This window comes from Streptomyces sp. NPDC004031, from assembly GCF_053604375.1.
Genome location: NZ_JBSGHL010000033.1, coordinates 1 through 55925, shown reverse-complemented (window position 1 = coordinate 55925; position 55925 = coordinate 1). Strand labels below are relative to the sequence as shown.

At 73.7% G+C, this 55925-nt stretch carries 51 protein-coding genes, 2 rRNA genes, 1 pseudogene and 2 riboswitches (1 of these 56 running past the window's edge); of the genes and pseudogenes, 14 read left to right on the top strand and 40 right to left on the bottom strand.

Going from position 1 to position 55925, the window contains the following annotated elements; translation table 11 throughout:
• The 9 genes from ACWERV_RS21550 to ACWERV_RS21510 form a co-directional block, all read right to left on the bottom strand.
• A protein-coding gene (locus tag ACWERV_RS21550) for an ABC transporter ATP-binding protein (protein WP_452935327.1) crosses the window boundary here: on the bottom strand, window positions 1-2193 show its 5' portion. Its footprint begins 1737 nt before the window's first position; only the first 2193 of its 3930 coding nucleotides appear in the window; the start codon lies at window positions 2191-2193; the stop codon falls past the left edge of the window.
• Window positions 2190-3584 (bottom strand): LLM class flavin-dependent oxidoreductase, encoded by a 1395-nt coding sequence (locus tag ACWERV_RS21545; protein ID WP_398188326.1) that lies wholly within the window; start codon window positions 3582-3584, stop codon window positions 2190-2192. The genes ACWERV_RS21550 and ACWERV_RS21545 overlap by 4 nt, the downstream gene beginning before the upstream one ends.
• Window positions 3568-4464: an ABC transporter ATP-binding protein gene (locus tag ACWERV_RS21540; protein ID WP_452935324.1), complete on the bottom strand. Its 897-nt coding sequence runs from the start codon at window positions 4462-4464 to the stop codon at window positions 3568-3570. The genes ACWERV_RS21545 and ACWERV_RS21540 overlap by 17 nt, the downstream gene beginning before the upstream one ends.
• Complete coding sequence (locus ACWERV_RS21535; RefSeq protein ID WP_452935321.1) at window positions 4440-5351, bottom strand: ABC transporter permease; 912 nt, start codon at window positions 5349-5351, stop codon at window positions 4440-4442. The genes ACWERV_RS21540 and ACWERV_RS21535 overlap by 25 nt, the downstream gene beginning before the upstream one ends.
• On the bottom strand, window positions 5348-6415 hold the full coding sequence (locus tag ACWERV_RS21530; protein ID WP_452935319.1) for an ABC transporter substrate-binding protein: 1068 nt from the start codon (window positions 6413-6415) through the stop codon (window positions 5348-5350). The genes ACWERV_RS21535 and ACWERV_RS21530 overlap by 4 nt, the downstream gene beginning before the upstream one ends.
• 69 nt (window positions 6416-6484) lie before the next feature.
• A complete protein-coding gene (locus ACWERV_RS21525; protein WP_398188313.1) occupies window positions 6485-6988 on the bottom strand; it encodes a flavin reductase family protein in 504 nt (167 codons plus the stop codon).
• A 542-nt stretch (window positions 6989-7530) separates the two neighbouring features.
• Complete coding sequence (locus tag ACWERV_RS21520; protein ID WP_452935316.1) at window positions 7531-8832, bottom strand: ROK family protein; 1302 nt, start codon at window positions 8830-8832, stop codon at window positions 7531-7533.
• Between the two features lie 286 nt (window positions 8833-9118).
• Window positions 9119-9448, bottom strand: coding sequence for an SbtR family transcriptional regulator (locus ACWERV_RS21515; protein WP_452935313.1), 330 nt, complete (start codon window positions 9446-9448; stop codon window positions 9119-9121).
• Window positions 9449-9476: 28 nt separating this feature from the next.
• Complete coding sequence (locus tag ACWERV_RS21510; protein WP_452935312.1) at window positions 9477-10922, bottom strand: dihydrolipoyl dehydrogenase family protein; 1446 nt, start codon at window positions 10920-10922, stop codon at window positions 9477-9479.
• A gap of 311 nt (window positions 10923-11233) precedes the next feature.
• On the opposite strand from ACWERV_RS21510, the gene ACWERV_RS21505 reads away from it, so the two are divergent.
• Window positions 11234-11830: a histidine phosphatase family protein gene (locus ACWERV_RS21505; protein ID WP_398188302.1), complete on the top strand. Its 597-nt coding sequence runs from the start codon at window positions 11234-11236 to the stop codon at window positions 11828-11830.
• 743 nt (window positions 11831-12573) lie between these two features.
• Window positions 12574-14118, top strand: coding sequence for an apolipoprotein N-acyltransferase (gene lnt, locus ACWERV_RS21500; RefSeq protein ID WP_452935309.1), 1545 nt, complete (start codon window positions 12574-12576; stop codon window positions 14116-14118).
• Here lnt and ACWERV_RS21495 read toward each other — a convergent pair.
• Window positions 14090-14995, bottom strand: a complete 906-nt coding sequence (locus tag ACWERV_RS21495; RefSeq protein ID WP_398188613.1) for a Gfo/Idh/MocA family protein — start codon at window positions 14993-14995, stop codon at window positions 14090-14092. The two genes, lnt and ACWERV_RS21495, sit on opposite strands and share 29 nt — an antisense overlap.
• A 189-nt stretch (window positions 14996-15184) precedes the next feature.
• Between ACWERV_RS21495 and ACWERV_RS21490 the strand changes: the two genes are divergently transcribed.
• Window positions 15185-15598: a hypothetical protein gene (locus ACWERV_RS21490; RefSeq protein ID WP_452935307.1), complete on the top strand. Its 414-nt coding sequence runs from the start codon at window positions 15185-15187 to the stop codon at window positions 15596-15598.
• 65 nt (window positions 15599-15663) lie between these two features.
• Here the strand turns inward: ACWERV_RS21490 and ung are convergent, their stop codons facing one another.
• From ung to ACWERV_RS21465, 5 genes are all read right to left on the bottom strand, one after another.
• The gene (gene ung / locus ACWERV_RS21485; RefSeq protein ID WP_398188292.1) at window positions 15664-16362 is read right to left on the bottom strand and encodes a uracil-DNA glycosylase; all 699 of its coding nucleotides are present in this window, start codon (window positions 16360-16362) and stop codon (window positions 15664-15666) included.
• Window positions 16363-16485: 123 nt separating this feature from the next.
• Window positions 16486-17256, bottom strand: a complete 771-nt coding sequence (locus ACWERV_RS21480) for an SDR family oxidoreductase (protein WP_398188289.1) — start codon at window positions 17254-17256, stop codon at window positions 16486-16488.
• 22 nt (window positions 17257-17278) lie between these two features.
• Window positions 17279-18040 (bottom strand): 3-oxoacyl-ACP reductase FabG, encoded by a 762-nt coding sequence (fabG, locus tag ACWERV_RS21475; RefSeq protein WP_398188286.1) that lies wholly within the window; start codon window positions 18038-18040, stop codon window positions 17279-17281.
• Window positions 18041-18199: 159 nt separating this feature from the next.
• Window positions 18200-18583: a DUF3037 domain-containing protein gene (locus ACWERV_RS21470; RefSeq protein ID WP_398188283.1), complete on the bottom strand. Its 384-nt coding sequence runs from the start codon at window positions 18581-18583 to the stop codon at window positions 18200-18202.
• Complete coding sequence (locus ACWERV_RS21465; protein WP_452935303.1) at window positions 18583-19446, bottom strand: HipA family kinase; 864 nt, start codon at window positions 19444-19446, stop codon at window positions 18583-18585. The genes ACWERV_RS21470 and ACWERV_RS21465 overlap by 1 nt, the downstream gene beginning before the upstream one ends.
• A gap of 193 nt (window positions 19447-19639) precedes the next feature.
• Here ACWERV_RS21465 and ACWERV_RS21460 point away from each other — a divergent pair, with 193 nt between their 5' ends.
• Entirely contained in the window at window positions 19640-20143 is a 504-nt protein-coding gene (locus ACWERV_RS21460; protein WP_452935302.1) for a Rieske (2Fe-2S) protein, read from the top strand.
• 34 nt (window positions 20144-20177) lie between these two features.
• Here ACWERV_RS21460 and ACWERV_RS21455 read toward each other — a convergent pair whose 3' ends face one another.
• Window positions 20178-21080, bottom strand: coding sequence for a LysR family transcriptional regulator (locus ACWERV_RS21455; protein WP_452935299.1), 903 nt, complete (start codon window positions 21078-21080; stop codon window positions 20178-20180).
• A gap of 72 nt (window positions 21081-21152) precedes the next feature.
• On the opposite strand from ACWERV_RS21455, the gene ACWERV_RS21450 reads away from it, so the two are divergent.
• On the top strand, window positions 21153-22145 hold the full coding sequence (locus tag ACWERV_RS21450; RefSeq protein ID WP_452935297.1) for a DMT family transporter: 993 nt from the start codon (window positions 21153-21155) through the stop codon (window positions 22143-22145).
• Between the two features lie 14 nt (window positions 22146-22159).
• On the opposite strand, the gene ACWERV_RS21445 is transcribed toward ACWERV_RS21450, so the two are convergent.
• Window positions 22160-23497: an aminotransferase class I/II-fold pyridoxal phosphate-dependent enzyme gene (locus ACWERV_RS21445; protein ID WP_452935294.1), complete on the bottom strand. Its 1338-nt coding sequence runs from the start codon at window positions 23495-23497 to the stop codon at window positions 22160-22162.
• A 35-nt stretch (window positions 23498-23532) separates the two neighbouring features.
• Between ACWERV_RS21445 and ACWERV_RS21440 the strand changes: the two genes are divergently transcribed.
• Window positions 23533-24237, top strand: a complete 705-nt coding sequence (locus ACWERV_RS21440; protein WP_452935292.1) for a pyridoxamine 5'-phosphate oxidase family protein — start codon at window positions 23533-23535, stop codon at window positions 24235-24237.
• On the opposite strand, the gene ACWERV_RS21435 is transcribed toward ACWERV_RS21440, so the two are convergent.
• From ACWERV_RS21435 to ACWERV_RS21415, 5 genes are all read right to left on the bottom strand, one after another.
• Window positions 24149-25201 carry a DMT family transporter gene (locus tag ACWERV_RS21435; RefSeq protein ID WP_452935290.1) on the bottom strand — a complete coding sequence of 351 codons (1053 nt, stop codon included), beginning with the start codon at window positions 25199-25201 and terminating at the stop codon, window positions 24149-24151. The genes ACWERV_RS21440 and ACWERV_RS21435 overlap by 89 nt on opposite strands.
• Window positions 25202-25792: 591 nt before the next feature.
• Window positions 25793-26758 (bottom strand): EamA family transporter, encoded by a 966-nt coding sequence (locus ACWERV_RS21430; protein ID WP_452935288.1) that lies wholly within the window; start codon window positions 26756-26758, stop codon window positions 25793-25795.
• Window positions 26759-26785: 27 nt separating this feature from the next.
• Complete coding sequence (locus ACWERV_RS21425) at window positions 26786-27355, bottom strand: Clp protease N-terminal domain-containing protein (protein ID WP_452935285.1); 570 nt, start codon at window positions 27353-27355, stop codon at window positions 26786-26788.
• A gap of 99 nt (window positions 27356-27454) precedes the next feature.
• The gene (locus ACWERV_RS21420) at window positions 27455-28216 is read right to left on the bottom strand and encodes a pyridoxine/pyridoxamine 5'-phosphate oxidase (RefSeq protein WP_452935281.1); all 762 of its coding nucleotides are present in this window, start codon (window positions 28214-28216) and stop codon (window positions 27455-27457) included.
• Between the two features lie 161 nt (window positions 28217-28377).
• The gene (locus ACWERV_RS21415; protein WP_452935278.1) at window positions 28378-30636 is read right to left on the bottom strand and encodes a glycoside hydrolase family 3 N-terminal domain-containing protein; all 2259 of its coding nucleotides are present in this window, start codon (window positions 30634-30636) and stop codon (window positions 28378-28380) included.
• Between the two features lie 262 nt (window positions 30637-30898).
• Between ACWERV_RS21415 and ACWERV_RS21410 the strand changes: the two genes are divergently transcribed.
• The gene (locus ACWERV_RS21410; RefSeq protein WP_398188249.1) at window positions 30899-31918 is read left to right on the top strand and encodes a LacI family DNA-binding transcriptional regulator; all 1020 of its coding nucleotides are present in this window, start codon (window positions 30899-30901) and stop codon (window positions 31916-31918) included.
• A gap of 76 nt (window positions 31919-31994) precedes the next feature.
• Window positions 31995-33500 (top strand): MFS transporter, encoded by a 1506-nt coding sequence (locus tag ACWERV_RS21405; RefSeq protein ID WP_452935276.1) that lies wholly within the window; start codon window positions 31995-31997, stop codon window positions 33498-33500.
• Window positions 33501-33647: 147 nt separating this feature from the next.
• Here ACWERV_RS21405 and ACWERV_RS21400 read toward each other — a convergent pair.
• A pseudogene (locus ACWERV_RS21400) lies at window positions 33648-34244 on the bottom strand (PadR family transcriptional regulator); the annotation flags it as partial.
• Between the two features lie 171 nt (window positions 34245-34415).
• Between ACWERV_RS21400 and ACWERV_RS21395 the strand changes: the two are divergent.
• A complete protein-coding gene (locus ACWERV_RS21395; protein WP_452935273.1) occupies window positions 34416-34841 on the top strand; it encodes a helix-turn-helix transcriptional regulator in 426 nt (141 codons plus the stop codon).
• 5 nt (window positions 34842-34846) lie between these two features.
• Window positions 34847-35260 carry a VOC family protein gene (locus ACWERV_RS21390; RefSeq protein ID WP_452935271.1) on the top strand — a complete coding sequence of 138 codons (414 nt, stop codon included), beginning with the start codon at window positions 34847-34849 and terminating at the stop codon, window positions 35258-35260.
• A 92-nt stretch (window positions 35261-35352) separates the two neighbouring features.
• Here the strand turns inward: ACWERV_RS21390 and ACWERV_RS21385 are convergent, their stop codons facing one another.
• Window positions 35353-36093 carry a helix-turn-helix domain-containing protein gene (locus ACWERV_RS21385; protein WP_452935268.1) on the bottom strand — a complete coding sequence of 247 codons (741 nt, stop codon included), beginning with the start codon at window positions 36091-36093 and terminating at the stop codon, window positions 35353-35355.
• A gap of 91 nt (window positions 36094-36184) precedes the next feature.
• A complete protein-coding gene (locus ACWERV_RS21380; protein WP_452935265.1) occupies window positions 36185-37222 on the bottom strand; it encodes a class I SAM-dependent methyltransferase in 1038 nt (345 codons plus the stop codon).
• A gap of 224 nt (window positions 37223-37446) precedes the next feature.
• Here ACWERV_RS21380 and ACWERV_RS21375 point away from each other — a divergent pair, with 224 nt between their 5' ends.
• A complete protein-coding gene (locus ACWERV_RS21375; protein ID WP_031518663.1) occupies window positions 37447-37638 on the top strand; it encodes a DUF1059 domain-containing protein in 192 nt (63 codons plus the stop codon).
• A 27-nt stretch (window positions 37639-37665) separates the two neighbouring features.
• Here ACWERV_RS21375 and ACWERV_RS21370 read toward each other — a convergent pair whose 3' ends face one another.
• Both ACWERV_RS21370 and ACWERV_RS21365 read right to left on the bottom strand, forming a co-directional pair.
• Window positions 37666-38463: a CPBP family glutamic-type intramembrane protease gene (locus tag ACWERV_RS21370; protein WP_452935262.1), complete on the bottom strand. Its 798-nt coding sequence runs from the start codon at window positions 38461-38463 to the stop codon at window positions 37666-37668.
• A gap of 171 nt (window positions 38464-38634) precedes the next feature.
• Entirely contained in the window at window positions 38635-40125 is a 1491-nt protein-coding gene (locus ACWERV_RS21365; protein WP_452935260.1) for a glutamate--cysteine ligase, read from the bottom strand.
• Window positions 40126-40597: 472 nt separating this feature from the next.
• Between ACWERV_RS21365 and ACWERV_RS21360 the strand changes: the two genes are divergently transcribed.
• Window positions 40598-41185: a hypothetical protein gene (locus tag ACWERV_RS21360; RefSeq protein ID WP_398188231.1), complete on the top strand. Its 588-nt coding sequence runs from the start codon at window positions 40598-40600 to the stop codon at window positions 41183-41185.
• 277 nt (window positions 41186-41462) lie between these two features.
• Entirely contained in the window at window positions 41463-41669 is a 207-nt protein-coding gene (locus ACWERV_RS21355) for a DUF5999 family protein (RefSeq protein ID WP_398188228.1), read from the top strand.
• Between the two features lie 144 nt (window positions 41670-41813).
• On the opposite strand, the gene gcvP is transcribed toward ACWERV_RS21355, so the two are convergent.
• Entirely contained in the window at window positions 41814-44708 is a 2895-nt protein-coding gene (gene gcvP / locus ACWERV_RS21350; protein WP_452935256.1) for an aminomethyl-transferring glycine dehydrogenase, read from the bottom strand.
• A gap of 60 nt (window positions 44709-44768) precedes the next feature.
• Window positions 44769-44894, bottom strand: a riboswitch (glycine riboswitch).
• A riboswitch (glycine riboswitch) is annotated at window positions 44895-45004 on the bottom strand.
• Between the two features lie 133 nt (window positions 45005-45137).
• Here gcvP and ACWERV_RS21345 point away from each other — a divergent pair.
• Entirely contained in the window at window positions 45138-45545 is a 408-nt protein-coding gene (locus ACWERV_RS21345) for a PRC-barrel domain-containing protein (protein WP_452935253.1), read from the top strand.
• A gap of 22 nt (window positions 45546-45567) precedes the next feature.
• Here ACWERV_RS21345 and ACWERV_RS21340 read toward each other — a convergent pair whose 3' ends face one another.
• From ACWERV_RS21340 to ACWERV_RS21285, 12 genes are all read right to left on the bottom strand, one after another.
• Complete coding sequence (locus tag ACWERV_RS21340; RefSeq protein ID WP_452935251.1) at window positions 45568-46977, bottom strand: DNA polymerase IV; 1410 nt, start codon at window positions 46975-46977, stop codon at window positions 45568-45570.
• Window positions 46978-47077: 100 nt separating this feature from the next.
• Window positions 47078-47677 carry a MerR family transcriptional regulator gene (locus ACWERV_RS21335; RefSeq protein WP_398188217.1) on the bottom strand — a complete coding sequence of 200 codons (600 nt, stop codon included), beginning with the start codon at window positions 47675-47677 and terminating at the stop codon, window positions 47078-47080.
• Window positions 47678-47939: 262 nt separating this feature from the next.
• Window positions 47940-48413 (bottom strand): bifunctional nuclease family protein, encoded by a 474-nt coding sequence (locus tag ACWERV_RS21330; RefSeq protein ID WP_398188214.1) that lies wholly within the window; start codon window positions 48411-48413, stop codon window positions 47940-47942.
• A gap of 91 nt (window positions 48414-48504) precedes the next feature.
• Entirely contained in the window at window positions 48505-49248 is a 744-nt protein-coding gene (ftsR, locus tag ACWERV_RS21325; RefSeq protein WP_452935248.1) for a transcriptional regulator FtsR, read from the bottom strand.
• A gap of 47 nt (window positions 49249-49295) precedes the next feature.
• Entirely contained in the window at window positions 49296-50120 is an 825-nt protein-coding gene (locus ACWERV_RS21320; RefSeq protein WP_398188607.1) for an FHA domain-containing protein, read from the bottom strand.
• A 64-nt stretch (window positions 50121-50184) separates the two neighbouring features.
• On the bottom strand, window positions 50185-51024 hold the full coding sequence (locus tag ACWERV_RS21315) for a DUF881 domain-containing protein (protein WP_452935245.1): 840 nt from the start codon (window positions 51022-51024) through the stop codon (window positions 50185-50187).
• A gap of 7 nt (window positions 51025-51031) precedes the next feature.
• Window positions 51032-51364, bottom strand: coding sequence for a small basic family protein (locus ACWERV_RS21310; RefSeq protein ID WP_031518694.1), 333 nt, complete (start codon window positions 51362-51364; stop codon window positions 51032-51034).
• Entirely contained in the window at window positions 51361-52305 is a 945-nt protein-coding gene (locus ACWERV_RS21305; protein WP_452935242.1) for a DUF881 domain-containing protein, read from the bottom strand. The genes ACWERV_RS21310 and ACWERV_RS21305 overlap by 4 nt, the downstream gene beginning before the upstream one ends.
• 87 nt (window positions 52306-52392) lie before the next feature.
• Window positions 52393-54888: a sugar phosphate nucleotidyltransferase gene (locus tag ACWERV_RS21300; RefSeq protein WP_452935239.1), complete on the bottom strand. Its 2496-nt coding sequence runs from the start codon at window positions 54886-54888 to the stop codon at window positions 52393-52395.
• A gap of 25 nt (window positions 54889-54913) precedes the next feature.
• Window positions 54914-55522 (bottom strand): CDP-alcohol phosphatidyltransferase family protein, encoded by a 609-nt coding sequence (locus ACWERV_RS21295; protein WP_167982576.1) that lies wholly within the window; start codon window positions 55520-55522, stop codon window positions 54914-54916.
• Between the two features lie 111 nt (window positions 55523-55633).
• Window positions 55634-55750: ribosomal RNA gene (gene rrf / locus ACWERV_RS21290) — 5S ribosomal RNA — on the bottom strand.
• Between the two features lie 99 nt (window positions 55751-55849).
• Window positions 55850-55925: ribosomal RNA gene (locus tag ACWERV_RS21285) — 23S ribosomal RNA — on the bottom strand; the annotation flags it as partial.

Here is a 55925-nt window from a genome sequence, read left to right as displayed (position 1 = left end):
CTGCGCGACGGCGTCGGCGGCCACCAGCAGCAGCCCGAGCAGCAGCGCCCAGCGGAAGGGGGCGACGAGCGCGCGCAGGCCCAGGTGCGGGTCGGCGGCTCGGGCCCGGTCGGCGGGCACGTCGGGGTCGGCGGGCGGCAGCGGCATCCGGGCGAGTCCGGCGAGGAGTTCGGGGGTGGGCGGGGCGGCGCCGAGCACGCCGCCGCCGGGGCCGCGGCCGCCGCCCGCGGTGGCCGAGTTGAGGGCGAGCGTCTGCGCGGCCCGCAGGTCGGCGCTGCCGGGCCGGGAGTCGTCGGGCGCGTCCGTGCGCCGCCACAGGTGCGCGGTGACGGCGGGCGCGGCGGCGTCGTCCTGCGCGGCCGGGACGTCCTCGGCAGGGTGGTCGTGGGGGGCGGCGGGGTCGTCCGGGTCGCCGGAGTCGGTCGCGGACAGCAGGCTGCGGAAGAGCGCGGAGCGGGAGCGCAGTTCGTCCATGGTGCCGGTGTCCACGACCCGGCCGCCGTCCAGCACCGCGATGCGGTCGGCGAGTTCGAGCGTGGAGCGGCGGTGGGCGATGATCAGCGTGGTGGGGCGGCGGGTCGCGGCCCGCAGCCCGTCGTGGATCTCGGCCTCCACGCGCGCGTCGATCGCCGAGGTCGCGTCGTCGAGCACCAGCACCGCCGGGTCGCACAGCAGCGCGCGGGCGAGCGCGATGCGCTGGCGCTGCCCGCCCGAGAGGGTCAGGCCCTGTTCGCCGACGACGGTGTCGTAGCCCTGCGGCAGCCGCCGGACGAACTCGTCGGCCCGCGCGATCGCCGCCACCTCCTCGATCCGCTCCTGCGGCACGTCCGGGGCGCCGTAGGCGATGTTGGCCCGGACGGTGTCGGAGAGCAGCAGGCTCTCCTCGAAGACGTAGCCGATCGCGGAGCGCAGCGAGGCCGTGCGCAGCTGGCGCACGTCCGTGCCGCCGATCCGCACAGCGCCGGACGCGACGTCGTAGAAGCGCGGCAGCAGGACCGCGGCGGTGGACTTGCCGGAACCTGCCGGGCCGATGAGGGCGACGGTCTCGCCGGGGGCGATGTCGAGGCTGAAGCCGCGCAGCAGCGGGCGGCTGCCGTCGCCATAGCCGAAGGTGACGTCCTGCCAGCTCAGCGCGGGCGGGCCGGGCGGCAGGTCGGTCGCACCGGGGGCGTCGGTGATCGCGGGGGCCTCGTCGATGACCTCCAGGACGCGCTCGGTGCCGGCCCTGGCCTGCTGCCACACCGTCAGCAGCGTGGCGACCTGGCGGACGGGGGTGACGAACGAGCCGAGGTAGCTGGTGAAGGCGAGGAAGGTGCCGAGCGAGATCCGGTGGTGCAGCGCGAGCCAGCCGCCGAGGGCGAGGACGGCGACCTGGCCGAGCGCGGGCACCGCCTGGAGGGCGGGCGTGTAGCGGCTGGTCCAGCGCACGACCCGCAGCCGGGAGGCGAACAGCCGCCGGGCGCGCCCCTCCAGCGCGGTCAGCTCGCGCCCTTCCTGCCCGAAGCCCTTGACGACGCGCACGCCGGTGACGGCGGCCTCGACGGTGGAGGCGACCTCGGCGGCCTCCTGCTGGGCGTGCCAGTTGGCCGGGAACAGGTGGCGGCGGCTGCTGCGCACGATGAGCCACAGCAGCGGGCCGACGACCAGGGCGACGAGCGTCAGCAGCGGTGAGAGCCAGGCCATGAAGCACAGCGAGACGACGAACATCAGGGCGTTGCCCGTCATGTTCGGCAGGAACTGGAGCAGCGTCTGGATCAGGGTGATGTCGGAGATGGAGCGGCTGACGATCTGGCCGGTGCGCAAGGAGTCCTGCTGCCGCCCGCCGAGCCGCAGCAGCGCGGCGAAGGCGTCGCCCCGCAGGTCGTACTGCACCCCGAGGGACAGCCGCCCGGCCCGGTAGCGGCGGGTGAAGCCGCCGAGGAAGCGGAGGGCGCCGAGCCCGGCCAGCAGCCCGATCCACCAGCCCAGCGGGCTGTCCGCCCCGGACGCGACGGCGTCCACGACATGCCGCAGCACCAGCGGCAGGACGGCGGTCGCGGTCGCCGCGACGACCGCGCCGCCGAACGCGGCGACGAGGTCGGTGCGGTGGCGCAGGCAGTAGCCGGCGAGCCGGCGGATCCAGCCGGGCGGCGGCGCGGCCGGGCCGGCCGCCGCGGCGGCCGGCCCGGGTGCGGTGCTCGTACAGTCCGTCACGAAACCTCCGATAGTGCGATGCCGAGGTGCCCGGCGCGGCCGGCGCCGGTGTCCGCGGGGTCGAACAGGCGGTTGGCGGGGCGCGGCAGCCCGTAGTGCTCGCGCAGCGTGCGGCCGGTGTACTCGGTGCGGAACAGGCCGCGTTCCTGGAGGATCGGCACGACCCGGTCGACGAACAGCTCCAGACCGGAGGGCAGCACGGCGGGCATGATGTTGAAGCCGTCGGCGGCCCCCGCGTCGTACCACTCCTCGATGGTGTCGGCGACCTGCACCGCGGTGCCGGCGAAGGTGCGGTGGCCGCGCCCGCCGCCGAGCCGCCCGATGAGCTGGCGCACGGTCAGCCGCTCGCGCCGGGCCAGCTCCACGATGAGGGTGAAGCGGCTCTTGGCGCCCTCGATCTCGTCCTCGCCGGGGATGTCGGCGGGCAGCTCCTTGTCGAGCTCCAGCCGTTCGGGGTCGATGCGCAGCGTCTTGGACAGCTGCCGCACCGCGTACTCGGGGCGGATGAGCCGGTCCAGCTCGTCGTCGAGGGCGTGCGCCTGCTCCTCGGTGTCGCCGATGACGGGCACGATGCCGGGCAGGATCTTGATGCCCTCGGGGTCGCGGCCGATGGCGGCGGCGCGCTGCTTGACGTCCTTGTAGAAGGCGACGGCCTCTTCGAGGGTCTGCTGGGCGGTGAAGACCGCCTCGGCGTAGCGGGCCGCGAAGTCCTTGCCGTCCTCGCTGGAGCCTGCCTGCACCAGGAGCGGGTAGCCCTGCGGGGAGCGCTGCACGTTCAGCGGTCCGTCCACCCGGAAATACGTACCCCGGTGGCCGACCTTACGCACCTTGTCCGCCCGCGCGTGGACGCCGGACTCCTTGTCGGCCACGACCGCGTCGTCCGACCAGCTGTCCCACAGCTTCGTCGCGACGTCCACGAACTCGGCGGCGCGCAGGTAGCGGTCGTGGTGCAGCGGGGTGTCGTCGAGGCCGAAGTTGCGGGCCGCGTCGGCGCCCGCGGTGGTCACGATGTTCCAGCCGGCCCGGCCGCCGGAGATGTGGTCGACCGAGGCGAACCGGCGGGCCAGGTTGTACGGCTCGTTGTAGCTGGTGGAGGCCGTCGCGATGAGGCCGATGTGCTCGGTGGCCGCGGCGAGCGCGGTGAGCAGCACGGTGGGCTCCAGCTTGCTGCCGGGACGGCGGCCGGGGTCGCCCATGAGCACGGGGCTGTCGGCGAGGAAGAGCGAGTCGAGCCTGCCGCGCTCGGCGATACGGGCGAGGTTGCGGTAGTGGTCGATGTCGGTGCCGCCGGAGGCCGGGCTCTCCGGGAGCCGCCAGGCGGCCTCGTGGTGCCCGACGGACATCAGGAAGGCGTTGAGGTGCAGCGGCTTGCGGTCAGTCCTCGGGGTCATGGTCCTTCTTCTCCTGGTCGTGGCCGAGCGCGCGGGCGGGGGCGGAGGCGGCGTGGGTGACGGGGTGGGGGTGCACCGGGTCGGGGTGGACGGGTGCGGCGGCGCGGGCGAGCGGCGCGGGCGCGTCGGGCAGCTCGACGCCGAGCGCGGCGAGCAGGGTGTCGCGGTACTCCTGGAAGCGCGGGTCGCGGCGGCTGCGCGGGCCGGCCAGCTCGACGGCGATGTCCAGCGCGATCCGGCCGTCCTCCAGCACCAGGACGCGGTCGGCGAGTTCGACGGCCTCGTCCACGTCGTGCGTGACCAGCAGCACCGCCGGGCGGTGCCGCTCGTACAGCTCGCGCAGCAGGCCGTGCATCCGCAGCCGGGTCAGCGCGTCGAGCGCCCCGAACGGCTCGTCGGCGAGCAGCAGCTGGGGCTCGCGGACCAGCGCGCGGGCCAGCGCGGCCCGCTGCTGCTCGCCGCCGGACAGCTCGTGCGGCCAGGACCGCTCGCGCCCCGCGAGGCCGACCTCGGCGAGCGCGGTGCGGCCGCGCTCCCTGGCCTGCTTGCCGCGGATGCCGAGCACCACGTTGTCCAGCACCCGCAGCCAGGGCAGCAGCCGGGAGTCCTGGAAGGACAGCGAGACCCGCTCGGGCACGCTCAGCTCGCCGGACCCGGCCACCCCGTGGTCGAGCCGGGCGACGGCCCGCAGCAGCGTGGACTTGCCGGAGCCGCTGCGGCCCAGCAGCGCGATGAACTCGCCCTGGCCCACGGTCAGGTCCAGCTCCCGCAGCACGTCCCGGTCGCCGAAGGAGCGGACCAGCCCGGCGGTGCGGACGGCGGGCGCGGCGGCCCCGGCGGCGGGGCGCTCGGCGGTCAGTCCGCCAGCGTACGGCGCCATGACAGCACCTTCCGTTCTGCGGCACGCACGACCGCGTCGGAGACGAAGCCGAACACCCCGTAGACCACCAGGCCCACGATGATGACGTCGGACTGGGCGTACTGCTGGGCCTGGAACATCATGTAGCCGAGGCCCTTGGTGGCGTTGACCTGCTCGACCACGACCAGGCCGAGCCAGGACGCGGTGACGGCGAGCCGCAGCCCGACGAAGAAGCCGGGCAGCGCCCCGGGGACGACGACCCGGCCGATGAACTGCGGCCGCGTCAGGTCCAGGCTCTCGGCCAGCTCGACGTACTTGCGGTCGATGCCGGTGAGCGAGGCGTACGTGTTGATGTAGACGACCACCGCCACGCCCACGGCGATGACGACGACCTTCATCTCCTCGCCGATGCCCAGCCACAGGATCATCAGCGGCAGCAGCGCGAGCGACGGGATGGCCCGCTTGACCTGGAGCGTTCCGTCGAGCAGGTACTCGCCGATCCGGCTGAGCCCCGCGGCGACCGCGAGCGCCACCCCGGCGAGGACGCCGAAGAGCAGCCCGAGGCCCGCGCGCTGCAGCGAGACCAGCATGTTGTCCTGCAGCCGCCCGCTCCTGACCAGGTCGACGAAGGTCGAGGCGACGGTGCCGGGACCGGACAGGATGCGCGGGTCGAGGTAGCCGAGCGCGGACGAGGCCCACCAGACCAGGACCAGCAGCACCGGTCCGGCCAGCCGCGCGAAGGGGATCGCTTTGCCGGGTCCGAGCCGCCGGCGCCGGGCCGGGGCCTTGGCGGTCCTGGCCTCGGCGGTCCTGGCGGGCGCGGGCGCGGCCTGTCCGGGGTCGGGGAGGGTACGGGCGCCGGGCGCGGCGGGGGGCGCCGCGACGGGCGTCGGAAGGATGTCGGTCATGACGCCACCTGGTAGGTCGCCGGTACGGCCTGCGAGGCCAGTCCCTCGAAGCGCCGGTCGAAGAGCTTCTCGGCCTCGACCTTGGGGACGAAGCCGCCGGCGGCCATCAGGTCGGCGGTCTCCTGCTCCCAGGCGATGGCCCGGTCCCAGCTGCGCGGGAACTGCGGCTGCGACTGGGAGGCGACGATGCGCTGCCCGTCCGCGGTCGTCACGCCCTGGTCCTTGACGTAGTAGCGCTGGATCCACTGGTCGGTGTGCTCCCACGCCCACACCACGCCCTGCGCCCACAGCGGGACGAAGCTGCGGATCGCGGCGACCTTGGCGTCGTCGTTGAGCACCTCGGTGGGCGCCCACAGGATCGTGAGCAGGTCGACGACGTCGGTCTTCACCCCGCGCGCGCCGTCCTTGCCGTACTGGCCGAGGTACTTGGTGAGCGTCGGCTCGCCGAGCGGGGCGACGTCCACCTGCTTGGACTGCAGGGCGGTGAGGAACTGGGTGCTGGGCAGCGGGACGAGCGAGACGTCGGAGTTCTTCAGACCCGCCTCCTTCAGCGCGCGCAGCACCACCACGCCCTGGGCCTGGCCCTGCGAGAAGGCGATCTTCTTGCCGCGGAAGTCCGCCGCGGAGGCGATGGCGTCACCGGAGCCGGGCGCGGTGGCGAAGGTGTAGATCGGGTGGTCGCGGGACTGGACGGCGACGATCCGGGCGCCGACCTTGATGGCCTCGGCCTGGATCGGCGGGATCCCGGCGTTGCTCGCCAGATCGATGGAATGCGCCCGGAACCCCTGGATCACATCGGGGCCCGCCGACAGGTTCGGCCAACTGGACACGGTGAAGGGCAGCTTCTTGTCCAGACCGGACTCGGCGAGCTGCAACTGCGCGGTGTGGATGGAGATCGCGAGTTTCGTGCCGGGCGGCGGCGCCCCCGAGGGAAGTGCGCGGGTCGGCACCGAGTCGATCGAGGCGGACGTGCTGCGCGAGCACGCGGCGAGCAGCGCGGCGCCCCCGGCGAGGGCGAGGAGGGAGCGGCGCGGGACGGTTGCGGCGATGGTGCGGTCAGTCATGGCAAATTCCTGGGGAGGAAGGGCCGGACCCGGGGTCCGGTCGTGGCGTGGGCAGGAGGTGGGGGCGGGTCAGAGCGTGTGGTAGCGGCCGTCGTGGAAGAGCAGCGGGGAGCGGGTGCCGCCCGTCCAGGAGCCCTGGACCCGGCCGATCACGACCCGGTGGTCGCCGGCCGGCACGATCTGCTCGAACTCGACGCGCAGCCAGCTGCTCACCCCGTCGAGCACCGGCTCGCCCTGCGGCAGCCGACGCCACGCGGTGGGCGCGGCGAAGCGGTCGATGCCGCTGGTGGCGAAGGTCCTGGCGACGTCCTCCTGGTCGGCGCCCAGGAAGTTGACGACCGCGCTGGTCGCCTGCTCGACGTGCGGCCACGACGACGCGGTGACCCCGATGCCGAAGGACACCAGCGGCGGGTGCAGCGACAGCGAGGTGAGCGAGGTCGCGGTGAAGCCCGCGGGGCCGCGCCCGGCGTCGACGGTGACGACCACGACGCCTGCGGGATGGTTGCGGAAGATCTGCTTGAAGCGCTCGGGGTCGATCCCCGAGGCGGGAAGTGACGGCACGGTGATGGTCAACGTCTCCCCCAGTTCGGTCGGGAGCGGGTACGGGAAGGGTGCGGCGGGCGTACGGGGCTCCGCCCGGTCGGCGGGACGCGGGCAGCGCGGAGCCCCGCGCCCGCGGGCCGCACGGCATCGGGCGGCGGGGCGCGGTGGAGCTGACGGGAATTAAAGGGCGGGAATACGGCGGCGGAAATTCCGTACGCCGTTCACGAAATCGGCCGCGACGGTGCCCGGCCATTCACGGCCGGTGCGGAATACCGGTGGCCGGAGGAATGCGGTGCGCTTGCCCGCGGTGCGTCACACGGCGCGGCAAGCGCCGGTACAGATCCCGTACGGACAGCAGGGAACGGCACCGGACGCGCACCGGCGACACGCACGGCCGACGCGCTCGCGGCCCGGCGCGGAGGGCGCGCGGAAGGAGTGCGCCGCGGGCGGCGCCTGCTCCGGATTCCGCTGATTGCCGTTCATGAATCCATTCTCACGTGCGAGTTCTGCCAGGTCAACAATGCAACTACCTGAATTAAGTGGGAATTCGGGGCCGCGGGCGGCAGCAACGCTCAGCTCACGGCGGGGAGGGCGGGCCAGGGACCGAGCGGGTCGGCGTAGAGGGCGCCCAGGGCGACCGCGGCGCCGGCGACCGGCAGGACCGAGCCGGTGAAGCTGCTGGGCAGCACCGCCCGGCTCGGGTCGTCGCACACCCAGGAGCGGGCGCCGACCTCCGCGCGCAGCACGTCCAGGCACTCCGGCAGCCGCCCGGCGCCCGGCTCGACGACGACCACGACCTCAGGGTCGAAGACGTCGAGCAGCAGCGCCACGGCCCGGCCGACCAGCAGCGCCCGGCGCCGGAAGAGGGCCACCGCACGCGGCTCGCCGGCCAGGGCGAGGTCGAGCAGCGCACGGAAGTCGGGGACGTCCAGGCCGCGGGCGGCGGCCTGGCGCACCAGCGCGGGTTCGGACACCTCGGACTGGAGGCAGCCCGGGGTGCCGCAGCCGCACGGCTCGGCGGGCGGCGCGGACGGCGCACCCGGCCCTTCCGGTCCTTCCGGCCCCGCCGGTCCTTCCGCTCCGACCGGCAGGTGCGCGACGCTGCCCGCCGCCGAGCGCGGTCCGCGGTGCACCCCCTCGGTGGTGGCGAAGGCGGCGTCCACGACCGCGCCGACGAAGAGCAGCACCGCGCTGCCCCGGGTGGTCACCGCGCCGAACAGCTGCTCCGCGCGGGCCAGTGCCCGCGAGTGGCTGTCGACGTGGACGGGCAGCCCGGTCGCGGCGGCCAGCACCTCACGGGCCGCCACGTCCCGCCAGCCCAGCCGCGGGTGATCGACGATCACACCCGCGTCCGGGTCGACCCACTGCCCGGTCGCCACCCCCAGGGCCAGCACCGTACGGCCCTCGGCGTGCGCCTCGACCAGCCGCGGCAGCCGGGCGGCGAGACCGCCGAGCACCTGCTGCGGGTCGGTGCCGCGGTGCGGCCGGCGGTCGCTGGCGACGATCCGGCCGCGCAGGTCCATGAGTGCGAGGGTGCTGTGCGCGACGGCGATGTGCGCGCCCGCCACCAGGTAGCGGGCGGTGTCGATCTCCAGCGGGATGTGCGGGCGGCCCAGTCCGCGCGGACCCGGCGCCTGCGGGCGCTCGGCGACCAGTCCGCGGGCCAGGAGCTGCGTACAGTGCCCGCTCACCGCCGCGGGCGACAGCCCGGTGAGCCGTGCCACGGTGCTGCGCGCCACCGGGCCGTGGTCGAGGATCGCGCGCAGCACCGCGGCGGCCCCGGCGGGGCGGCGCGGTTGCCCGGCGGACGGCGCAACATCGGCGCGGCGCAAGGGAGTCGGGGCGGCGGGGTGGTCGGGCGGCAGGACTACCACGGGGGGCCTTCCAGGTCGTCGACGGCGGCGGGGGCGCACCCGGGCACACGCGCCGGCGGCGAACCGGCGGGGCGGGCACCCCCGTTGGGGCTCCGTACGGAGCTCGTGCGGTCAGACCTGGTGACACGCGGCGGAGCACACGCGCTTGAGGTCGACATGACCCCGCGTCGTGAGGTGTGTGGTCCGCTGCATGCCGCGCAACGTAACCGGAACGGGTGAACGCGGTCAAACTCCTGACCGCATGCTGGACGCGTCCCGGCCACGGGGCGGGCACTCCGCCACGGCGTCACTGCGCCCCGGCGGCCCCCGGGGCGAGCCCGGCGCTGATCAGGGCGAGGATGCGGGACGCCCGGTGCGGGTCGGCCTGCTCGGCGGCCCGGCCGACGGCCGCCGCCGCGGTGAACAGGTCCTCCGGATCGACATCCTGGCGCGCCTCGCCCGCTTCCTGCGCCGCGCCGAGCAGCCGCGCGGCCGCCCCGTACATCGCGGTGCAGGCGCCGTACAGCCCGGAGCCCTCGTCGTGCGGCGCGGCCATGACCGACGCCGGAAGGCCCCGGCAGGCGCCCGAGCGCGCCGACCCGGTGTCCCTGCTCCCGCGCCCGTGGAGCAGGGGCACCGGCACGCCCACGGCCCGCGGCCGGGCCTCAGCCGCGGTAGGCCTCCAGCAGGCGCAGCCAGACCTCGCTGATGGTCGGGTAGGACGGGACGGCGTGCCACAGCCGCTCCACCGGCACCTCGCCCGCCACCGCGATCGTCGCGGAGTGCAGCAGCTCGCCGACGCCCGGACCGGCGAAGGTGACGCCGACCAGGTGGCCCCGGTCGAGGTCGACGACCATCCGGGCCCGGCCGCGGTAGCCGTCGCGGTAGAGGCTCGCGCCCGCGACCTGGGCGAGGTCGTAGTCGACCACCTTGGTACGCAGCCCCGCCTGTTCGGCCTCGGCCGCGGACAGGCCGACCGCGGCCACCTCGGGGTCGGTGAAGACGACCTGCGGCACCGCCGCGTGGTCGGCGGTCGCGACGTGCCGCCCCCAGGGCGCGTCGTCGAGCGGCTCGCCCTTCGCGCGGGCGGCGATGACCGCGCCCGCGATCCGCGCCTGGTACTTGCCCTCGTGGGTGAGCAGCGCCCGGTGGTTGACGTCGCCCACGGCGTAGAGCCAGTCGCCGTCCACACCGGTGACGCGCAGCGTGTCGTCGACCGGCAGCCAGCCGCCGGGCTTCAGGCCCACCGTCTCCAGGCCCACGTCGCCGGTGTGCGGGGCGCGGCCGACGGCGAAGAGCACCTCGTCGGCGGTGACCCGGGCGCCGCCCTCCAGGCCGATCCTGACCTCTCCCTCGGCGCCGTCGCGCTCCACCGAGGCGACGTTCGCGCCGAACCGCACGTCGACGCCCGCCTCGCGCAGCCCGTCGGCGACCATCTCGCCCGCGAACGGCTCGACACGGTCCAGCAGAGCCGTTCCCCGCACCAGCAGCGTCACCTGCGAGCCGAGCGCCTGCCAGGCCGTCGCCATCTCGACGGCCACCACACCGCCGCCGACGACCGCGAGCCGCCGCGGCACCTGCTTGGCGCTGGTCGCCTCCCGGCTGGTCCACGGGTGGATGTCGCCGATCCCGGGCATCGGCGGCAGGGCCGCGGTCGTCCCCGTGCAGACGGCCACCGCGTGCCGGGCCTCCAGCCGCACCGTGCCGCCGTCCGGCGTGTCGACCTCCACCCGGCGCTCCCCCGCGAGCCGCCCGTGGCCGCGGACCAGCTCGACGTCGACCGAACACAGCCAGTCGACCTGCCCGTCGTCCTTCCAGTGCGAGGTGAAGTCGTCGCGCCGGGCGAGCACCGCCGCCGCGTCCAGCGGTCCCTGCACGGCACGGCTGAGGCCCGGCAGGCTGCGGGCGTCGGCCTGCGCGAGCGCCGGGCGCAGCAGCGCCTTGCTGGGCATGCAGGCCCAGTACGAGCACTCGCCGCCGACCAGCTCGCTCTCCACGACGACGGTGCTGAGCCCGGCGGCGCGGGTGCGGTCGGCGACGTTCTCGCCGACCGGCCCTGCGCCGATGACGATGACGTCGTACGTACGGGGTGCGTCGGGGGCGTCGTTCACGGCGACTCCTGTGCTGCGGTCGGACGGCGGGAAGGGGCGGGCCGGACGGCACAGGCGTGACAGCCCGGGTGTACCCCCGCGACGGCTCAGGCGTCACGCCGATGCCGCAACCGGGGGCGCGCGGTCATCGTACTGAGGCGAGGTGACGGGTCGTCTGCCCCGTCGCCCGCGTGTCATGCGCGAGCCGCGCCGGGGCCGCCGGGCGGGCCACCCGGGGTCCGGCCGCGGGCGGGCGGCGGCGTCCGGCCGCCGCGCGGCACCGCGACGTATGATCACATCGCGGCGCCGAACGGCGTCACGGGAGGTACACCATGGGCGAGCTCGTGCTGATCCGGCACGGTGAGACCGAGTGGAGCCGATCGGGACAGCACACCAGCTACACCGATCTGCCCCTCACCGAGAAGGGCGAGGCCCAGGCACGCAGCCTCGCGCCGCTGCTGGCCTCCCGGCACGTCTCGTGCGTCCTGACCAGCCCGCTGCAACGCGCCAGGGACACCGCGAAGCTCGCCGGTCTGGAGCACGGCATGGTCGACCCGGATCTCCACGAGTGGGACTACGGCGGCTACGAAGGCGTGACGACCCGTGACATCCACCGCACCCGCCCGGACTGGGACCTGTGGACCGACGGTGTGATCCCCGGCCCCGACGACCATCCGGGTGAATCCCCCGAGCAGGTCGGCGACCGCGCCGACCGGGTGCTCGCCCGTACCGAGGCGGCCTTCACCAACGGCGACGGCGGAGATGTGGTGCTGGTCGCCCACGCCCACTTCCTGCGCGTCCTGACCGCCCGCCGCCTGGGCCTCCCCCCTGCCGACGGCGCCCTCTTCCAGCTCGCCACCGGCACGGTCAGCCGCCTCGGCATAGAACACGGCCGCCACGTCCTGACCTCCTGGAACCGCCTGCCGTAGTCGCGACGGCACCCGGCCCCGGGCAGCCCGTGCGAGGTGGGCGCGGCCCGCGCGCCTGCCCGGGGGACGCGAGCCCGCCTCGCCGCCGCGGGCACCCCGCGCGCACCTTCCCCCGCCGCCCGACGTAACCGGGCACCTCGTGCGCGCCCGGCCTGCGGCCTGCCGGGAGGTACGGCCCGCGCGCCCTCCCGCGCCCGGCCGAGGACGACGCGAGCCACCCTCGCGCACCTTCCCCCGCCGCCCGACAGACCAGGCACCCCGTGCGCGCCCGCCCCGCGCCCCGCCCGAGGGCGCGTCCCACGCCCGGCCAAGGACGACACGAGCACGCCGCCGACGCGGGCGACCCTCGCGCACCCCCCGCTGCCCGACAGACCGGGCACCCCGTGCGCGCCCGCCCCGCGCCTCGCCCGAGAGCGCACCCCGCGCCCCTCCCGCGTCCAGCCGAGGACACACGAGTACGGGGCCGACGCGAACGATCCTCGCTTGCCCGTCGTGAGTGCAGCCCGCGTCCCCTCCCCCCGCCTGCCCCCAGGTGCACGACCCACTTCACCGACGCGGGCGGCCCGCGTGCCCTCCCCCGTCCGCCCGGTCGGCCGGGCAGGCCGTGCGCGGCGACACGCCGGGGGCGGTGCGGTGCGCTCGGCGCGCGTGGGGTGGGGGGAGCGGGGAGACTGGTCGCCCGCCCGTGTCCTGGCACGTGGCGGGGTGCGGACAGGTGCGGCCGAGTGGTCGAGGGAGCACGGATGACGGTGACGGCCCCCGGGCTGCGGGCGGAGCCCGCCGTGTCCCGGGCCCGGCGGGCGGGCTGGGTACGCGGGGTGGGCGCGGCCGCGGCGGGGGCGCTGCCCGCGCTCGCCTTCCCCGCGCCCGCGCTGTGGTGGCTGGCGTACGTCGCGCTGGTGCCGTGGCTGCTGCTGGCGCGGTCGGCGCCGACCGCGCGCCGGGCGGCGCTGGACGGCTGGCTGGGCGGCACCGGCTTCATGCTGGCCGTGCACCACTGGCTGGCCGCGAGCCTGAACGTCTTCCTGGTCGTGCTGGCCCTGCTGCTGGGGGCGTTGTGGGCGCCGTGGGGCTGGCTGGTGCGGCGGCTGCTGGGCGCCGCGGGCGAGGGCGCGGCGCCGCGGCTCGGGCCCGCGCTGGTGCTGCTGCCGTGCGGCTGGCTGATGGTCGAACTGGCCCGCTCCTGGCAGTACCTGGGCGGTCCCTGGGGGCTCATGGGGGCCAGCCAGTGGCAGGTCCGGCCGGCGCTGCGGCTGGCCTCGCTGGGCGGGGTGTGGCTGGTCAGCGCGCTCGTGGTGCTGGTGAACACGACGGTCGCCGCGCTCGTCGCGCTGCCCGCGCTGCGCCGCCCGGCGGCGGCCGCGCTGGTCGCCGTCGCGCTGGTGGCAGGCGTCGCGTGGCTGTGGGCGCCGCGGCCGCGCACGGCGGGCGGCGCGCGGATCGCGGTCGTGCAGCCGGGTGTGGTCGTCGGCAGGGCCGCCCGGCTGGCCCGCGAGGAGCAGCTGACCCGGCAACTGGCCGGCACCCACCCGTCCCTGGTGGTGTGGGGCGAGAGCAGCGTCGGTGTGGACCTGACGGCGCAGCCGGGTGTGACCCGCGAGCTGGCCGCCCTGTCCCGCCTGGTCGGCGCCGACCTGCTGGTCAACGTGGACGCCGAACGGGCCGACGGCAGCGGTATCTCCAAGACCTCGGTGCTGATCGGCCCGCGGGGCGTGACCGGGCCCGGGTACGACAAGATGCGGCTGGTGCCCTTCGGCGAGTACATCCCGCTGCGGCCGCTGCTGGGCTGGGCCACCTCGGTCGGCAAGGCCGCGGGCGAGGACCGGCGGCGCGGCGCCCGGCAGGTGGTCATGGACACGGGGGCCCTGCGGATCGGCCCGCTGGTGTGCTTCGAGTCCGCCTTCCCCGACATGAGCCGCCGGCTGGCCGGGGACGGCGCACGGCTGCTGGTCGCGCAGTCGTCCACCGCGTCCTTCCAGCACACCTGGGCGCCCGCCCAGCACGCCTCGCTCGCGGCGCTGCGCGCGGCGGAGAGCTGGCGTCCGGTGGTGCACGCGACGCTGACCGGGATCAGCGCCGTCTACGACGCCTCCGGGCGGCCGGTGGGCCACCGCGTCGGCACCGGCACGGCCACCGCCGCGGTCTACGACGTACCGCTCGCGGCGGGGCGCAGCCCGTACGTGCGGTTCGGCGACTGGGTGCCGCACCTGGCGCTGCTGCTGGTGCTCTCGGCGGCCGCGTACGAGGTGACGCGCCTGGTCAGGCGGCCTGTTCCCGTACCTCGGTGACGATGCGTTCGCACAGCTCGTGGGTGGCCAGCGCGTCGCGCGCGTCCACGGGGGAGCCGGTGCCCGCGCGCACCGCGTCGAGGAAGGCCAGGGCGATCTGCTCGATGCCGCGCTGCCGGGCGACCGGCACCCAGTCGCCGCGGCGGCGCACCGTGGGCTGGCCCTTGTGGTCGACGACCTCGGCGAGGTTGAGCACCTGGCGCCGCCGGTCGCCGCCGCTGACGTCCAGGCTCTCCTCGACCGAGCCGCTCATCCGGTTCATCGACCCGATCGCGGTGAAGCCGTCGCCGGACAGGTGCAGGACGACGTGGTGCAGCAGGCCGCCGACCACCTTCGCCGAGACGCGGACCTGCCCGACCGGGCCGGGCGCGAGGAAGCGCAGGGTGTCGACGACGTGGATGAAGTCGTCGAAGACGACCTCGCGCGGGTCGTCGGCGAGCCCCACCCGGTTCTTCTGCATCAGGACGAGGTCGCGCGGGTGCTCCAGGCACTGCGCGTAGCCGGGCGCGTAGCGGCGGTTGAAGCCCGTGGTGAGCGGGACGCCGTGCTGTTCGGCCAGTTCGACCAGGGTGCGCGCGCCCTCGGCGTCGCGGGCGAGCGGCTTGTCGACGTACACGGGGACGCCCGCCTCGATGACGCGGGCCGCGACGGCGACATGGTCGGCGGTGGGCGCGTGTACGAAGGCGGCGTCCAGGCCCTGGTCGAGCAGCTCGTCCAGGGTGGTGTGCCGGTGCGGCACCCGGTAGGTGTCGCCGACCCGGTCGAGGGTGGCGCGGGTGCGGGTGTGCAGGTGCAGGTCGAGTCCCGGCTGGGCGGCCAGCACCGGGAGGTACGCCTTCTGCGCGATGTCACCGAGCCCGATGACGCCGACCTTCAGGGGGGCGTTGCCCGCTGCCATGCGCTGCTCCTCGCCGTGCTGCCGCCCGCGCCCGGACGAGAGCGGTGCCACCGCAGCATACGGGCAGGTGGGCGCCACCCGGACGGGTGACCCCGGGGGCACAGCGAGCGGGTTTTTCACCCCTTCGGGGACTGCCGGACGCGCCCGCTCCCCGGCACAGTGGGCGGCGTGCGCCTGCTGCCCGCTGCAATGCTCCTGCTCACGGCGTCCGCCGTGACCGGATGCACCACCGTCTCCCCCGCCCGGCCCGACGCGACGACCCCGCCGCCCGGCCGCGCGCCCGCCGTGGTGACCCTGACGCCGCCCCCGGCCGCGCCGCTGCTCGCGGACGTACGCCCGGATCGCGGCACACCGTCCGCCACCGCGGCTCCGCACCAGCGGCCCACCGCGGCGGCCCCGCGCCCTGCCGCCCCGGCGCCGCCGCACGCACCGCGGGTGGTGCGGCACCGGGCCCCGGGCCCCGCCGCGGGGCAGCGGACGGGCACGCCGGGCAGCGGGCCGTGCGCGATGGGCCGGGCGTACGGGCACTGGCCCGCGGGCAGCAGCGCCGCCACCATCTGCCAGGGCGTCTACGGCCGCTGACCGCGCCCCGGTCGCCCCGTACCCCGGTGTGCGCCCGGGGTACGGGGTTACGGGGTACGGGCCTTTCAGCCCGCGGCGACCGCGCTGACCGCGAGGTTCGGGATGCGCCAGTCGATCGGCTCGTGGCCCTGTGCGGCGACCGCCGCGTCGATCTGTGTGAAGGGGCGGCTGCCGAGGAAGAGCTTCGCCGACAGCGGCGAGGGGTGCGCGCCCTGGATGACGATGTGCCGCTCGGTGTCGATGAGCGGGAGCTTCTTCTTCGCGTAGTTGCCCCACAGCACGAAGACCGCCGGGTCCTGGCGTGCGGCGACGGCGCGGATCACCGCGTCGGTGAACTTCTCCCAGCCCTTGCCCTTGTGCGAGTTGGCCTCGCCCTCGCGGACCGTCAGCACCGCGTTGAGCAGCAGCACGCCCTGCTCGGCCCACGGCAGCAGGTAGCCGTTGTCCGGCACCGGGTGGCCGAGCTCCGCGCCCATCTCCTTGAAGATGTTGCGCAGCGACGGCGGGGTCTTCACACCGGGGCGGACGGAGAAGCACAGCCCGTGGCCCTGGCCCTCGCCGTGGTAGGGGTCCTGGCCGAGGATCAGCACCTTGACGCGGTCGAAGGGGGTGGCCTCCAGCGCCGCGAACACCTCTTCCTCGGGCGGGAAGACGCGGTGCTCCTTCCGCTCGGCCGTCACGAATGCGTCGAGCTGCTGGAAGTAGGGCTTGTCCAACTCCTCACCGAGGACGGATTGCCAGGACTCGGGGAGCACGGTGGGCACGTCGGGAACCTCCGGTACGCGATCAGTTACTGCGTCAGAACGTACCGGCAGGCACTGACAGTCCGCTCCCCGACCGGTGGACTGCCCGTCCGGCGGCACCGGGGCCGCCGGACGGATCGCAGGTCAGACGCCGCCCGCGCGCAGGAAGAGGCCGCCGTCGATCACCAGGTTCTGCCCGGTGATCCAGCCCGCCTCGTCGCCGAGCAGGAAGGCCGCGGCGCCGCCGATGTCCTGCGGCATGCCGAGCCGCCCGAGCGGGTAGCCGGCCGCGGCCTCCTCCTCGCGCCCCTCGTAGAGCGCGGCGGCGAACTTCGTCTTGACCACCGCGGGCGTGATCGAGTTGACCCGCACGCCCGGTGCCATCTCGGCGGCGAGCTGCACGGTCAGGTTGACCATCGCGGCCTTGCTGATGCCGTAGGCGCCGATGAAGGGTGAGGGGGCGAGGCCGGCGATCGAGGCGATGTTGAGGATCGCGCCGCCGTGGTCCTTCTGCCACGCCTTCCAGGTCTGCTGCGCGAAGCCGAGCGCGGAGATCACATTGGTCTCGTAGACCTTGCGCGCGACACCGAGGTCGAGGTCGGCGAGCAGCCCGTAGACGGGGTTGGTGCCGGCGTTGTTGGCCAGGTAGTCGATCCGGCCGAAGGCCTCCATGGCGCGCTCGACGGCCGCGGCCTGGTGCGCCTCGTCATGGGCCTTGCCCACGACGTAGACGGCCCGGTCGGGGCCGAGCCGCTCGACGGCCTCCTTGAGTGTGTCCTCGGTGCGGCCGGTGATGCACACCCGGTCGCCGCGGGCGACGAGGGCCTCGGCGATGGCCAGGCCGATGCCGCGGCTGGCACCGGTGACGAGCGCGGCCTTGCCGGTGTCGGGGGTGGTGGGGTTGTTCTGGGTCATGGTGTGTGCGCCCTCCGGGCGGTCAGTCGAGCGGTCCGCCGGCCACGTACAGCACCTGGCCGGAGACGAAGCCGGCGTCGTCGCCGGTGAAGAAGGCGATGGCGTTGGCGACGTCGTCGGGCCGGCCGACGCGCTGCACCGGGATCTGGGTCGCGGCGGCGGCCTGGAAGTCCTCGAAGCCCATGCCGACCCGGGCGGCGGTCGCGGCGGTCATGTCAGTGGCGATGAAGCCGGGCGCGACGGCGTTGGCCGTGACGCCGAACTTGCCCAGCTCGATCGCCAGCGTCTTGGTGAAGCCCTGCAGCCCGGCCTTGGCGGCGGAGTAGTTGGCCTGGCCGCGGTTGCCCAGCGCGGAGGACGAGGAGAGGTTGACGATCCGGCCGAACGCCGCGTCGACCATGTGCTTCTGCACCGTGCGGCTCATCAGGAAGGCACCGCGCAGGTGGACGCCGAGGACCGTGTCCCAGTCCGCGGCGCTCATCTTGAACAGCAGGTTGTCGCGCAGCACCCCGGCGTTGTTCACCAGCACCGTGGGCGCGCCCAGCTCGGCCGCGACCCGCTCGACCGCGGCCTGCACCTGCGCCTCGTCGGAGACGTCGGCGCCCACCGCGAGCGCCCGCCCGCCGGCCGCCGTGATCGTCTCGACGGTGTCCTTGCAGGCGGTCTCGTCGAGGTCGAGTACGGCGACGGCGCGGCCCTCGGCCGCCAGCCGGACCGCCGTGGCGGCGCCGATCCCGCGGGCGGCGCCGGTGACGATCGCGACGCGCTGCTCGGTGCTGGACATCTGTTCTCCTCAGCCCTTGGCGCGGTCGCCCGGCGCGCTGTCACGCATGAGCGACCGCTTAGTAGGTTCCGATGCCGAAACCGTAGGAGGACAGTGACCCAGTGTCAACGCCATCAGTGCCGATGTGGCTCACCGCACCGGAAGCCCGGTGCGGCGCCGTCACCGGACCAGCAGGGCGAGCAGCCGGTCGGCCTCGCCCTCGGGATCGGCGGTGAGGCCGGTGTGGATCGGGCCGGGCTGGACGATGGTGCTGCGCGGGGCCGTCAGCCAGCGGAAGCGGCGGCCGGGGTCGTCGCCGCCCGCCTGGCCCGCGTCCTCGCCGCCCGCGCACACCTCCTGGTAGCCGCGCAGCGCGGCCCTGACGCCCGCCACGTCGACGCCCGCGTCCAGGCAGCGCAGCCGCGTCTCGTCCAGGTGCACCCGCACACCGACGAAGGACTTCGCCCGGCAGTAGACGAGCACCCCGGCGTTGATCATCTCGCCGCGCTCGATCCGCGGCACCACGCGCACCAGCGCGTACTCGAACACGTCCCGCCCGCCCATCAGGCGTGCCTCTCCTCGTTGTCGCGGCCGCCCTCGGCGGCGGCCTCGGCGTTCCTGCCCTCGACCCAGGTGCGCAGCCACTCCGGCGGGGGCTGCCGGTCGCGCTGCCGCGGCGCGAGGGTGATCCGCTCGTGGATGCCGGGCGCGCGGGCGGCGAGCAGCTCGACGTAGGCGCGCCGCACGTCGTCGGGCCCGGCGAAGCCCGGCTCGTCGGCCAGCCACGCGTCGGGGACGAGCGCGGTGACCTCGGTGAGCAGCTCGGGGGTCACCAGCGGGGCGAGTTCGGCCGCCGCTGCCGCCGGGTCGGGCGAGAAGCGGGACAGCGCGTGGTCGGAGGCGTCGTAGGGCTTGGCGGCGGAGGCCTCGGCGCCCTTCCAGTTGTGGTGCCAGATGAGCGAGGCACCGTGGTCGATGAGCCACAGGTTGCGGTGCCAGACCAGCAGGTTGGGGTTGCGCCAGGAGCGGTCGACGTTGCCGATCAGCGCGTCGAACCAGACGACGCGGCTCGCCTCGGCGGGGTCGACGCCGAAGACCAGCGGGTCGAAGCCGAGCGAGCCGGGCAGGAAGTCCATGCCGAGGTTGAGCCCGCCGCTCGCCCTGAGCAGGTCCTGGATCTCCTGGTCGGGCTCGCCGAGGCCGATCACCGGGTCGAAGTCGAAGCGGACCAGCTCCGGCACCCGCAGCCCCAGCCGCCGGCCCAGCTCGCCCGCGATCACCTCGGCGACCAGCGCCTTGCGGCCCTGCGCGGCGCCGCTGAACTTGACCACATACGTGCCGAGGTCGTCGGCTTCCACCACACCGGGCACCGACCCGCCCTCGCGCAGCGGCGTCACATAACGGATGCCCGTCACTTCTCTCAGCATCGCCCCAGGATATGGGGGGCGCACGGGTGCCCCGCGGGCCGTGGCGGATGTCACCGATGTGATGAACGAGGAATCCGGCACGCGTGTCGTTGAACGGATGGCCGTGATCGCCCGTATCAACGGTCACGCGTGGACAGCACGCCGCCGGACGGCCCCGCCGCCGACCGGTCCGACCAGACGACAGGACCCGCTCATGCCCGAAACGCCCGGACTCCCCCTGACCCCGACCCGCCGTGCCGTCGTCGCGGCGGCCGGCGGCGCGGGTCTCGCCGCCGTCCTGACCGCGTGCGGCTCGGACTCGGGCTCGGACTCCGGCTCGTCGTCCGGCGCCCCGGCCTCGGACACCCCCGCCCCGGACGGCGGCTCGTCCGCCGCCTCGTCACCGGCCGACGGCGGCTCGGGCGGCGGGGGCGACGTGCTGGTCAAGACGTCGGACATCCCGGTCGGCGGCGGCAAGGTCTTCGCCGACCAGAAGGTGGTCGTCACGCAGCCCACCGCGGGCCAGTTCAAGGGCTTCTCCGCGGTGTGCACCCACCAGGGCTGCACGGTCATCGACGTGTCGGGCGGCACGATCAACTGCCCCTGTCACGGCAGCAAGTTCAAGGTCGCGGACGGCTCGGTGGCGCACGGCCCGGCCACCTCGCCGCTGCCCTCGAAGGCGGTCACGGTCTCCGGGGACGGCATCACGCTGGCCTGACCCCGGGGCTGCCCGGCCGGTGCGGACCGGCGGTTCAGCCCAGCGCGTCCGCCGCCGCCCCCAGCGCCTTCACCGCCGCCCGGATCGCCGGGCGGCGGTCGGCGTCGGCGCGCCAGACCGCGTAGATGTGCCGCCGCATGGTGTGCCGCACCGGCACCACCCGCACCCCGCCGGGCATCGGGTCGCGGCCGAGCCGCGGGATGACGGCGACCCCGAGGCCCGCGGCGACCAGCGCGAGCACCGTCGCGTGCTCCTCGGCGTGGTGCGCGATCCGCGGCTCGACGCCCTTGCCGCGCAGCGTGAACAGCAGCCACTCGTGGCAGAAGCCGCCGTCCGGCCAGGCGATCCAGTCGTCGTCGGCCAGTTCGCCGAGGTCGATCTCCGCCCGGTCCTCCAGCCGGTGCCCGGCCGGGAGCGCGACGTCCACGAAGTCGTCGAACAGCGGCGCCTTGGCCAGGCCGCCGGGCAGCGACAGCGGTTTGTTGTACCAGTCCAGGACGACCGCGAGGTCGACGTCGCCACGGGTGAGCCGGGCCAGCGACTCCTGCGGCTCCAGCTCGTGCACGGTCGTGCGCAGCTGCGGGTGGGCGGCGCGCAGCGCGCGCAGGGCGGCCGGGAAGAGCCCGCGCACGGCGGTCGGGAAGGCGCCCGCGGTCAGGTCGCCGACGGCGGCGCCGCGGTGCGCCTCCAGGTCGGAGTGCGCCAGCTCGACGAGCGACAGGATCCGCTCGGCGTGCCCGGACAGCAGCCGGCCGGCGTCGGTGAGCCGCACCCCGCGGCCGCTGCGGGTGAGCAGCGTCTGGTCGGCCTCCCGCTCCAGCTTGGCCATTTGCTGGGAGACGGCCGAGGTGGTGACCCCCAACACGTCGGCGGCGGCGCTCACCGATCCGTAGGTGTCGATCGCGTGCAGGACGCGGAGACGTTCCAAGCTCAACATGTAAGAGATTCTACGCGGACGGTGTACGAATACTCGCTTGTTCTACGAGATCGGGCCCGTCATCGTGTGGACATGACCGCACCCGCCGAGAGCCGTCCCGCCCCCCTCGCGACCGAACCGGGCCCCGCCCCCGCCGCCGTCCCCGCCCCCGCCGCTCCCCCCGGTCCCGCCGCCGCTCCGGGCCGCCGGCCGCTGCTGGACTGGCGGCTGCGCTTCGCCGCACTCGGCCTGGTGTGGGGCTTCAGCTTCCTGTTCATGAAGGTCGGCAACGAGGCCTTCGCACCGCTCCAGGTGACGCTGGGGCGGATGGTGTTCGGCACGGCGGTGCTCGCGGCGGCCGTGGCCGTGCGGCGCGACCGGCTGCCGCGCTCGCCGCGCACCTGGCTGCACCTGTTCGTCGCCGCCTTCCTGCTCAACTCGCTGCCGTTCACGCTCTTCGCCACCGCGGAGCAGACGATCCCGTCGATGCTGGCCGGGATATGCAACGCGGCGACCCCGCTGTTCTCGATGCTGGTGTCGCTGGTCGCGCTGTCCGAGGACCGGCCCTCGCGCGAGCGCTTCGCGGGCGTGGGCCTCGGCTTCATCGGGGTGCTCACGGTGCTCGGCGCCTGGCAGGGCTTCGCCGGGCAGGACCCCAAGGGCACGCTGATGGCGCTGACCGCGGCAGTCAGCTACGCGGTGGGCTGGGCGTACGTCCGGCGGACCCTGAGCGGCACCGGCGGCTCCCACCTGGCGGTGTCCGCGAGCCAGCTGCTGGTCGGCACGCTGCAACTGCTCGTCGTCACCCCCTTCTTCACCTCCGTGCCGGACAGCTGGCCCGCGAAGTCGGTGCTGTCGGTCCTGGCGCTCGGGGCGCTCGGCACGGGTGTGGCCTTCCTGATCCAGTACGGGCTGGTCGCCGAGAAGGGCCCGACGATCGGGGCGATGGTGACGTACCTGATCCCCATCGTCGCGACCGCCGCGGGTGTGCTGCTGCTCGGCGAGACGCTGCACTGGAACGAGCCGGTCGGCGCCGTCGTCATCCTCGCCGGGGCCGCCCTCACCCAGCGCCGCCCCCGCAAGTAGGCCGGGCCCGCGGCTCAGCCGTGGCGGACCTCACCGGCGGCGGGAGCGCGCAGCACCGCCGCGACGGCGTCGGCCAGCGGCGCGATGTCGTCCGGCTCCAGCGTCGAGACGGTCAGCCGGACGGCGGGGGCCGAACGGACCCGGAAGCGGGCGCCGGGCGTGGCCGCCCAGCCGTGCTGGAGCAGCCCGGCCACCGCGCCGGTCTCGTCGCTGACCGGCACCCAGACGTTCATCCCGCTGCGCCCGTGGGCCGCCACCCCGCGCTCGGCCAGCGCCCGCACCAGCCCGTCGCGCCGCAGCCCGTACGAGGCGGCCACCGCCGCGCGGTCGACCGCGCCGTCCCGCCACAGGTGGACGACCGTGCGCTGGAGCAGGTGGCTCACCCAGCCCGCGCCGAGCCGGTGCCTGCCGCGCACCCGGTCCACGGTCGTCGCGTCGCCGGTGTAGAGCGCGAGCCGCAGGTCGGGGCCGTACGCCTTGGCGACCGAGCGGATCAGCACCCAGTGGTCGGTGACGCCCGACAGGCAGTGCAGCGGCAGCTCGACGGCGCCGTGGATGTGGTCGTCGTCGATCACCAGCACCTCGCGGTGCCCGGCCAGCAGGGCACGCAGCTCGGCGGCGCGGGCGGCGGAGACGGCGGCGCCGGTGGGATTCTGCCCGCGGGCGGTCACGATCAGGGCGCGGGCGCCGCCCTTCAGCGCGCGGGCCACCTCGACGGCGACCGGCCCGTCGTCGTCCACCGCGACCGGCACCGTCCGCAGGCCCAGCGCCGGGACCAGGTCCAGCAGGCTGCCCCAGCCCGGGTCCTCGACGGCCACCGCGTCGCCGGGCCGCAGATACGCCGTCAGCACCCGCTCCATCGCGTCGAGCGACCCGGAGCTGAGGCCGATCGGCCCGGCGGGCACCCCGTCGGCGTCCAGCGCGGCGCGCGCCATCCGCTCCAGGTCGGCGTCCACCGGCGGGCCGCCGTAGAGCGTCGGACGCAGCGCGTGCTCGGCGGCGGCCGCGGCCAGCGCGTCGCCCAGCGGCGGGAGCAGGGCGACGTCCGGGTTGCCCTTGGAGACGTCGCGGACGCCCGCGGGCACCTCGATGGGGATCTGGTCGCGCGGTGTGGTCGCGGGCCGGGCACGCACCCGGCTGCCGCGGCGGCCCGCGGTCTCGATGACCCCGCGGTCGCGCAGCAGCCGGTAGGCGGCGGCGACCGTGTTGGAGTTGACGCCCAGTTCGGCGGCCAGCTCGCGCAGCGGCGGCAGGGCGTCGCCGGGGCGCAGCGCACCGCCGCCGACGGCCCGTTCGATGTCGGCGGCAATACCCGATGCGCCGCGACCTGTGATTCTGTACTCTCCTAGCACAAAGCTGATTATGCACTAGTGCAAAGGATCGCGCCATGCCGACCCCGACGGCCGACACTCCCGCCGGCGAGCCCGCCGAGCAGCTCGGCACGTACGCCGCCACCGACCGCACCGTCCCCACCCGCTCCCGGGAGCGGGCCGCCTACGACCGCGCGACCGTGCACGCGATCCTCGACCAGGGGTACGTCTGCCATCTCGGCTTCGTACGGGACGGCGCGCCCGTGGTGCTGCCGACGCTGTACGCGCGCAGCGGCGAGCGGCTGTACGTGCACGGGTCCACCGGCTCCCGCCCGCTGCGGGGCGCGGCCGACGGCGGCCTCCCGGTCTGCCTCACCGTCACGCACGTGGACGGCCTGGTGCTCGCCAAGTCCGCCTTCCACCACTCCCTCAACTACCGCTCGGTGGTGGTGCACGGCACCGCGTACGAGGTCACCAACCCGGACGAGCGAGCCGCCGCGCTGGACGCCATCGTCGACCAGGCGGTGCCCGGCAGGTCCGCCGACACCCGGCGACCCAACGCGAAGGAGCTCGCGGCGACCGCCGTGATACGCCTCGACCTCGGCGAGGTCTCGGCGAAGACGCGCACCGGCGGGCCCAACGAGGAGCCCGAGGACATCGGGCTCCCCCACTGGTCGGGCGTCGTCCCGGTCGCTACGGCGTACGGCGCCCCCGAACCGGCGCGGCTTCCGGGCCAGGCGACACCGCCGCTGCCGGACTACCTGCCGCCGGTACGGCGCTGACCGCCACTCCCCCGGCCACCGGCCCCGCCTGCCGCGGCAGGCGGCGCGCCGCACGCGCCTCGTCCGCCGCGAGCGCGGCGACCGCGGCCAGCAGGCACAGCCCGCCCACCACGGTCGCCGCGGTCAGCCGCTCGCCGAGCAGCGTGACCGCCAGGACCGTCGCCGACAGCGGCTCGATGAGCGCGATCACCGACACCGTCGCGGCACGCAGCACGGCCGCGCCCGCGAAGTACAGCCCGTACGCAAGCGCCGTCGGCACCGAGGCGAGATAGCCGAGCAGCAGCAGGGTGCGGCCGAGGTCCGCCGCGTGCGGCAGCGGCCCCTCGGCCCAGGCCGCCGGGAGCATCACGACCGCGCACAGCCCGAACGCCCACATCGACATGTCGAACGGGTCGCCCGCCTCGCCCCGGTGGCCCCACCAGCGGGTCAGCACGGTGATCGCCGCATAGCCCGCGGCGGACAGCACCGCGAGCGCGACACCCGCGGGACGTACGGAGGTGCCGCCGCCGTCACCCAGCACCAGCACGGCCAGCCCGCCGAGGGCGCCCGCCACCGCCAGGACACCGCCGCGGCCCAGCCGCTCGCCCATCACCAGCCGCGCGGCCAGCGCGATCAGCACCGGACCGGAGCCGAGCGTCACGACGGTCGCGACCGCCAGACCGGTCGACCGCACCGCGCAGAAGTACGCGGCCTGGAAGACGGTCAGACCGGCGCCCGTCGCCAGCACCCGGCCCACCGTCGTCCCGCCCCGCGCCGGGCGGCGTACCAGCCGCACCCCGAGCAGCAGCACGAAGCCGCCGGCGGCGCGCCAGAACGTGAGGGCCAGCGGCCCGAGCCCGCTGCGGCCGTACAGCGCGGCCGCGACGGCACCCGCCGTACCCCAGCCGGTGGCCGCGATGACGACATAGATCAGGCCCCGGGTGGCCGGGGCGGAGGCATGCCTCAAGAAGTGCCTGAAGAACACGGAATTCTCCCGCGAAAGGATGGGTGGTCGGATCACTCGTCCCTGCGTGCGGGCAGCACCGACCGCCCCGGCGCTCGCGCCGGACCGTGTCTACGTCGTCCTCAGACCCCTTCGCTGCCCGCGATTACGCCGCGGGCGGCGGGAGAACGGTTGCATGCATGGGGCTCACGATAGCCGCCCCGGGGTGCCCCGCGCGGTGCCCCGCGCCCCTTTTTCGCCCCGGGCTGCCCCTTGCGGTAGGAGTCGCGATCTTCCCGCCGTCGTGGCCGGTCGCGCAGTTCCCCGCGCCCCTGAAAAACGCTCACCCTCCACGCAGAGGGCACCCACCAGGGGCGCGAGGAACTGCGCGCGCAACCCACCACCGGCAGAAGGCCGCGCAAAGCACCGCCCGAGGCACCCCGTGGCGAAAGGGGCGCGGGGAACTGCGCGACCAGCCCCCACGCGCGGAAGGTCGCGCAAAGCACCCCCCGAGGCACCCCGGAGCGAAAAGGGGCGCGAGGAACTGCGCGCGCAACCCACCACCGGCAGAAGGCCGCACAAAGCACCGCACGAGGCACCCCGGAGCGCCCCCGCCCGCCCCCGCGGAAGCGCTCAGCGCAGAAGCTCGGGGGTCGCGGGCCGGGCCGCGGGGGTCGGCTCGGGGGCGTCGGGAAGCCCCCCGGCGGGGCGAGCAGCGGCCGTCTGGGCCACCAACGCACCGGCCAGCACAAGCGCGCCGCCGGCGATCTGCGCGGCCCCGAGATGCTCATCGATGAGTATCCACGCCAGCACCGTGGCGACCACCGCCTCCAGCACGCCGACGACCGCCGCGACCTGCGGGCTGAGCGTGCGGACGGAGGTGACCCCGGCGAGGTAGGCGACCACCGTGGAGACCAGGCCGATCCAGCCGACGAGCAGCACCGCCGGGACGTCGCGGTCGCCGAGCGCGGCCTGGTGCCCGAGGTCGGACCACCGCATGGTCCAGGGGTGGGCGACGAGCGTGAGGACGAGCGTCCCGACGAGCAGCCCGTGCGCGATCACGGCGACCGGTTCGGGCGCGTCCTCCCCGTCCGTCCCGTGGTCGGCGAGCACGAAGTACGCGACCTGGCAGCACGCGGCCCCGAACGCGTAGAGCAGTCCGAGCGCGTCGAAGGCGAGGCCGGACCAGATCTCGACGACGCACGTCATGCCGCCGGTCGCCAGGACGACGCCGAGCGCGGCGGCCCGGGTGACGGGGCGGCGCTGGACGAGCCGGATCCAGCCCAGCAGCAGGGCGGGGCCGAGGAATTCGACGAGGATGGCGACGCCGACGGGTATGCGGTCTATGGCCACGAAGTAGAGGGCCTGGCAGCCCACGATGCCGAGCAGGCCGAACCCGGCGATCAGCGCGGGCTTGCGGCGGGGCAGCGTGCGGTAGCGCAGGGCGACGGGTGCCAGCACCAGCGCGGCGACCATCACCCGCATCCACACCACCTGGAGCGGGGAGAACCCGAGGTCGATCAGCGGTTTGGCGGCCACCCCCGAGCCGCCGAAGGCGCACGCCGACAGCACGGCGAGCCCAAGTCCCCTGCTCCTCATACCGGATCCGCGCATCCGGCCATCATGTCAGCCCCCGACAGGACCGTCATCCTCAGAATTCCTGACACCGCGCTCCTCCGGAACGGCCCCGGGTGCCTCGTGGAGTTCGTCCGGATCGAGGCCCGCCGCGCGCAGGACGTCCGCGGCGCGGCAGTCCGGGTCGGCGGTGAGGGCGTGCAGCAGGTCGATGCCGTCGGCCTCGTCCCGGCCGCGCAGCCGGGCCAGTTCGGCGGCGCCGCGCAGCGCGGTCGCCGCGGCGGGGCTCCAGCCGGGGGCGGTCAGGGTGAGGGTGGGTATCTCACCGGAATCCTCCACGGAGCCGCGCCAGCGCAGCCCGTAGCCGATGCTGCGCTGGACGAGGTAGCCGAGCACGCGGGCGGACCGGCCGGGCGGGGCGTCGCAGGCGGCACGGGCGTGCGGGTCGTGCTCCAGCAGGGAGTGCAGCAGGTGCGCGGTGTCGGCCTGCGTGTCGCCGTCCCGGACCGCGCGGCGGCGGGCGTCGGCGAGGACGGCGCGCACCTCGGCCGTGAGGTGGGCGTCGTCCGCGGGACGGGCCGGCTCGTGCTGCGGCCCCTGGTCGCTGTACACGCCACCCATCTCAGCAGAGTGACCGTGCCCGGCGCATCGGCTCAGCGGTCCATTTCGCATCCGCCCGCGGAGGGGGGTGCCCGGCGCGCTCTCCTCCCCTGGGATGAGTCATGGCCACAGCAAGGTGCGGGTCCAGTCGCCGTTCCCGGGGCTCCGGTCGCCGTCGCGGGTGTAACGAAGCCGCAGGTGGCCGCGGTGCGGGTCGGCCTGGAAGAACTCGGCCTCACGGGCGCGCAGCCGGTAGACGGTGTGCCACTCGGGCACACGGTCGGGCTCGGCGGACACCAGCGCCTCGGCGGCGAGCCGCTCGCGCGCGTACTCCTCGGGGCCGGCGAGCGGCGCGCTGACGGTGCCGGTGAAGGCGGCGACGCGGGAGGCGGGGCTGCGGCCGAGGAAGTCCCGCCAGGCGGCCTCGGCGGACAGCGTCACGACCGGCCCGGCGAGCCGGATCTGGCGGCCGTGCGCGGGCCAGTAGAAGGTCGCGGCGGCGACGGGGTGGGCGGCGAGGTCGCGGCCCTTGCGGCTGCGGGCGTCCCCGGCGAAGACGACGGAGCAGTCGGCGGAGTCCACCCCGCGCAGCATCAGGACCCGGGCGCTCGGTGTCCCGTCGGGCGCGGCGGTGCTCAGCGTCATCACGTGCGGCTCGGGCAGCCCGTCGGCGAGCGCCCGGTCGAGCCACCCGGCGAGCAGCGGGCCCGGCGCGTCGGGTGCCCGGTCCGGGTCGAAGTGCGGCAGCGGCCCGGCGAGCACGGGCGCGGCCCTGATCCGCTCCAGCAGCGCGCGGTCCACGTCCGCCGGGTCCGCGGGCCCGCCCGGACCGAGACCCCCGGGCATCGCCGGACCGGCCCCCGGCTCCTCGCCGTCGTGCATGTGCCGCCTCCTTCGTGCGCTCGGCCGGGCACCGTCCGTCCCCGGGCGCGTCCAGCCTGGCAGGCGGTGCGCGGCCGGGGGGTGCGGCACGGCGGGCCGCGCGCGGGGAAAGCCCCGTTCGCGGCCCGCCGCAGGCCCACGGAGAGCGCGGGCGACGGGCGTCAGTGCACGGTGACCGTGGTGGTCACGCTGCCCGCGGTGAAGACGTACGCACCGGGCGCGACCTGCTGCGGGCCCGAGCCGTCGATGTCGCCCTGGGTCACCGCGAGCCGGTTCGGCGGCACCTTGAGGGTGACCGTCGTGCTCTGGCCCGCCGCGAGGTGGACGCGGGTGAAGGCGACGAGCTTGGTGGGCGGCGCGAGGACGTCACTGGTCGGCTGCGAGACGTACACCGGCACGACGAGGTCGCCCGCGCGGTCGCCGGTGTTGGACACCCCGACCTTGAGGCTGATGGTGTCGCGGCTGCGGGCGGTCGCGGAGCCGGCCTTGAGCGAGTCGAAGGCGTAGGTGGTGTAGGACAGGCCCGCGCTGAAGCGGTAGGCCGCGTCGTAGGTGGACTCCGGTCCGGCGTTGGTGCCGGGGAGCTGCTGGTAGTACAGCGGTTCATTGCCGATGTCCTTGGGCCATGACGCGCTGAGCCGGCCGCTCGGGTTGACCTTGCCGAACAGCACGTCGGCCACCGCGTGGCCGCCCTCGCTGCCGGGCAGCCAGGACATCAGCAGGCCCTGCGTGCCGTCGGCGCCGCCGAGCACCAGCGGGCGGCCGGCCAGCACGACGGTGACCACCGGCTTGCCGGTCGCCTTCAGGGATGTGACCAGCGCCTGCTGGTCGGCGCTCAGTTCGGGGCGCGGGGCGTCGGCGCTGCCTTCGGCGGCGGCCTTCTCGCCGACCACGACGACGGTCAGGTCGGCGTCCTTCGCCTGCGTCACCGCGTCGTCCGCGGAGGTCGCGCGGACCACCGACGTACCGGAGGGCGCGGCCTCCTTGATCCCTTCCAGCACGGTGGTGCCGGGCAGCGTCACCCCGTCGGGCACGCCCTGCCAACCGACGGTCCAGCCGCCGGCCTGGTCGTTGATGTCGTCGGCGTAGGAGCCGGCGACCACGATCTTCTTCGCGCCGGAGGAGATGGGCAGCACGCCGCCCTCGTTGCGCAGCAGCACCTGTGACTCGTCGGCGGCCTGCCGGGCGAGCGCGGTGTCGGCGCCGACGACACGCCCGTCGGCCTTCGAGGCGTCCACGTAGGGGTGTTCGAACAGCCCGAGCCGGAACTTCATGGTGAGGATGCGCGTCACGGACTCGTCGATGCGCTTGACGGAGACCAGGTGGCGCTGGACGGCGGTCCTGAGCGCGGCGCTGAAGCCCTGCGCGTCGTAGGGCTCCATCGCCATGTCCAGACCGGCGTTGACGGCCTTGGCGACGGCCGCGGGGTAGTCGGCGGCGACGTGGTAGCTGGTCTGGAGCGCGCTGACGTCCGCCCAGTCGCTGACCACGACGCCCTTGAAGCCGAACTGCTTGCGCAGCACATCGGTGAGCAGGTAATGCGAGCCGGTGGCCGGGATGCCGTTGATGGCACCGGAGTTGACCATCACCGACATCGCACCGGCGTCGATGGCCTGCTTGTAGGACGGCAGCAGGGTGTCCTGGAGGTAGCGCAGCGAGACGTCGCCGGGGACGCGGTCGTGGCCGTTGCCCGGTTCGCCGTAGCCCGCGAAGTGCTTGACCGTCGCGGCGACCTTCTTGGCGCCGTCCGCGCCCTGGATGCCGGAGACCGCGGCGGCCGCGAGCGTGCCGGACAGCAGCGGGTCCTCGCCGTAGGTCTCGTAGTAGCGTCCCCAGCGCTGGTCGCGGGCGATGTCGGCGACCGGGGCGAAGTTCCAGTCGATGCCGGTCGCGGCGACGGCCTTGGCGGTGGCGGCGCCCGCGTCGCCCACGAGGGCCGGGTCCCAGGTGGAGCCGAGGCCGATCTCCTGCGGGAAGATCGTCGCGCCCAGCACGTTGTTGTGTCCGTGCACCGCGTCCACGCCGTAGATGACGGGGATGTGCAGGCGGGTTTTCTCGATCGCGTACTTCTGCACCGCGTTGACCATCACGGCCCAGTTCTGCGGGGTGTTGACCGAAGGTCCCGCGCCGCCGCCGGAGAGAACGGACCCGGCGGCATTGTCGACGAGTACGTTCTTCATGCACGATTCGGTGAAGGCGCCGCCGCTCCATTGGCAGTCGCCCTGCATGCGCACCACGGAGATCTGGTCCATCTGGCCGATCTTCTCGTCGAGCGTCATGCGTTTGAGCAGGTCCTTGACCCGTACGTCGACAGGGGCGTTGGCGTTGGTGTAGGTGGGATTGTCACCGGCCTGGGCCGGTACGGAGGCCACCGCCGCCACGCAGGCGGCCGCGGTGGCCAGTGTCAGAAGGGTTCTCATGCGCAGTCGTCGAGCGTTCGTTGGCATCGCAGGCGTCCCGTTCCTGTTGGGGATCCCCGGGCTTGCCGGGGCCGACCGTGCCGTAAACGTTTCCGATCGGCGGGAAGTCTGTCCTCGCCCCGACTGATCGTCAAGACTGTGTGCAGCACGCTTTTCGCCGCGTTTTCCTGTCGTTCTCCTCCGTCCGTCCGTGTACCGCCCCTGTCCCGCAATCCCCCGCCCGCACATCCGCCCATTTCCTCTCGCGCAGAACGGGTCCGTCGTGAACATCCGTGAACTCGCCCGCCGCAGCGGGGTGTCGACCGCCACCGTCTCCCGCGCCCTGAACGACAGGGCCGAGGTGAGCGAGGCCACCCGCGCCAAGATCCGCGCGCTCGCGAGCGAGCTGGGCTACGCGCCCAACGAACCCGCCCGCACGCTCGTCCGGCGCCGCTCGGACACCGTCGGCCTGGTGTGGGACAGCGGCCAGGAGGCGATAGGCCTGCACAACCCCTATCTGCTGGGCCTGCTGAGCGCCGTGCGCACCGCGCTGTCCGAGGCGGACTACCACCTGATGCTGCTCACCACGCCGGGCGCCGAGGACCAGGAGACCGCGCACCTCCAGGCGGTGCGGCGGCACAACCTGGAGGGCGTGATCGTGCTGACCACCCCGCCGGACGACCGCTGCCTGCGCGCCCTCGCCGACTCGGGGGTGCCCTGCGCGGGCATCGACACCGCCTTCACCGGACCGCGTACGGTACGGGTCAGCTCCGACAACGCGGCGGGCGCCGAGGCGGCCGTCCAGCACCTGTACGACCTCGGTCACCGGCGCATCGCCACCGTCACCGGCCCGCTGCACCTGCCGCCCGCCGCCGAGCGCCTCGCGGGCTACCGGCGGGCCTGCGCCCGGCTGGGCCTGAGCGTGCCGCCGGAGTACGTGACCGAGGGCGACTTCTTCCTGGCCAGCGGGCAGAGCGCGGGCAAGCGGCTGCTGGCGCTGCCGGACCGCCCCACCGCCGTCTTCGCCGCGGGCGACCAGATGGCGATCGGCGCGATGCACGCGGCGGCCGACGAGGGCCTGTCGGTGCCGCGCGACCTGGCCGTGGTCGGCTTCGACGACATCGACGCGGCCTCGCTGGTGCGCCCGGCGCTGAGCACCGTCGCCCAGGACCAGCGCGGCCTGGGCGAGGCGGCGGTCGCGGCGCTGCGCGGGCTCATCGACGCGGCCCCGGTGGCTCCGGTGCAGCCGCGCATCATCCCGACCCGGCTGGTCATCCGCGGGTCGAGCCGCCCGGGGGTCTGACCGGGGCCGTGTCACCGCCCGGGGGTGCTGTCTCGTCTGCTTGCCGAGACGGTGTCGACCAGGGAACGGGCGGGCGATGGGCAGCAGGGACGGGACGACGTACGGCACGGACCGCGCGCAAGGGGCGCCGGACCCGCGGCGGTGGGCGGCGCTGGGCATCCTGACGGCGGTGCAGTTCATGCTCATGATGGACGTCACGGTCGTGAACATCGCCCTCCCCCGCATCCAGTCCGGCCTGCACTTCTCGCCCGGGGGCCTGCCGTGGGTGGTCAACGGCTACGTGCTGACCGCGGGCGGCTTCCTGCTGCTGGGCGGCCGGCTGTCGGACCTGTACGGGCGGCGGCGCGGCTTCGTCGCCGGGGTGCTGGTCTTCGGCGCGGCCTCGGCGGTGTGCGGCACCGCGGGCTCCTCGGCCGCACTGGTGGGCGGCCGCTTCGCGCAGGGCCTCGGCGAGGCGCTCGCGGGCCCCGCGGCGCTCGGGCTGATCCCGGTGCTCTTCCCCGACCCGAAGGAGCGCACCAGGGCGCTCGGGGTGTGGGGCGGCACGGCTGCGGTGGGCAGCGCGGTCGGCTCGGTCGTCGGAGGGTCGCTGACGGATCTGGTGAGCTGGCGGTGGGTCTTCTTCGTCAACCTCCCCGTCGCACTGTTCGCGTTGGTCATGGTCCCGCGGGTGATCCCGGAGAGCCGGATGGCGCGCACCGGCCGGGGCGTCGACCTGGCCGGTGCGGCGGGGGCGACGGGGGCGCTGGTGGCGGTCGTCCACGGGCTGCTGCAGGCGGCCGGCCACCCGTGGGGCTCGGGGCGGGTGCTGGCGCCGCTGCTCGGCGGGCTCGCGCTGCTGGCCTGCACGGTGTGGTGGGAGACGCGGGCGGCGGATCCGGTGCTGCCGCCGCGCTTCTTCGCCGACCGCACCCGGGTGACGTCCAACGCGGCGAGCGTGCTGTCGCTCGCCGCCTTCCACACGTACGCGTTCCTGCTGACGCTGTACCTCCAGCAGGTGCTGGGCTGGTCGCCGCTGCGGACGGGCCTGGCGTACATCCCGTTCACGCTGGCCATCGGTGCCGGCATGGCGGTGTCCACGGCGCTGATGCCGCGGTTCGGGGTGCGGGCGACGCTGGCCACGGCCTTCGCGGGCAGTGCGGGCGGGCTGCTGCTGGCCGCGGGCGGGCTCGCCGTGCACGCCTCGTTCGCCGCCGGGATCATGCCCGCGCTGCTGGTCTACGGCTTCTTCAACGCCGTCGGCTATCCGGCGCTGACCAACGGGGCGCTGCACGGGGTGACGGGCCAGGACGCGGGGCTGGCCTCGGGGGTGCAGACCGCGATGCAGCAGGTCGGCGCGTCGCTCGGGCTGGCCGCGCTCGTCCCGCCCGCGCTGCGGTACGTCCGGCACCACGTGGCGGGCGGCATGGCGCCCGCGGTCGCCGCGACGCACGGCTACGCGCTGGCGCTGCGGGTGGCCGCGGGTGTGCTCGCCGTCGCCGCGGTCCTGGCCCTGACGCTTCCGGCCCGGCTCGCCTCCGCCCCGCGGGACGCGGCGCGCGAGACGGCGGACGGCGCGCCGGGCGAGCCGGTCGCCCGCTGAGCACCCCGCCGAACGCGGCGCGGCCCCCGGGGGACGAACCCCCGGGGGCCTGCGTTCCCCCGTGCCTGCCCGCGGGCGGGCGGCTCAGGAGGCCGGGCCGGTGTCCTTGCGGAACTTGCCGCCGTCCGCCCCGCCGTCCCTGCCGTCGTCCTCGTCGGCGAGGATCAGGTAGAGCCGCCTGCGGGCGTCGTTGACCACCGTGAGCGCCTTCTCGCGCTGCTCGGGGGTGCCCGCGACCCATACCTGGCGGAAGGCCTCGACCAGACCGCCGCCGGCCTTCCTTATCTCGTTCATGGCCTCCCAGTCGACGCCGCGACCGGCGTCCTCCCAGGGCGCCTCGGATCCGGCCTCGGCCTCGGTGCGGCCCTCGTCGGTGAGCGTGAAGAGCTTCTTGCCGCCCTCGCTCGTGCTGGTGATCAGGCCCTCGTCCTCCAGCAGCTGGAGCGTCGGGTAGACCGAGCCGGGGCTCGGCTTCCACGCGCCGCCGCTGCGGTCGGCGATCTCCTGGATCATCTCGTAGCCGTGCATCGGCCGGTCCTTGAGGAGGGCCAGGATCGATGCCCGTACGTCGCCGCGCCGCGCCCGGCCGCGCGGTCCGCCGCGGCCCCGTCCTCCGGGGCCCCAGGGCCCGCCGCCGCCGAAGGGCGGCCCGAACGGGCCGAAGGCGGCCCGGCGTCCGTCGCGTTCTCCGGGACCGTGCTCGCCGTGCGCGCAGGGTCCGTGTCCGTGATGATGTCCACGCATAACGTTTTCTCCTATCGTGATCGTTCGCGATGCTTCAACGATATATCGGTGACTGTCGTCTGGCAAGCCCTTCCGGCCAACGGCCGGGCGGACCGGGAAACGCCCCGGTCGGAAGGGGCAGAGCGGATCGGCGGACCCGGCGCTGTCGGTGGGGTCGGGCACACTGAAGGCATGGACAGATCGGATCTGGTCCGGCTGCGGCGGGCCCGCGACCGTATGGACCGGGAGTACGCGCAGCCGCTGGACGTCCCGGCGCTGGCGCGCGACGCGCTGATGTCTCCGGGGCACTTCTCGCGCAGCTTCCGCGCGGCGTTCGGCGAGACGCCCTACGCGTACCTGATGACGCGCCGCATAGAGCGCGCCAAGGCGCTGCTGCGGCGCGGCGACATGTCCGTGACCGATGTGTGCATGGCGGTGGGCTGCTCGTCGCTCGGCTCGTTCAGCACCCGCTTCACCGAACTGGTCGGCGAGTCCCCGCGCGCCTACCGGGCGCGCAACCACACCGAGCTCGCCGCGCTGCCGTCCTGCGTCGCCCGGATCGTCACCCGACCGGTCAGGATCAAAGAAGTACGCGCGGGTGGCCCTGCCGTAGCGTGACCGGCATGGACATCAAGCTCTCCCACACCTTCCTGGCCGTGGACGACCACGACAAGGCGATCGAGTTCTACCGCGACATGCTCGGCCTCGAAGTCCGCAACGAGGTGGGCTACAACGGCATGCGCTGGGTCACGATCGGCTCGCCCGCCCAGCCGGAGGTCGACATCGTCCTCGAACCCCCGGCGGTGAACCCGAACATGACGCCGTCCGACCGCGAGGCCGTCGCCGACCTCATGGCCAAGGGCGTCTACGGCCGGGTGGTGTTCTGGTCCGACGACGTCGACGCGACGTTCGAGAAGCTCTCGGCGGCGGGCGCGGACGTCGTCCAGGAGCCCACCGACCAGCAGTACGGCGTCCGCGACTGCGCCTTCCGCGACCCGGCGGGCAACGAGGTCCGCTTCAACCAGGCCAAGCGCTGACCCCCGTCCCCGGCCGGACCCGGGTACCGCTGCGGGCCCGCCGGGGGGGACGGGCCCGCAGCATCCCTGTGCGCCCCGCGCGGCCGTCGGCCCTACGCCACCGGCGGCGGCCAGGTGTCCGTCCGCCAGGCGTTGGCCGCCTCGACCCGGCCGCACACCCCGAGCTTGGGGTAGGCGTGCTCCAGGTGCTTGTCGACGGTGCGCGGGCTGATGGCCAGCCGGTGGGCGATCTGCCCGTTGGTGAACCCGTGCGCGAGCAGTGTCAGCACCTCCGCCTCCCGGCGGCTGACCAGTGCCCGCGCGGGCGGGGCGCGGTGCAGCCGGCCGAAGGTGCGGCCGAGGCGCGGCCGGAGCATGGCGGCGACCTCCAGGTCGGTGTCGCCGAAGTCGCTGCCGCTGCGGTTGACGGCCACGCACACCTGCCGCCGGACGCCGCCCTCGGTCCCCGCGGGGAAGGACATCGCGAGCTGGTCGTCCGCGCCCACCCGGCGGTAGACGTCCGCGTAGACCGGCAGCGCGTGGTAGTCGGCGCGGCTCTGCATCCGCGAGCGGCACGCCGGGGTGCCCGGTCCGTCGGTGGTGTGGGCCACCAGCGGGTCGTCCGGGGCGCCCCGCCGGTAGGCGGCGAGCAGCCCCGGGCCGAGCAGCCCGTCCGGCAGGGTGAGCGGGGCGGCGGGACCGGGGCGCGGGGACCACACGACGCTGTCCCCGGGGAGGGCGGAGAGGAGCACCGGCAGCAGGGCCGGGACGAGCCGTTCCTCGTCGTCGGCGTCGATCAGCAGGTCCACCACGGCGAGCATCCGCCGCAGGCCCGCGGCTCCGACCGCGCCCATACCTCCAGCCTCGCGAGGGCGAGCGCCCGGGTCAAGGCGCGCCCGCGGTACGGGGGTGCGGGCGCGCCCGCGGTACGGCGGTGCGGGTGGCTCAGCGGGTCACCGCGTACACCCGGTTGACCGGGCTCTCGGCGGCCAGCTCCCAGTGGTGCAGTCCGGCGCCGTCCGCGATCCGCCGCATCGCGTCCTCGCCCGCGTGGTTGCCGAGCGCCTCCGGGCCCGGCTGGGCCAGCGCGGAGGGCAGGCAGACCGCGACCGACGCCGCCGACAGGCCGCGCCCGATCGGATGGACGTTCTCCGTCACGTCCGCGGACACGTTCGGCTCGACGAGCAGGCACACGCCGCCGTCGGCGAGCGCGTGCTCGGTCCGCCGCAGCGCGCCGCCCGGATCGCTCATGTCGTGCAGGCAGTCGAAGAAGGTGACCAGGTCGTAGCTCTCACCGGGGTAGTCCTGCGCGCTCGCCACGTCGAACTGGACGCGGTCGGCGAGCCCTTCGCGCTCCGCGAGCGTACGGGCGGCCTCGACCGAGGGGCGGTGGAAGTCGTAGCCGTGGAAGCGCGAGGCGGGGAAGGCCTCGGCCATCAGCAGGGTGGAGTACCCGAAGCCGCAGCCGATGTCGGCCACCCGGCCGCCGTCCTCCAGCCGCTCCACCACGCCGTCGGCCGCGCCCAGCCACTCGGGCACCAGGGCCGCGGCGTATCCGGGCCGGAAGAACTTGGCCGTGCCCTCGAAGAGCGCGGGCCCGTGCTCGCCCCAGCCGACACCCTCACCGGTGCGGAAGGCCTCCAGCAGCGCGTTCTCGCTGCCGTACAGCGCCTGGAGCATGGTGAACATGCCCGCCGCGTACGTCGGGGCGTCGGGGTCCGCGAGGACGGCGGCGCGCTCGTCGGACAGCATGTAGCTGCCGCGCTCCGCGTCGTAGTCCAGGTACTCCCCGGCCACCTGGGCGTCCAGCCACTCGCGCAGGTAGCGCTCGTCGAGGCCGGTGCGTCCGGCCAGTTCCGCCGGGGTGAGCGGGCCCGCCCCGGCCATCGCCGTGTAGAGGCCGAGCCGGTCCCCGATCGAGGTGCACAGCCCGGCCATCGCGGCGGCTCCGTCGGCGATCACCCTCTCCAGGAACTCCCTCACGCGCGCTTCCTCCGCCGTCGGCGCGGCATCCGCGTCCTGCGGGGCCGGTGCGGTAGGTGCAGTGGGTGCGGCGGTCATGGCACTCGCCTCCTCCTCCCCTCCACTGCACCGGGCCCGCCCCCCGCCGGGCAATACGGTCTTCCCCGTACGCCGCCGCGCACCGCCCGCGTCCGCGGACCGCGCTCGTAGACTCGGAAGGGAGCACACGAAGGAGGTGACGGGCCATGCGCAAGGTCGCCGACTGCCGTGACTACCCGAGCGAGAGCAACTGCACCCTGACGATCTCCGGTGAGGAGGACGAGGTGCTGCGCGCGGCCGCCGAGCATGCCGTGTCCGTGCACGGTCACACCGACTCGCCCGAATTCCGTGAGCAGCTGCGTTCCGTGCTCAAGGACGAGGTCCCGCAGCACGCCTGAGCCCCCCGGCGGGGGGCTCGGCCCCGCTCATCCGGTGGGCAGCCAGCCCACCTTGCCCGCGAGCAGGGCGTATCCGACGAAGGCCACGGTGTCGATGAGGGCGTGCGCCGCGACCAGCGGGCCGACCCTGCCCCACCGGCGGTAGAGCAGCACGAAGACCACGCCCATCGCCATGTTCCCGACGAAGCCGCCGATGCCCTGGTAGAGGTGGTACGAGCCGCGCAGCACGGCGCTGGCGGCGAGCGCGGCCATCGGCGTCCAGCCGAGCCGGTCGAGCCTGCGCAGCAGGTAGCCGACCACGATGACCTCTTCCAGCACCGCGTTCTGCACCGCCGACAGCACCAGCACCGGGATCTTCCACCACACGTCGGGCAGCGACTCCGGTACCACCGTGAGGTTGAAACCGGCCCCCCGGGCGCCGAGGTAGAAGGCCAGCCCGGTGCCGCCGATGACCGCGGCGACCACCGCGCCCCGGGCCAGGTCGAGGCGCGGACGGGTCAGGTCGAAGCCGATGGAGCGCATCCCGGCGCGTTCGCGGCCCAGCAGGTGCGCGACCAGCGCGACCGGTGCGAGGGCGGTGGCGATGTAGAAGAGCTGCCAGGCGAGGTCGAGCCAGGGGCGGTGCGGCGCGTAGGAGCCGACCAGTGTCGCGGCCTGGTCCTTGAGCGCGCCCGGCCGGGTCACCGAGCCGATGAAGTCGATGAGGGCGGACACCCCGCTGGCGCCGAGTGAGAGCGCGAGGACGATGAGCATCTCGCTGCGCAGCGTGCGGTCCGGGAGTTCCGGTTCCGCCGTCTGGTCCGCCGGGCGGGGCTGTGTGTGCATGCGGGTCCTCCAGCGGCGCGGGTGTCTGAAGGACAAGATACGAAGATCGCGCCTGCCGCCGCCCCGCCACCCCCGGTCCAAAGCCGCCGTGTCCGGTCACGGGCCCGTCGGCGGGCTTGTCGGCGGACCCGGGCGCAGACCTGGGCGCAGACCTGGGCTGCGGGCGCGGGATCAGACCGCGGCCCACTCGTGGACCGGCCGGCCCTCCGCCGAGTTCTCCCGGTAGCGCCGGGTCATCCCGGCCAGCGCCGCCATGCGGTCCGGGCCGCGTTCCAGCAGCCGGTGGAAGGACTCGCACTGCCACTCCGCGCCGTTGGTCCGTAGCCGGCAGCGCTGCTCGATGATGCCGAGGTAGCGGTCCCGGTCGGCCGGTTCAATGCCCCACGCGTCCAGCCCGGAGGCCGCCAGCGGCAGCAGTTCGTCGCGGATCAGCTCGGCGGCCGGGATCTCGGTGAGACCGCCGCCGCGGCCGCGCGGCCAGTGCATGACGGCGTGGATGCCGTCCTTGCAGCCCGCGTCGAAGTTGGCGGCCGCGACGCGGAAGGGCAGCCGCTGCCACACCGGGCGCGGCGCGTCGGCCAGCGCGCGCACCAGCCCGTAGTAGAAGGCGGCGTTGGCGAGCACGTCGGCGACGGTGGGCCCGGCGGGCAGTACCCGGTTCTCGACCCGCAGGTGCGGCACACCGTCGACGACCGCGTAGACCGGGCGGTTCCAGCGGTAGATGGTGCCGTTGTGCAGGGTGAGTTCGCGCAGCTGCGGCACTCCCCCGTCGTCGAGCACGCTCAGCGGGTCCTCGTCGTCGCAGATGGGCAGCAGCGCCGGGAAGTAGCGGACGTTCTCGGCGAAGAGGTCGAGCGGGGAGTCGATCCAGCGCTCGCCGAACCACGTCAGCGGGCGCACGCCCTGGGCGCGCAGCTCCTGCGGGCGGGTGTCGGTGGACTGCTGGAAGAGCAGCGGGCGGGTCTCGCGCCACAGCTCGCGGCCGAAGAGGAAGGGCGAGTTGGCTCCGGCGGCGACCTGCGGGCCGCACACCGCCTGCGCGGCGTTCCACACCGCCGCGAAGCGTCCGGGCGTGACCTGGAGGTGCATCTGCGTGGAGGTGCAGGCCGCTTCGGGGGCGATGGACTGCGAGGCGTGCTCCAGGTGCTCGACACCGTCGATGTCGAGGGTGATGTCCTCGCCGCGCATGGCCAGGATGCGGTCGTTGAGCAGCATGAAGCGGTCGGCCCGCGACAGGTTGGCGGTGACCAGGTCGTCGGCCCGCAGGGTGGGCAGAATTCCCACCATGACGATGCGGGCGCCGACGTCGGAGGCCATCCGGTCGGCATACGACAGGCCGGTGCGCAGTTCCTCGGCGAGCCGGTCGAAGACCGGCCCGGAAAGCCGGTGCGGGGCAATGTTCACCTCAATGTTGAACTGCGCGAGCTCGGTCTGGAAATCACGGCTCGCGATGCGCTCCAGCACCTCTTCGTTCATCATGCGGGGCAGTCCCGTGGAATCCGCGAGATTCAATTCGATCTCCAGGCCCATGAGATTGCGCGGCCGGTCGAATCGCTTGCCCTCCAGCAGCCGCTCGAGCCCCAGCAGACACTGCTGGAGCTTGTACCGGTAGCGCCCGCGGTCGGCCGGTTCGAAGCCGCTGGCGACGACCTTCTCACCCATCGGTGATCCCTCCCTCCCGTGGCCGCCCCCCGGCCATCCATCGGAGGATGCCCACCCAAATGATCGAATAACGCCACGCCGGGCGGGCCGCGCACGCTAGGCTTGCACTAGCGGCGAAGCGCGCACTTTCCGCTGGCACATTCAGTTGCCACCGGAGGCGTGCAAGCACGGGAAATGACCGTCGGGATCCGGCCGTCCGTGGCGCGCAGAAATATGCAGCGCCCTCCCCGTACGCTGCGGGAATGCCGTCGACACGTCCGGCGAGGAAGGCGAATTCTCGCCTTGCGCGTAATACTGGCATCGACTAGATGAAACACGGAGCGAACACACGTCGTATAAACTCCGCGAACAAGGCAATGCATCCGCCGTCGCCGGACGTGCCTGAGCAGGTCTCCCGCAGAGCATCGAACCGACCGTGCCGTCCGCGCCCGCCCTCCCCGCACCACGTGTCTCCCAGTGAGAGGCGACAACCATGCCGCTGCTTGTTCCCCCAGCTCCTGCCCCAGCCCTGCTGAGCGTGCTCGCCGCGCTCAGTTCGCCCACCGCCGTCCTTGAGGCCAGGACGCCGGCGCTGCGCACCGCAGAAGGGCCGCTGGCCGCCGAACACCCGCTGCCCGTCCACGTGTTCGAGCCGGCAGCCGTTCCCGGAGCGCTGCCGCAGGCGCGGCTGACGGGCTGGCGGTTCCATATCAGGGCAGGTGCCCGGGTCGCCGCGGCGGGCGAGACCGTACTGACCCCCGACGGCTGGGTGTTCTCGCGGTTCTCGGAGGGGCCGTTCCTGGTGTCGATCGAGCGGGCACTGGTCCAGGCCGAGGCGCTGCCGGCGACGTACCAGCCGCATCTGCTGTCGGTACCGGGCCTGTACATGCTCGCGCTGTGGCTGCACCGCGACCCGCGGGCGGAGGCGGCCACCGCGCAGCCCGACCCGGACGACCTGCTGGTGCCGCTGGCACCCGCGCCGCCGGGCATCGCGGCCTACCGGGTGTACCGGATGACAGAGCTGGCGCCGGTGCTGCGCATGCGCCTGGCGCCGCCGCCGCTGGCGGGGTCACCGGCCTGACGCCGCGCTCCGGAGCAGCAAGGGTGCCCCCGGCCGGGTCGGCCGGGGGCACCGTCGTGCGGCCTTCCCTGCCCCGCCCTTAACACTGGGTGACGGCAACCGCCCGCCCGGGTGACGCGTCTTCTCCGGAAAGCATCGCCTCGGCGAAATCCCTGCGGATTGCCGCCAGGAGGACAACACTGGGATCGGCCTCACGCACACACGGGGGACGGAGATGCACCAGGCAGACCGCACGACCGACCGCACCACTGACCACACGCAGCGAAAGACTCGATCCATGTGCCAGCACCAACCGCAGTGCCCTTCCGCCGACGGCCCCGACCGTGAGGCGGCCCTCACCGTGGCCCACCACCCGGAGCAGGGCTGGAGCCTGCTGTGCAACGGTGTGCTGCTCTTCGAGGACACCGGGGAGCTGCTGCCCGACGGGCAGATCATCGCCCCGCACCGCCCGCTCGGCAGCGAGCAGGTCACGACGGCGGCCTGACCGGCGCAGCCGCCGCCGTCACCGGCGGGCCCGCGCCATCGCCCGACACCCGGCCGGTTCCCCTGTCGCCAAGGGAACCGGCTTTGCCATGTCCGCCCGCGCCGGGCGTCGTGGCGTCAGGTGTCCGGCGTCAGGCGTCCGGTGTCAGGCGTCGTAGGCGTCCAGCGGCGGGCAGGAGCAGACCAGGTTGCGGTCGCCGTAGGCCCCGTCGATCCGGCGCACCGGCGGCCAGTACTTGTCCGCCGCCCGCACGCCCGCCGGGAAGACGGCCTCCTGCCGGGTGTACGGGTGCTCCCAGTCGCCGCCCAGCGCGGCCGCGGTGTGCGGGGCGTTGCGCAGCGGGTTGTCGTCCGCGGGCCACTTCCCGTCGGCGACCTTGTCGACCTCGGCGCGGATCGCGATCATCGCGTCGCAGAAGCGCTCCAGCTCCGCCAGGTCCTCGCTCTCGGTCGGCTCGATCATCAGCGTGCCGGCGACCGGGAAGGACATGGTCGGCGCGTGGAAGCCGTAGTCGATCAGCCGCTTGGCGATGTCGTCGACGGTGACGCCGGTCTCCTTGGTCAGCGGCCGCAGGTCGACGATGCACTCGTGGGCGACCAGACCCGCGGGGCCGGTGTAGAGCACCGGGTAGTGCGGCTCCAGGCGCTTGGCGACGTAATTGGCGCTGAGCACCGCCTGCTGGGTCGCCTCGCGCAGCCCGTCGGCGCCCATGAGCCGCACGTAGGTCCAGGAGATGGGCAGGATCCCGGCGGAGCCCCACGGCGCCGCGCTGATCGGGCCGACGCCGGTGGCGGGCCCGGCGGCGGGCTGGAGCGGGTGGTTGGGCAGGTAGGGCGCCAGGTGCGCGCGGACCGCGACCGGGCCGACGCCGGGGCCGCCGCCGCCGTGCGGGATGCAGAAGGTCTTGTGCAGGTTCAGGTGCGACACGTCGGCGCCGAAGCGCCCGGGGCGGGCGAGGCCGACGAGCGCGTTGAGGTTCGCACCGTCCACGTAGACCTGGCCGCCCGCGTCGTGCACGGCGGCGCAGATGTCGGTGATGTTGTCCTCGAAGACGCCGTGCGTGGAGGGGTAGGTGACCATGAGCACGGCCAGCTGCTCGCGGTGCTGCTCGATCTTGGCGCGCAGGTCGGCCACGTCCACGTCGCCGTCCTGGCCGGTCTTCACCACGACGACCTTCATGCCCGCCATGACCGCGCTGGCGGCGTTGGTGCCGTGCGCCGAGGACGGGATGAGGCAGACCGTACGGCCGGTGTCGCCGTTGGCCCGGTGGTAGGCGCGCACCGCGAGCAGCCCGGCCAGCTCGCCCTGCGATCCGGCGTTCGGCTGGAGGCTCACCTTGTCGTAGCCGGTGACCTCGGCGAGCTGCTCCTCCAGGCCGCGGATCAGCGCCAGGTAGCCCTCGGCCTGCTCGGCGGGCGCGAAGGGGTGCAGCGCGCCGAACTCCGGCCAGGTGACGGGTTCCATCTCGGTGGTCGCGTTGAGCTTCATCGTGCACGAGCCCAGCGGGATCATGCCGCGGTCCAGCGCGTAGTCGCGGTCGGCGAGCCGCCGCAGGTAGCGCAGCATGGCGGTCTCGCTGCGGTGCTGGTGGAAGACCGGGTGCGTCAGGTACGGCTCGCTGCGGGCGAGCCCGGCAGGCAGCGCGTCCGGTGCGGTGGCGTCCAGCTCCTCGATGTCGGCGGTGCCGCCGAAGACGGCGAGCACGGCGGCGACCTGGGAGCGGGTGGTGGTCTCGTCGCAGGCGATGCCGACCAGGTCGGCGTCGGTCTGCCGCAGGTTGACCCCGGCGTCGCGGGCGGCGGCGACCAGTTCGGCGGCCCGGCCGGGCACGCGCACGGTGAGCGTGTCGAAGTACGCCCCGTGCACGACCTCGGCGCCGGCCGCGCGCAGCCCCTCGGCGAGGACGGCCGCGTAGCGGTGCGTGCGGCGGGCGATCCGCTCCAGCCCGTCGGGGCCGTGGTAGACGGCGTACATCCCGGCCATCACGGCGAGCAGCACCTGAGCGGTGCAGATGTTGCTCGTCGCCTTCTCCCGGCGGATGTGCTGCTCGCGGGTCTGCAGGGCGAGGCGGTAGGCGGTGTCTCCGTCGGCGTCGACGGACACACCGACGAGCCGGCCGGGCAGGTTGCGGGCGTAGGACTCGCGCACCGCCATGTAGCCGGCGTGCGGGCCGCCGAAGCCCATGGGGACGCCGAAGCGCTGGGTGGTGCCGACCGCGATGTCCGCGCCGAGCGCACCGGGCGAGGCCAGGACGGTCAGCGCCAGCAGGTCGGCGGCGACGGTCACGACCGCGCCGAGGCCGTGCGCCTGCTCGATGACCGGCCGCAGGTCGCGGACGGCGCCGGAGGCCCCGGGGTACTGGAGCAGGACGCCGAAGACGCCGCGTTCGGCCACGTCGGCGGGGATGCCGTCGCTGAGGTCGGCGACGACGACCTCGACACCGGTGGGCTCGGCGCGGGTGCCGATGACGGCGGTGGTCTGCGGGAAGGTGTCGGCGTCGACCAGGAAGACGCCCTCCTTGACCTTCCCGACCCGGCGGGACAGCGCCATCGCCTCGGCCGCCGCGGTGCCCTCGTCGAGCAGCGAAGCGCCGGAGGTGGGCAGCCCGGTGAGGTCGGCGACCATCGTCTGGAAGTTGATCAGCGCCTCCAGCCGGCCCTGCGAGATCTCCGGCTGGTAGGGGGTGTAGGCGGTGTACCAGGCCGGATTCTCCATGACGTTGCGCAGGATCACCGGCGGGGTGAAGGTGCCGTAGTAGCCGAGGCCGATCATCGGTGCGAGCACCTGGTTGCGCGCCGCCAGCGCGCGCAGTTCGGCCACCGCCTCGGCCTCGGTGCGCGCGGGCGGCAGCGCGAGGGCCGCCGCGCTCTTGATGGTGTCCGGTACGGCCGCGTCCGTCAGCTCGTCCAGCGAGCTGTAGCCCACCTGGGCGAGCATCTTGGCCTGCGCGGCGGTGTCGGGGCCGATGTGCCGGCGGGCGAAGGGCAGCCCTGCTTCCAGCTCGGCGAGCGGAAGGCGGCGTGCGGTCGGATCAGTCATCTGCGGAGGCCTCCTGGTCTGCGACGACCTTCGGGGGCACCCGGCACGGGCGCCCGTACGGCCTCCCCCTCTGTCATCAGTACCTGAGAGCTTCGCCTTACCCGCGCGCGGGCAGACTTTCACCTTCGGTGAAGATCCGTGACCCGAACGGCGCTGCTCGGGGCGGATCCTGCTTTCCAGAGTGACCTCGCCCCTGCGGTACGGGTGCCTGAGAGATTCCGGGGAGGATTTGCTCCTTCGGCGCCCCCGGTCTGCCGCTGTGGCAGGTGTCCGGAGGACTCTCCCGCATGGGGTCTACAGCCTGCGTCCAGCCTACCAGCGGGATCTGGCCGCGAACCGCCCGGAGATTCGGGTCGACAGCGTCCGTGATGTGGCTTTTGGTGGTAACCAGCAGGTGTCGCTGTTGCTGGGATGCTGGTTGGAGGACCCGTGCAGACCGATATCGATCCGCGAAGCCTCATCGGCCGCCGCGCTGTCGACCGTGACGGTACGAAGATCGGCACGGTGGACGAGGTGTACCTCGACGACGCGACCGGCAGCCCGGAGTGGGCGGCGGTGCGCACCGGCTTCTTCACGCGTGACGCGTTCGTCCCGCTGGAGCCGAGCGAGCTGGTGGGCGAGGCGCTGCGGGTCCCGTACAAGAAGTCGCTGATCAGGGACGCGCCGGATTTCGGCGTCGGGCGGCATCTGTCGCCCGAGCAGGAGCTCCAGCTCTACCACCACTACGGCATGGACGTCCCCACCGAACCGCCGGGTTCCCCCGGCTCCCCCGGCACCGGCCCGCGCGACTTCGGCGACCTGCCCTCCGGCGACCGCCGCCCGGACGACGCCGGCTGACCGCCCTCCGGTCACCCGCGGCTCAGCCCGCGAGCAGCCCCCGGTCGGGCACGTGAGGGGCCAGCGCGAGCGGCTCGGCGTGGGCGAGCGCCGGGTCGTCCACCGCGAACGTACGCACCCGGCCCGGCACGGTGTCCGAGGGGACCTCGAAGCGAACGGTGACCCGGCCGACGCCGCTGCCCTGCACCCAGCCGCGCCCCTCCACACCGTGCTCGACGTCCTGGCCGGGAAGCCAGCGGCTGCCGGGTGCGGGGTCGGGCGGCGGCGCGGCGGGCAGCTCCAGCTCGGCGGACGCGCCCGGCGGGGGCGCCGCGGGACCCGCAGCGGCTTCTGCCGACAGGGCCTCCCGCACCCGGTCCTCGGCCTCGTGGGCAGCCTGGGCGAACAGGTCCTCCTGCGTGAAGTCGGCCAGCCCGGACACCCCCACACCGAGCAGCCGGACCCCGCCGGTGGTGTCGACGGCCTCGACCAGGCGGCGTGCGGTCTCCCGGACGACGGCCGGGTCGTCGGTGGGCGCCCGGAGCGTCTCGGACCGGGTGAGCGTCGAGAAGTCGTACCGCCGGATCTTCACCACGACCGTCCGCCCGGAACGGCCCGCGCCGCGCAGCCGCTGCACGCAGCGCTCCGCGAGCCGGTCGATCTCGTACCGCACCCGGGCGCGGTCGGTGAGGTCGGTGTCGAAGGTGTCCTCCACGGAGATCGACTTCACGTCCCGGTCGGCGACCACCGGGCGGTTGTCCAGCCCCGCGGCCATGGCGTGCAGCGAGGTGCCGTGCGCCTTGCCGAGCAGCCGCACCAGCTCGGGCTCCCCGGCCTGCACGATCTCGGCGACGGTGAGGATGCCGGCCCGCCGCAGGTGCTCGGCGGTGGCGGGGCCGACGCCCCACAGGGTGCGCACCGGCAGCGGGTCGAGCAGTGCCCGCTCGGTGCCGGGCTCGACGACCACCAGGCCGTCCGGCTTGGCCTGCTCGGAAGCGATCTTGGCGAGCAGCTTGGAGCCCGCCAGACCCACCGACGCCGTCAGGCCCGTGGCGGCCCGGATGTCGGCCCGCAGCCGCTCGGCGACCTCCCGGGGCGCCACGGCCCGCTCCCCCGCCTCCAGGTCGACGAAGGCCTCGTCCAGGCTCAGCGGCTCGATCAGCGGGGACGCCGCGCCCAGCAGTTCCATCACGATGTCGCTGACCGCGCGGTAGAGGGTGAAGCGCGGCACCAGGTACGCGGCGTTGGGGCAGAGCCGGCGGGCGTGCGCGGTGGCCATCGCGGAGTGGACGCCGTGCACGCGCGCCTCGTAGGACGCGGTCGCGACCACGCCGCGGGGACCGAGGCCGCCGACCACCACCGGCTTGCCCCGCAGGCTCGGCTTGGAGGCCTGCTCGACCGCGGCGAAGAACGCGTCCATGTCCAGGTGCAGGATCGTCGGCGCACTTCTCACACCCTCGATCGTGCCCCATCCCACCGACAATGACCGTACATGTGTACGGTACGGCGTCCGTGTCCTGCGGCGGACCGCCGCAGGACACCCGGATCCGGGGTCAGACCGCCCGGTTGCGCCGCCGGGCCAGCTCGTCGGCGGGGTTGTGCCCCACCAGCGTCTCGCCGGTGTCCACCCGCTCGCCGTGCAGCTCGGACAGCGAACTCTCCACGTCCCGCCACACCACGCCGACAGCGATGCCGAAGACGCCCTGACCGCCCTGGAGCAGGTCGACGACCTCGGCGGGCGAGGTGCACTCGTACACGGTCGCGCCGTCGCTCATCAGCGTCATCCTGGCCAGTTCGGCCGGGCCGACGGAGCGCAGCTGGCGTACGGCCGTGCGGATGTTCTGCAGGGACACACCCGTGTCCAGCAGCCGTTTGACGATCTTGAGCACAACCACGTCACGGAAGCTGTAGAGCCGCTGGGTGCCCGAGCCGTAGGCCGGGCGGACGCTGGGCTCGACCAGGCCCGTACGCGCCCAGTAGTCCAGCTGGCGGTAGGTGATGCCCGCCGCCGCGCAGGCCGTGGGACCGCGGTAACCGACCAGCTCCGGTGCGGGCTCGGCCGCGGGCACGAGCCCCGGCTCGGCCGCGCGGGCCAGCGCCCCCCTGGCCGGATACGGGCCGCCGGTCGCCGAACCGTCGCCGGTGCTTCTCACGCCGCCCTCCGTCCTTCTCGTCCCCGACACCGCGCGCACGTGCCACGGGACTTTCCACTTCGACGTTAGGCAGTCACCAGGGGTGCGTCAACGATCGCCACACTCGGCACGCCGAGTGAAAGTCACCCCAGGAGTGGTTTGATGTGACCGGAGCCGGGAATTCCTCGCCGGATGGCCTCATGGTGACAACATTGCCCTGGTCACCGTCCCGGTCACCGCACACGCACGGCCGCCGCGGGAGACCCGCGACGGCCGTCGGCGGTCACTGGTTGCTGGTGCCGAAGTCCTCGGGCGAGATCTGGTCGAGGAACTCGCGGAATTTCTCCACCTCGTCCTCCTGCTCGTCCGGAATCGCGATCCCGGCGTCGTCCAGCACCCCGTCACTGCCGTAGATCGGCGTACCGGTGCGCAGCGCGAGCGCTATGGCGTCGGACGGACGGGCGCTGACCTCGACACCGCTGGCGAAGACCAGCTCGGCGTAGAAGACGGCCTCCCGCAGGTCGGTGATGCGGACCTCGGTGAGCGTCTGCCCCACGGCTTCCAGCACGTCTTTGAACAGGTCGTGCGTCAGCGGTCGCGCAGGGGTCATGCCCTGCTGCGCGAAGGCGATGGCGGTGGCTTCGCCCGGCCCGATCCAGATGGGCAAATACCGGTCGCCTCCTACTTCACGCAGGAGCACGATCGGTTGATTGGAGGGCATTTCCACCCGGACACCCACAACATCGAGCTCTTTCACACGTCAACCCTAGGACGTCCCCAGCCGGTTTGGGTAGTCGGGCACGGCCGGGGCCGCCGTCCGGTTCGTACCCGGCGGCGGGAACGCCCGGTCAGCGCAGCCGCAGCCGCAAGGCCGAGCGCAGCATCGCGGCGTGCAGCCGGGCCGACAGTTCGGCCAGCTCCTCCGCGGTCGCCTCGGCGTGTCGCCGGGTCTGCGGGTTGCGGTGCCGGCGCAACGGCGCCACGAGCTGCTCCACCAGTCCCGCCTCGCGGTCCGCGGCGGCCTTGACCGCCCGCAGATGCCGCGGCTCCAGCCCGTAGCGGCCCAGGTCGGCGATGAGCCGCCCGATCGCGACCGCCTCGGCCTCGTAGCCGCCGTCGCCGGTGGCCGCGACCAGGCCGTAGGACTCCCACTGGGCCAGCTCGGCCTCGCCCGCCCCGGTGGCGGCCAGGAAGTCCTCGCGGCACAGCCGCGGCCCGTGTACGGCCGCCAGGGGCTCCCCGTCGCCCGCGGGGGCCTCCGGGGCGGCCTCGGCGGCGAGCGCCGGCAGGACCGGCTGCTCGCCGCGGTCGAGGCCCTCCAGATGCTCCTTGATCACCCGCAGCGGCAGGTAGTGGTCGCGCTGCACCCGCAGCACGTACGCGAGCCGCTGGACGTCGTCGGCGGCGAACTTGCGGTAACCCGACGGGGTGCGCTGCGGCTCGACCAGGCCCTCGGCCTCCAGGAAGCGGATCTTGGAGATCGTGACCTCGGGGAACTCCTCCTGGAGCTGCCCCAGCACGGCACCGATGCTCAGCAGTGCGCCGTCCGTGGCGGCGGTGCCGTCTCCGGCACCGCCCGTCGTTCGCGGCATGCGCACCCTTCCTGCACGGGAGCGGGGGTCGGCTGGGGCTGTCGCGGTCAGTAGCCCCGCTGGCTGGCGTAGAAGACCAGCCGGTACTTCCCGATCTGGACCTCGTCCCCGTTGGACAGCAGCACCGCGTCGATCCGCTCCCGGTTGACGTAGGTGCCGTTGAGGCTGCCCACGTCGGAGACGGTGAACAGGCCGTCGGCGCCGCGGCGGAACTCCACGTGCCGCCGGGAGACCGTCACGTCGTCCAGGAAGATGTCGCTCTGCGGGTGGCGTCCCGCCGTGGTCAGCTCGCCGTCCAGCAGGAAGCGGCTGCCGGAGTTCGGCCCGCGGCGCACCACGAGCAGCGCCGAGCCGGGCGGCAGCGCCTCCACGGCGGCCTGCGCCTCGGGAGACAGCGACGGCGAGAGGATCTGGCCGGTGGCCTCCGCCTCGTACGCCTCGATCCCGGAGATGGAGATCGTGGACGTCGTCTCGGACGCGCTCTGGTAGCCGGGCCCGCTCCCCGGGCGCAGCGGGGCGCCGCAGTTGGAGCAGAAACGGGCCGCTTCCGTGTTCGTGAAACCGCACCTGCCGCAGACCGGCAAACCGAACCCTCCACCCGTGGTCGAGGCCGCTGGTTCCCCGGAACCTATGCGAGCGGCGGGAGCGGGGTCAACAGACGCCACGCCGGGCGCGCCGGACGGTCCACCGCGGCCCTGGCCGTCGTTGCGGAACAGCGGGCGTTCGTCGGACTGCTCGTCCGCCGGACCGCGCCGGGCGCGGTGCCGCGCCGTCGCCGGGTCGGCCGACTGCCGAGCGCTCTTGCCGAACAACTTCCCAAACAGCTTCACGGGCGATTCCCCTCGAAAGACGCAGACCCGCCCGTAAGGCAGGACGAACTCTCACTACACACAGTTTCCACCACACACCAACTCAGCGACGCCCCGACCCCCCGCCTCACCGGGATGACGACCGAGCGTAGTCAGGCTGCTTCGATGGCCGCAAGGCGTCCACGACGATCTTCTGCGACCGCACCACATCTGCCGTGGCCTGCTCCTTCTCCAGTGTCTGCACCACCCCGCCGGGGATGTTGAGGGCCGGTTCGAGATCCTGCGGGTTGCCGATCACCGTGAAGACGTACGGCTGGGCGACCTTGTGCCCGCCGATCAGCACACCGTCGGAACCGTCGGTGAAGTATGTGTCGGCCACGACCCGCACGGAGTTGATCTGAATGGCCTCCGCACCCGCCGCCCGCAGCTCCTGCAACGTGTCCAGCAGCGAGTCCGCCTCGACGCTGCCGTGCGGGTCTTTGACGGTCAGCGTGATGCCGGGGCCCTCGGCGGCGACCGTGCCCGCCAGGATCCCGAGCTGCTGCTCCTTCTGCCGGGTCTGCTTGAGCGCCTCGGCGGCCTGGTCCGAGCTGGACTGGAGCTGGGAGCGCTGCGTCTCCAGGCCCCGCTTCTCGTCCTCCAGCCGCTGCGTGCGGTTGTCGACCTCGGTGAGGATGCGCACCAGGTCCTCCTGGCGGGCGCCGCGCAGGGTGCCGCCGTTGTCGCTGGTGGTGTTCACCTGGATGGCCAGGCCGAGCCCCAGCACGAAGAGCAGCACGGCGACCGTCAGCTGCGCGCGGGAGGCCCGCGGCGGCCACAGCCCGGCCACCAGCCGCTGCCGTCCTGTGAGCTTCTCCTGCGGCTCCTGAGGGCCTTCTGTGCCCTCCAGCGCCGTACCGTCCGCTGCCGGGTCCCCGTGCGCGTCCGCACCGTCGTCCGGGGCGTGCTCGTCGTACTGGTCGCTCATGCCGCGGTCACGCCCGGAAGACGTGCCGGCGGATGGCGGCGGCGTTGGAGAAGATCCGGATGCCCAGGACGACGACCACCCCGGTGGACAGCTGGGCGCCGACGCCCAGCTTGTCGCCGAGGAAGACGATGAGCGCCGCCACGACCACGTTGGACAGGAACGAGACCACGAAGACCTTGTCGTCGAAGATTCCGTCGAGCATCGCCCGCAGGCCGCCGAAGACCGCGTCGAGGGCCGCGACGACCGCGATGGGCAGATAGGGCTCCACCCCGGTCGGCACCACGGGACGCACCACGAGTCCCACCACGATGCCCACGACGAGGCCCAGTACGGCGATCACGACGAACCCTTCCCTGTTGCGCCGGCGTCCGGCGGCCCGCTGCTGCCCGCGACCGGCCGGGCGTACCGCACGATGAGGCTGGGTGCGGCGGCCAGGCGGACGTCCTTCTGTACGGTGACGCTCGCCCGGATCCCGTAGTTCTGCTCCAGCACGTGCAGGTACTGACCGTCCGCACTGTCCTGGAACGCCGTGCTCAGCTTCTCCCCGTCACCGATCGCCAGCACCGTGTACGGCGGAACCAGCGGTCTGTTGTCGACCAGTATGGCGTCTCCGGCAGCCCGGATGGCCGACAGTGCCGTCAGCCGCTGCCCGTTGACGGAGATCGCCTCCGCGCCGGACGCCCACAGGCCGTTCACCACGCGCTGCATGTCGCGGTCGCGGACCCGCCCGGTGTCGGAGAAGCCGTTGCTCTCCCGCGGGCCGCCGGAATCCCCCGTGGAGGCCTCCTTGGCGTCGTCCACGACGAGCCTGACGCCGGGCCCGTGCACGGGCGTCGCGCCCGCGAGCACCTCCAGCAGCTCCTCGCGGCCGTCGCCCTGGTCCTTCAGGGCCGCGCGCTGCTCGGCCGACACCGTGTCGCGCAGGCCGTCGACGTCCTTCTGCAGCGCGTCGGCCTTCCCCGTCTGCGTCTGCACCCGGTCGATGAGCTTCTGCCGCTCCTTGGCCTCGGTGGGCGCCGCGCGGTGCGCCTGGGCCGCGCCCACCGTGATCACGACCGCGGCGAGCAGCAGCCCCCCGGCCAGGCCGAGCCGCCCGGCGAGCGACGTGGGCAGCCGCGAGCTGCCGGTCCGCCCGCGGCGGGCCGCCGCCTCCGCGTAGCCGTCGTCGAGCGCGTGCTCCATGACGTTGGTGAGCAGGAACATGGAGGCGTCGGGACGCCGCCGGTCGGACCGGGGCGCGGAGCTGCTCCGATCGGGTTGCGGCTGCGGCATGCCGCACATCGTCGCATGGCGTGACCGCCGCACTCGAACGGCCCCCTCGCGACGCGCCGTTCAGGACGGACGCGCCGCGAGCGGGACCACCACGCGCTACTGCCCCGCGCTCTCCACGATCTGCGACCACTCGTCCAGCAGTGCCTGCGCGGACGCGTCGTCCGGGCCCTCGGCCCACAGGTGCGTGACCGCCTCGGCCGGGTCGGGCAGCACCATGATCCACCGCCCGTCGGACTCGACGACCCGCACACCGTCGGTGGTGTCCACCGACCGGTCGCCCGCCTCCTCGACGACCCGCCGCATGACCGAGCCCTTGACCGCCCAGCCGGTCGGCACGTCCCGCTTGAGCACGTGCGCCTGCGGGATACGGGCGTCGATCTGGCTGAGGGTGAGCTGGGTACGCGCCACCAGGCCGATGAGCCGCACGAAGGCCGCGGACCCGTCGAAGACACTGCTGAACTCGGGCACGATGAAACCGCCGCCGGCGTCGCCGCCGAAGATCGTGCCCTCCTCGCGGGCCACCCGCGTCAGGTCCTCCGGGGACGTCGTCGTCCACGTGACCTGCGTGCCGTGGTAGGCCGCGACCTGCTCGGCGATCCGGGTCGTGGTGACCGGCAGCGCCACCCGGCCGCTGCGCCGCTCGGCCGCCACCAGGTCCAGCAGCACCAGCAGGGCCCGGTGGTCCTCGACGATCCGCCCGCGCTCGTCCACCAGCGACAGCCGCTCGCCGACCGGGTCGAAGCGCACACCGAAGGCGGCCCGCGCCGACGACACGATCTCCCCGAGCCGTACGAGACCGGCCCGGCGGGTCTCCTCGGTCTCGGTGGGGCGTGCCTCGTCGAGGCCCGGGTTGACCATCAGCGAGTCCACGCCGAGCCGGCCGAGCAGCGACGGCAGGACGAGGCCGGCGCTGCCGTTGGCGGCGTCCACCACGACCTTCAGGCCCGACTCCGCGATGCCGGAGGTGTCCACGGCACGCAGCAGCGCGCCGGTGTAGGAGTCGAAGACCGTCGACGGGAAGCGCAGGTCGCCGATCTCGCCGGGGAAGGCCCGGCGGTACTCCTGGCGGGCGAAGACCCGGTCCAGCTTGCGCTGGCCCGCGGCGGACAGGTCGGCGCCGCGCTCGTCGAAGAACATGATGTCGAGCGAGTCCGGCCGCCCCGGTGAGGTGCGGATCATGATGCCGCCGGCGCTGCCGCGGGCCGTCTGCTGGCGCGCGACGGGCATCGGCACGTTCTCCAGGTCGCGTACCTCGATCGCGCTCGCCTGGAGCGCCGAGATGACCGCCCGTTTGAGTGCACGCGCACCACGGGAGTGGTCACGCGCAGTGGTGACGGTCGCGCCCTTCTTGAGCGTCGTCGCGTACGCCCCGGCCAGCCGCACGGCCAGCTCGGGCGTGATCTCGACGTTGAGGATGCCGGACACGCCGCGGGCGCCGAACAGGTGCGCCTGACCGCGCGACTCCCAGATGACCGAGGTGTTGACGAAGGCGCCGGCCTCGATCGTCTTGAAGGGGTAGACGCGGACATTGCCCGAGAGAATCGATTCCTCGCCGATCAGGCACTCGTCGCCGATCACCGCGCCCTCGTCGATCCGGGCGGCACGCATGACGTCGGTGTTCTTGCCGATGACACAGCCACGCAGGTTCGTCTGCGGGCCGACGTACACGTTGTCGTGCACCACCGCCTTGTGTACGAAGGCGCCGGTCTTCACGACGACGTTGGAACCGATGACGCTGTGCTCGCGGATCTCCGCGCCGGCCTCGACCTTCGCGTAGTCGCCGATGTAGAGCGGGCCGCGCAGGACGGCGTCGGGGTGCACTTCGGCGCCCTCGGCCACCCACACGCCGGGCGAGATCTCGAAGCCGTCGATGTCGACGTCGACCTTGCCCTCCAGGACGTCCGCCTGGGCCTTCACATAGCTCTCGTGGGTGCCGACGTCCTCCCAGTAGCCCTCGGCCACATAGCCGTAGATGGGCTTGCCTTCCTTCATCAGCTGCGGGAAGACGTCACCCGACCAGTCGACGGGCACGTCGGCCTCGACGTAGTTGAAGACCTCGGGCTCCATGACGTAGATGCCGGTGTTCACCGTGTCGCTGAACACCTGGCCCCAGGTCGGCTTCTCCAGGAAGCGCTCGACGCGGCCCTCGTCGTCCACGATCGTGATGCCGAACTCCAGCGGGTTGGGCACCCGCGTGAGGCAGACGGTGACGAGACCGCCCTTCTGCTTGTGGAACGCGATGAGTTCACCGAGGTCGAAATCGGTGAGCGCGTCACCCGAGATCACCAGGAAGGAGTCGTCCTTGAGCGCGTCCTCGGCGTTCTTGACGCTGCCCGCTGTGCCGAGCGGCTTCTCCTCGTTCGCGTACGTCAGCTCCATCCCGAATTCCTCGCCGTCCCCGAAATAATTCTTCACCAGGGACGCGAGAAACTGGACGGTGACGACGGTCTCAGTGAGCCCGTGCCGTTTGAGCAGCGTCAGGACATGCTGCATGATCGGCCGATTCACCACTGGGAGCAGAGGTTTGGGCATGCTTGAGGTCATCGGACGAAGGCGGGTACCTTCGCCTCCGGCCATAACAACCGCTTTCATGTCGGAAAACATCCTCCTCGTGACGTCAGTCAGCCGTGGTGTCCGCCCTCACAAGCCGCCGGACCTGCACCACGTAGAGGATCCCTGCCCACCAGTACAGGGTTGTACCCCAACCTGTGAAAGCCCAGCCGAAAACAGCCGCCAGTGTCGCCAGCCATCCGCTGCCGTCGCTCAGCAGCAGCAGCGGAAAGGCGTACATGAGATTGAAGGTAGCCGCTTTCCCGATGAAGTTCACCTGGGGTGGGCCGTAGCGGTGTCTCCGCAGAATCAGGAGCATCACCGCCATCATCGCCTCACGCGCCAGTAGCAGCACGGTGACCCACAGCGGCAGGATGCCGCGCCAGGTGAGCCCGACGAGGGTCGACAGCACGTAGAGCCGGTCGGCGGCCGGGTCCAGGATCCGGCCGAGGCTGCTGATCTGGTTCCATCGCCGCGCCAGCTTGCCGTCGAGGTAGTCACTCACCCCGCTGAACGCCAGCACCAGGAGTGCCCACCCGTCAGCCTTGGGGCCGTCGAACTCGGGCCACAGAATCAGCCACAGGAACACCGGTACACCCACCAGGCGGGCCATACTGAGGATGTTCGGGATCGTGAAGATCCGATCCGTTTGCACCCGCGTCTCCTGGACCTCCACCAGGTCCCCTCCTGTGCCGTTCCATGTATGTACGTTTGCGCGCCGACTCTACCCCAGGCACAAAAAAGGCCTGGCCCCGGATCAGGGATCCGAGGCCAGGCCTCAATATTTGTTCGGCGGTGTCCTACTCTCCCACAGGGTCCCCCCTGCAGTACCATCGGCGCTGAAAGGCTTAGCTTCCGGGTTCGGAATGTAACCGGGCGTTTCCCTAACGCTATGACCACCGAAACACCATGAAACACACACCACAACCCGAAGGGGTATAAACCCGTACAGGGGGTTGTGGTGGCTGGTTGTTTCAGAACCACACAGTGGACGCGAGCAACTGAGGACAAGCCCTCGGCCTATTAGTACCGGTCAGCTCCACCCCTTACAGGGCTTCCACATCCGGCCTATCAACCCA

What these genes read in the sequence shown, in the direction of transcription:
- ACWERV_RS21545 (WP_398188326.1), bottom strand. Translation starts at nt 3,584, where the DNA reads ATGACCCCGAGGACTGACCGCAAGCCGCTGCACCTCAACGCCTTCCTG.
- ACWERV_RS21540 (WP_452935324.1), bottom strand. Translation starts at nt 4,464, where the DNA reads ATGGCGCCGTACGCTGGCGGACTGACCGCCGAGCGCCCCGCCGCCGGG.
- ACWERV_RS21535 (WP_452935321.1), bottom strand. Translation starts at nt 5,351, where the DNA reads ATGACCGACATCCTTCCGACGCCCGTCGCGGCGCCCCCCGCCGCGCCC.
- ACWERV_RS21530 (WP_452935319.1), bottom strand. Translation starts at nt 6,415, where the DNA reads ATGACTGACCGCACCATCGCCGCAACCGTCCCGCGCCGCTCCCTCCTC.
- ACWERV_RS21505 (WP_398188302.1), top strand. Translation starts at nt 11,234, where the DNA reads ATGGGCGAGCTCGTGCTGATCCGGCACGGTGAGACCGAGTGGAGCCGA.
- lnt (WP_452935309.1), top strand. Translation starts at nt 12,574, where the DNA reads ATGACGGTGACGGCCCCCGGGCTGCGGGCGGAGCCCGCCGTGTCCCGG.
- ACWERV_RS21480 (WP_398188289.1), bottom strand. Translation starts at nt 17,256, where the DNA reads ATGACCCAGAACAACCCCACCACCCCCGACACCGGCAAGGCCGCGCTC.
- fabG (WP_398188286.1), bottom strand. Translation starts at nt 18,040, where the DNA reads ATGTCCAGCACCGAGCAGCGCGTCGCGATCGTCACCGGCGCCGCCCGC.
- ACWERV_RS21470 (WP_398188283.1), bottom strand. Translation starts at nt 18,583, where the DNA reads ATGGGCGGGCGGGACGTGTTCGAGTACGCGCTGGTGCGCGTGGTGCCG.
- ACWERV_RS21465 (WP_452935303.1), bottom strand. Translation starts at nt 19,446, where the DNA reads ATGCTGAGAGAAGTGACGGGCATCCGTTATGTGACGCCGCTGCGCGAG.
- ACWERV_RS21460 (WP_452935302.1), top strand. Translation starts at nt 19,640, where the DNA reads ATGCCCGAAACGCCCGGACTCCCCCTGACCCCGACCCGCCGTGCCGTC.
- ACWERV_RS21455 (WP_452935299.1), bottom strand. Translation starts at nt 21,080, where the DNA reads ATGTTGAGCTTGGAACGTCTCCGCGTCCTGCACGCGATCGACACCTAC.
- ACWERV_RS21450 (WP_452935297.1), top strand. Translation starts at nt 21,153, where the DNA reads ATGACCGCACCCGCCGAGAGCCGTCCCGCCCCCCTCGCGACCGAACCG.
- ACWERV_RS21440 (WP_452935292.1), top strand. Translation starts at nt 23,533, where the DNA reads ATGCCGACCCCGACGGCCGACACTCCCGCCGGCGAGCCCGCCGAGCAG.
- ACWERV_RS21430 (WP_452935288.1), bottom strand. Translation starts at nt 26,758, where the DNA reads ATGAGGAGCAGGGGACTTGGGCTCGCCGTGCTGTCGGCGTGCGCCTTC.
- ACWERV_RS21425 (WP_452935285.1), bottom strand. Translation starts at nt 27,355, where the DNA reads ATGGGTGGCGTGTACAGCGACCAGGGGCCGCAGCACGAGCCGGCCCGT.
- ACWERV_RS21420 (WP_452935281.1), bottom strand. Translation starts at nt 28,216, where the DNA reads ATGCACGACGGCGAGGAGCCGGGGGCCGGTCCGGCGATGCCCGGGGGT.
- ACWERV_RS21415 (WP_452935278.1), bottom strand. Translation starts at nt 30,636, where the DNA reads ATGAGAACCCTTCTGACACTGGCCACCGCGGCCGCCTGCGTGGCGGCG.
- ACWERV_RS21405 (WP_452935276.1), top strand. Translation starts at nt 31,995, where the DNA reads ATGGGCAGCAGGGACGGGACGACGTACGGCACGGACCGCGCGCAAGGG.
- ACWERV_RS21395 (WP_452935273.1), top strand. Translation starts at nt 34,416, where the DNA reads ATGGACAGATCGGATCTGGTCCGGCTGCGGCGGGCCCGCGACCGTATG.
- ACWERV_RS21390 (WP_452935271.1), top strand. Translation starts at nt 34,847, where the DNA reads ATGGACATCAAGCTCTCCCACACCTTCCTGGCCGTGGACGACCACGAC.
- ACWERV_RS21385 (WP_452935268.1), bottom strand. Translation starts at nt 36,093, where the DNA reads ATGGGCGCGGTCGGAGCCGCGGGCCTGCGGCGGATGCTCGCCGTGGTG.
- ACWERV_RS21375 (WP_031518663.1), top strand. Translation starts at nt 37,447, where the DNA reads ATGCGCAAGGTCGCCGACTGCCGTGACTACCCGAGCGAGAGCAACTGC.
- ACWERV_RS21370 (WP_452935262.1), bottom strand. Translation starts at nt 38,463, where the DNA reads ATGCACACACAGCCCCGCCCGGCGGACCAGACGGCGGAACCGGAACTC.
- ACWERV_RS21365 (WP_452935260.1), bottom strand. Translation starts at nt 40,125, where the DNA reads ATGGGTGAGAAGGTCGTCGCCAGCGGCTTCGAACCGGCCGACCGCGGG.
- ACWERV_RS21360 (WP_398188231.1), top strand. Translation starts at nt 40,598, where the DNA reads ATGCCGCTGCTTGTTCCCCCAGCTCCTGCCCCAGCCCTGCTGAGCGTG.
- ACWERV_RS21355 (WP_398188228.1), top strand. Translation starts at nt 41,463, where the DNA reads ATGTGCCAGCACCAACCGCAGTGCCCTTCCGCCGACGGCCCCGACCGT.
- gcvP (WP_452935256.1), bottom strand. Translation starts at nt 44,708, where the DNA reads ATGACTGATCCGACCGCACGCCGCCTTCCGCTCGCCGAGCTGGAAGCA.
- ftsR (WP_452935248.1), bottom strand. Translation starts at nt 49,248, where the DNA reads ATGCCGCGAACGACGGGCGGTGCCGGAGACGGCACCGCCGCCACGGAC.
- ACWERV_RS21315 (WP_452935245.1), bottom strand. Translation starts at nt 51,024, where the DNA reads ATGAGCGACCAGTACGACGAGCACGCCCCGGACGACGGTGCGGACGCG.
- ACWERV_RS21305 (WP_452935242.1), bottom strand. Translation starts at nt 52,305, where the DNA reads ATGTGCGGCATGCCGCAGCCGCAACCCGATCGGAGCAGCTCCGCGCCC.
- ACWERV_RS21300 (WP_452935239.1), bottom strand. Translation starts at nt 54,888, where the DNA reads ATGAAAGCGGTTGTTATGGCCGGAGGCGAAGGTACCCGCCTTCGTCCG.